The following is a 56,748-nucleotide window of genomic DNA, read 5'->3' as shown; positions in this document are numbered from 1 at the left end:
CTGCACCGCCAGGACACCTTGCCACGGCGCCTCATTCAATTGCCTGAGCAACTGCGCCGGATGTCCCAGCCCGGAGGGTTCGATGAACAGTCGATCCGATCGTGCCTTGCGCAGCAACCGCCCGAGGCCGATCTGAAACGGTGCACCATTGACGCAACACAAACAGCCCCCGGCCACTTCCCCCAGTGCGATACCATCGGCATCCTGGGTCAACAGCGCGGCATCCAGACCGATCTGGCCGAACTCGTTGATCAACACCGCCCAGCGCTCACCCACGGGCCGTTGCGCCAGCAGGTGCTTGATCAAGCTGGTCTTGCCAGCGCCTAGTGGGCCAGCAATGACGTGGGTGGGAATGTTCTGCAACATGGTCGAGGTTTTCTGAGGAGGTAAAGAATGCGGTTGATGGGATGGTCGTTGCTTCTGGCGCTCACGTCGGGCGAAGCACTGGCTCAGGCCTGCGTGGTGCACAGCACGGCTGAGCGGCTCGACGTGAAGGTCTGCCAGCAAAACCGCAACATCCCGGAAAAACTGTTCGCCGACGGATTCTGCCAGCCGAATCTGCCCGGGCAGAAAGTCGAGGTGCAGTACGTCGACCAATGCCCTACCGGCGCGTTCGGGGTGTGCAGCAACGCTCAAGTCGCCAATATGCCTTACCGGCAGGATATTCACTATTACGGCGTGGCCACCGATGCGGCGTATCTGAAGCCGTTTTGCGAAGCCCAGAGCCAGGGAACCTGGCTCAAACCTTGAGCGGCTAGCTCAGCCAGTCAAGGGTCAGGATCAAACGACGCTCGCCCGACACCGGCTGCGGCGAGCGGTGGATCAAACCGAAGCCTTCGTTGCCGTGCCACTTCTCCCCTTTAAGCAACGCCACTTCGCCAATGGAGATTTGCTGGATCAGCGACTCGTCCTGCGGTTCGGCCTCAGGTTTGCCTAATTGCCGGCGATCCATCGCCCCTTCTTTCAGCCATTGGCTGCCGATACCTGCGTAGGTGGTGATCAACCGCACCGGCACGTGATCGACGTGGAAACGCGGGCACATGGCTTTGTCCAGAACCCGCAGGCGCAGGCCGATACGCTGGGCGCCCAACAGGCAGGTGAAAGCGCTGACCAGCCAGGAAACATCGGCAATAAAGCCTTCGTAGCCTTCCAGATCGCTGAAGCCTGAGGCTAAACCGTGGAGATTGGGTTCGGCGTCCTCGCCGGGCATTTCCAGGGACAACGACTCGGCCAGCGGCTCATTCAGGGACAACAACAAGCGACCGAAATCGGTAATGTGCGCCGGGAGTTGGCGTTGCCAGAGGGCCAGGTTTACGCCGTCGTCCAGAATTCCGGTCAGCGCTTTTGGCGTATCACCTTGAACCTGACGAATGACCGGTCGCAGCTTAAGACTGGGCGCCAACATCAGGCGGCCGCCTCTTCGTGCCAAGGACCGAACGGATCGGGCAGTAACTGCCAACCCTCGACACCCAAGGCCATTTCATCGTCCGTCAGCAGGCAGTTATCGAGTTCGGCGGCAAGTTGCGCGAAGTCGATGTTCTGGCCGATGAACACCAGTTCCTGGCGGCAATCACCGGTGGCCGCCGTCCAGTTTTCCATGATCCCGGCGGTGCTTTCTTCGTCTTGCGGCCACTGGTTTTTCGGCACGAAACGCCACCAGCGCCCGGCAAAACCGTGCCGCATCAAGCCGCCGGCCTGGGACCAGCTGCCAGCATCCCTGTGTTTGCTGGCCAGCCAGAAAAAGCCTTTGGAACGCAGCAATTTGCCGTTCACCCATGGACGGTCGATGAAGCTGAAGAAGCGTTGCGGATGAAACGGTCGCCGCGCCCGATAGGCCGTGGAGGCGATACCGTACTCATCGGTTTCCGGCACGTGTTCACCGCGCAATTCCTGCAACCATCCCGGCGCCTGAGCAGCCTTTTCGAAGTCGAAGCGCCCGGTGTTGAGGATTTTCTTGAGCGGCACTTCGCCCATGACCATCGGAATGATTTCGGCCTGGGAATTGAGCCGCTCAAGGATCGCGATCAACTCTTGGCGCTCGTTGCTGCCGATCAAATCGATCTTGCTGATCAGGATCACGTCGGCGAATTCGATCTGCTCGATCAACAGGTCAGTGATCGAGCGTTCGTCCTCCTCGCCCAAGGTTTCGCCACGGGAAGCGAGGCTTTCGGCGGCCTGATAGTCGAGCAGGAAGTTCATGCCGTCGACCACGGTAACCATGGTGTCTAGTCGCGCTATGTCCGCCAGGCTCTGCCCTTCTTCATCGCGAAACGTAAAAGTTTCCGCTACGGGCAAAGGCTCGGAAATCCCCGTGGACTCGATCAGCAGGTAATCGAAACGACCCTCTCTGGCGAGTTTGCTGACTTCTTCGAGCAAATCTTCCCGCAAGGTGCAGCAAATGCAGCCATTACTCATTTCCACGAGTTTTTCTTCGGCACGGTTCAAGGTGACATCGCGCTGAACTTCGCTGCCATCAATGTTGATCTCACTCATGTCATTGACGATCACCGCGACACGCAAATTTTCGCGATTACGTAGTACGTAATTAAGAAGTGTACTTTTTCCGGCGCCGAGAAAGCCCGACAGGACGGTCACGGGGAGACGATTGGGCATCAGGTATTCCTCATCAGGATGTGGCCGGTCAAATCGCCCGTTGATGGCGTTCGCGCAGCTCTTCACGTTCTTTGGCTTCAATGCACAGAGTGGCGGTGGGCCGCAGCAGCAGGCGCTTGAGGCCGATCGGCTCACCGGTTTCGCGGCACCAGCCGTACTCGCCGCGAGCCACGTGTTCGAGGGCTTCGTCGATCTTGTCCAGGAGCTTCTTTTCCCGCTCCAGCAGGCGCAGTTGCCACTGGCGCTGTTCTTCGGCGCTGCCGATATCGGCGGGATCGCTGTGGGGTTCCTGCTGGCGCAACGCGTCGAACTCGCCGGCAATGCGCTCCTGCAGCTCGCTGCGCTGCGCCAGCAATAGCTCACGAAAGAAGCCTTGCTGGGCGTCGTTCATGTAATCGGCGGCGGGTTGAGCGAGGAGTTCTTGTTCAGTCATGGCGATGGATCATCAGAGCGGGCGTATTTTTATGTTATAGTATAACAACGCAAATAAGCCACTCCCCTCTTGTTACTCACGACAAAGGGCACAATGCTTTAAACCGTCCGCCCTTTTGAGAAATGCCATGGGAAACGCCCTGAAACTCTCGCTATTGAGCCTTTCGTTGCTGATCGCGGTCGATGCCAGGGGACAAGTCCCGAGCCTGGCCGACTGCACCCGCAGCGCCAATCTGCTGGCCTGCGTAGATGCCGACGGCAATGCCTACAGCGTTAACACCGTCGGTAGCACAATCTATCTGCGCGGCTTCGAAGTGGCCGGCAAACGCTATTGGGCGCAAACCAATAGCCGCTATGGGCAATTGACGTTCTTCACTGGCATCGCGTCCGATGGCGAAGCCTGGGTCGGCTACAACCGCCGGGTTGGCTGGACAACCATCAATCGGTTTTCCAGCTCCGGCGGCAGTAGCGGCAAGTTCACGTGTAGCCGGATGACCGGCTGCTAAGCCTCGAGACCGTCCAAGTGAGACGCGCCGCCGCGTCCGCATGAGCAAGTGACGTCTGTGCAGGGTGAAAGTCTGCTCACGAAAAAGGCATCGTCGATTTGATTGTTATAATATAACATGCCAAATCAAATCCCACGATGGACCTGCTCATGAATGCGCTGACTCTGCCGGATATCGCCGCGCAGGCCTCACGCCAAGCCCTGCCACTCGATTGGGTGGGCATGTGCGGCATTGCTCTTCCTGTTTTATTCGATGGCCAACGACTGAGCGCAAAGGCCGACGCTGGCGTTAGCCTCGACGATGGAGAGGCGCGCGGCATCCATATGTCGCGGCTGTATCTGGCGCTGGAAATGCTTGAGCAGGAAAATCTTTCACCGGCGTTGTTGCGGCGAGTCTTGCAGAGTTTTCTTCAGAGCCATGAAGGACTTTCCCACAACGCTTACCTAAAAATTCACACAGAACTATTGCTCAAAAGACCCGCACTCATCAGTCCGCTAGCCGGTTGGAAAACTTATCCGGTGAGCATTGAAGCGAGTTTGAAAAACGCGATGTTCCACGTGGAACTAAAAATCGATGTTCCTTATTCCTCAACCTGCCCGTGCTCAGCGGCACTTTCGCGGCAGTTGATTCAACAACAATTCGTGGATGACTTTGCCAACAAGTCGCTGCAACACGCCGACGTTCTGGCTTGGCTCGGTTCCACGAAAGGCATCGTCGCCACACCGCATAGCCAACGCAGCAATGCGCGATTGCAGTTGCGTCTGGACGATTATCTGGATGACCTGCCGCTGATCGCCGCGATCAACGATGCGGAAGCAGCCCTCGGCACCGCAGTGCAAACCGCCGTGAAACGCGCCGATGAACAAGCCTTCGCCCTCGCCAATGGACAGAACCTGATGTTCTGCGAAGACGCCGCTCGACGCTTGAACCTGGCCCTGAAACGCTCCCCGGGCATCAACGCCTTTCAGGTGCGAGTCGTTCATGCCGAAAGTCTTCATGCCCACGATGCTGTCGCTGAAAGTCGCTGGAATTGGGAGGCTGCATGATCCAATGCCAAGCCTTGCGCTGGGGCGCTCCCGGTCAACCGCTCACGCCATCGGTGGATTTCCAGTTACCCAAAGGAAGTCTGACCGCTGTCATCGGTGCCAACGGTTCGGGTAAAACCAGCCTGCTGAAAGTCATCGCCGGTCTGCAAAAGCCACTGGCTGGAAAAGTCATCATTGATGTTCCACGCAAAGGCGGCCTTTCGTTCCTGCCTCAGCAACAACATCTGGATCGGCAGTTCCCCATCAGCCTGAAAGAGTTGGTGGCCGCAGGTTTCTGGGGCAGCAAGCAAACTCCGGAAATTCGCAGCCAACGCCTCAAGTCTGCGCTGGAAGACTGGTGCCTGAGTGGCCTGGAACATCGCCCATTGATGGCCCTCTCCGGAGGCGAATTGCAGCGTGCCCTGCTCGCCCGGTTGAGTCTTGCAGAAGCCCCCTTGTTGTTGCTCGACGAACCCCACGCCGCGCTCGACGAACTCGGCCAGGCGCTGCTCTGGAAACACATCCATGCCTGGCATGCCGAAGGTCGAACGCTGGTGGTGGTGTGTCATGACCTGGCCGCCGTGCGCCAACACATCCCACAAGCCCTATTGATCAAAAGCAGCGGCTGCGTCCTCGGCCTCAGTACCGATCTGATTCACCAACAACCCCAGACACAGGTGGCTTGATGATCGCTGCCGCTCAGCTTTGGCAACCGTTCCACGAATTCGTATTCATGCGCCGGGCGTTGCTTGGTGGTCTCGTTCTGGCGTGCAGTACAGCACCGCTTGGGGTGTTTCTGATCCTGCGGCGCATGAGTCTGATCGGCGATGCAGTGGCTCACGGCATCTTGCCGGGCGCCGCATTGGGCTTCTGGTTTGCCGGGTTGAGCCTGCCCGCGTTGACCATCGGGGGCCTCGGCGCGGGCCTGAGCATGGCCGGACTGGCGGCCTGGATCACCCGCCGCACCGGCCTGCGGGAAGACGCGAGCCTGGCCGCGATCTACCCGATATCGCTGGCCAGCGGCGTGCTGATCCTCGGTATCGCCGGTAAGCGGCTGGACCTGTTGCACCTGTTGTTTGGCTCGGCGCTCGCGGTCGACGGGCCGACGTTGATCGGCATGATTTGGGTCTCGGGCTTTAGCCTGATCGCCATGGCCCTCATCTACAAACCCCTGTTGCTGGACACCCTCGACCCGCTCTTTCTGCAAACCGTCAGCCGCCTCGGGCCACTGGCTCACGGGGTATTTCTGACCCTGGTGGTGCTGAATCTGGTGATCGGCTTCCAGGCTATCGGTGCCTTGATGGTGGTCGGTTTGATGATGTTGCCGGCCGCGGCTTCTCGCTTCTGGAGTCGTCGCTTGCCGGTACTGATCGCCATCGCCGCGCTGCTCGGTTGCCTCTCGGTCTGGTTCGGCTTGTTGCTGTCGTTCTACTACTCGCTACCCAGCGGCCCGGCGATCGTGCTGGTGGCTGGCGGTTTGTATCTGCTGTCCGTGGTGTTCGGTCCGGTGCACGGCTTGCTGCGCCGCCCGCCTTTGCTCACATCCCAATGAGGTCTTGCCCGATGCGCGCTTTACTCGTGCTGTTCAGTCTGATGCTGTCGATGTCGCTGTCTGCCGCGGAAAAACTCCAGGTAGTCACCAGCTTCAGCATCCTCGCCGACATGACCCATCAGGTCGGCGGCGACCATATCCAGATCACCAACATGGTCGGACCGGACGCCGATGCCCATACCTACGAGCCGACCCCGGACGATGCCAAGGCATTGCTCAAGGCCAGACTGATCATCAAGAACGGGCTAGGTTTCGAGCCATGGCTGGACCGTCTGGTGACCAGCACCGAGACCAAAGCTGCGGTCATCAGTGCCAGCCGCGGTGTCATTCCACGCTCACTGGATGAAGACGGCGAAACCATTCCCGATCCACACGCCTGGCACAACCTGGCAAACAGCGAGCTGTACATCAGCAACATCACCAAAGCGCTGATCGCCGCCGACCCTGCCAACAGAACCGACTACGAACACAACAGCCAGGCCTACCTGAAAAAGATCTACGCCTTGCTCGCCGAGGCCAAAGCCAAGCTCGGTTCGCTACCGCCGGGTAATCGCAAAATCGTGACCTCCCATGACGCCTTCGGCTATCTCGGTCAGGCTTACGGCATCGACTTCATGGCGCCACAAGGTCTGTCCACCGAACGTGAACCGTCGGCGTCCGAAGTCGCTGCGCTGATCACCCAGATCCGTCAGGCCAAGGTCAAAGCGGTGTTCATGGAAAACATCAAGGACGCACGCCTGCTCAAGCAAATCGCCGATGAAAGCGGCGCGCATATCGGCGGCACGCTGTACTCCGATGCCCTCGCGACGACTGGCCCGGCGAGCACGTTCGCCGGGTTGTTCGAATACAACCTCAACACCTTGTATGAGGCGTTGAACAAGCCATGATCCGCAAAAATCCTTCCGGCGATCTGCCGCTGATTGCGGAGTCCGCGTACGTGGATAAAACCGCCATCATCTGCGGCAAAGTGGTGGTCGGCGAGAACGTGTTCGTCGGTCCCTACGCGGTGATTCGCGCCGATGAAGTGGATGATTCGGGCGAGATGGAGCCAATCACCATCGGCGCCAATTCGAACATCCAGGACGGCGTGGTGATCCACTCCAAGTCGGGGGCGGCGGTGACCATCGGCGAGTTCAGCTCCATTGCCCACCGTTCCATCGTGCATGGACCCTGCACCGTCGGTAATCGCGTGTTCATCGGGTTCAACAGCGTGCTGTTCAACTGCGCGGTGGGCGACGGTTGCGTGGTGCGGCACAACTCGGTGGTCGATGGTCGTGACTTGCCTGAAGACTTCTACGTGCCCTCCACCACGCGCATCGGCCCCAACACTGACCTGTCGCAGTTCCCACCGGTGAGCGTCAGTGCCTCGGAGTTTTCCGAGGACGTGGCGCGCACCAACGTCGATCTGGTGCGGGGCTACAAAGCCCTGCAAAACGAGTTCTGACCATGAGCAGCGTGTTGATTCGCAACGCCCGGCTGGTCAATGAAGGTCGTGAATTCGACGGTGATTTGCTGGTAAGCCACGGCCGCATCGTCAAGATCGCCAGCAGTATCGAAGGTGAAACGGCCGCCGTGGAAATCGACGCCAACGGCCAATGGCTGCTGCCGGGCATGATCGATGACCAGGTGCATTTCCGCGACCCCGGAGCGCCGGACAAGGGCAGCTTCCATACCGAGTCTCGGGCGGCGGTGGCCGGCGGCATCACCAGTTTCATGGACATGCCCAACACCTCCCCGGCCACCTTGACCCTCGCTGCGCTGGCCGACAAAAAGCGTCGGGCGGCGACCAGCTCAGTGGCCAATTACGGCTTTCATTTCGGCGTGAGCAACGACAATCTCGATACCGTCGCCGCGCTCAGTCCTTGTGAGGTGGCCGGAGTCAAAGTGTTCATGGGCGCCTCCACCGGCAACATGCTGGTGGACGATCCACGGATTCTCGAGCGGCTCTTCGCCGAGGTGCCGACCATTTTGTTGGCTCACTGCGAACACACACCCAGCATCGAAACCAATGCCGCGAACCTGCGAGAGCTGTTCGGCGAGCACCTTCCGCCCGCCGCTCACCCGCTGATCCGCAACGCCGAAGCGTGCTTTCGCTCCTCCTCAATGGCCGTTGATCTGGCCAGGCGACACAACACCCGACTTCACGTTTTACACTTGAGCACTGCCCGTGAGCTGGCGCTGTTCGAAGACCAGCCGCAGGCACAGAAGCGCATCACCGCCGAAGTCTGTCTGCATCACTTGCTGTTCGATGATCGCGACTACCCGAGCCTTGGCAACCTGATCAAGTGCAACCCTGCGATCAAGACTCAGGCCGACCGCGATGCCTTGCGCAAAGCATTGTTGAGCAATCGACTGGATGTGATCGGCAGTGATCACGCGCCTCATACCTGGGCCGAAAAACAGCGGCCCTACAGTCAGGCGCCGTCCGGTTTGCCGTTGGTGCAACACGCCCTGCCCGCGTTGCTGGAGCTGGTGTCCGATGAGATATTGCCGATCACCACCCTCGTGACCAAGACCAGTCACCGGGTCGCCGATTTGTTTGCCATCCCCGACCGCGGCTACCTGCGCGAAGGCTACTGGGCCGACCTGGTATTGATCAAACCCGAGCCCGATGGCCTTGCCGTTTCCCGGCAACCGATCCTCTCTCAATGCGGCTGGACGCCCTTCACCCACCATTGTTTTCGCCACAGCGTCACCACTACGGTCGTGTCGGGGCAAATTGCCTGGCACGACCAACGTCTTAATGACAGCTGCCAGGGTTTAGCCCTACGGTTTATGCGCTAGCGCGCGTTATCGAAAACATTCGAGAACACGATCATGATCCACATCACCCTGCCCGATGGTTCATTGCGTGAGTACGATCAGCCGCTGACTGTGTATGAAGTCGCTGCGAGTATCAGTCTCGGGTTGGCCAACGCGGCGGTGGCCGGTCGGGTCGACGGCGTGTTGGTGGATTGTGGATTCCTGATAAAGGGCGATGCCCGGGTGAGTATCGTCACGCCCCAGGAACCCGATGGCCTGGAGATCCTTCGCCGTTCCTGCGCGCTGATGCTGGCCATGGCCGTCAAACAGCTCCATCCACACGCGCAATTGCGGGCCGGATCGTCGCTGGGTGACGGTTTCTTTTATGAGTTTGCTTTCCGGCGCTCTTTAACCTTGGCCGAGCTGCCCCTGATTGAAGCGCGCATGCATGCATTGGCGGCAACCAACCATTCGATCCGACGGGAAATAGCTACCCGGGCGACACCAACCGAACGGTTATCGCTGTATCGCTTGGGAGATTTTGAAAGTTTTGCTGCAGGTCCGCATGTTCCCACCACCAAAGTGTTGCAGGCCTTTGCTCTGGATCATATTGGCGGCACCTCTGAGCAACGGATCTACGGTACATGCTGGTCCAGCCAACAGGAACTGGACACCTGGCGAGCGCCGTCGCAGGTGATGGTCGTGAACATCGATGAACGTCAGAGCGCTTATGCACACTCGGTGACCGAGACACTGCGCCGCCGCGGATTGCGCGCCAACTCGGACCTGCGTAACGAGAAAATCAGCCACAAGATTCGCCAGCACAGCCAGAAAGTGCCGTATCTGCTGGTAGTGGGAGAGAAGGAAAAGGAAGGCGGGTTTGTCAGCATGCGCAGCGGCAGTGGAGAGGATTTCGGGGAGAAAGGGATTGAGGCGGTGTGTGAATTGTTGAATCCGCTCAGGACGGGAGGTGCCTGAGCGGACGCCTTCGCGGGCAAGCCTCGCTCCTACAGCATCTGTATCGTTCGCACGATCGACATTGATACCCCGTAGGAACGAGGCTTGCCCGCGAAGCTTTTAGGCCCGCGGTTTAACGGTCCCGCAATCCTGGCCCAACCACACAGCGCGAGTATCGAGGCTACCCTTCTGCTGAATGCCGGTGGCGTTGAAGGTGCCGTTGACCTTGGTGGTGAACTCACGATCGCTGAGGAATGTGGCGACACCCGCACCTTGCGCTTTCGGGCAGCTGAAACGGAATTTCCATTGGTTGCCGGTACGTTCGGTGATTTGCTGCTTGCAGCCCGATTGTGGGTCCGTCAGTGGAATGTTGTCGGTCTTCACCTGCTCGGGCGTCAGGCACGCCCGAATCCCTTTGCCGCCCATGGTGATGCCCTGCTTCTCCAGCTGCGCACGCTGTTCAGGGGTCATCTGACTCTGTATCTGGCCAAGGATCAGTTGCAGATCGGGCAGGTTCTGGTCATCGACCTTCATGTTGCTTGAAGTCATTTCCCACAAGCCCGGCTGCAACATCTGCGCCTGAGCAGCCACAGGCAGTGTCAAACCAAACGCAATGGCCAAACCCAGCAGACGAACGTTCATCGAGTAACTCCTGATCATTAGTGGCCGTTAGACGTCAGCCACGGGCTTCGGTTCATGGGCCAATTAAATAGCGACATTCTGCCCGGAACATGGTCTGTTAAGCATTGAATCTTCAGGAGCAAGGCTGCCCCATGGATTACTTTGGACCGCATGTTTTCGGTTATCTGATCGCTCTGCTGCACGCGCTGGGCTCGATTGCCGCCATCCATGCCGTATTGACCGTTCGGACCGCTCAGGGCTCGATCGCCTGGGCTCTGTCACTGCTGTTCATTCCCTACCTCACGCTTATCCCTTATCTGGTCTTCGGCCGCAGCACCTTCGATGGCTATATCAAGGCCCGGCGGCAAGCCAACGAGGAAATGCGCAAGGCAATCTCCGAGCTGAACTGGCGCCCCTGGGTAGAAGAGGCGCTGGCTGCTCGTGCCTCCAGCGCCTACGCGTCGTTGAGGGCCATGCCGAAACTGGGGCGCATGCCGTGCCTGGCGAACAACGAAGTACACCTATTGATTGATGGCCAAGCCACCTTCGATGCGATTTTCGACGCCATCAGTAACGCCCGGCAAGCGGTGTTGATCCAGTTCTTCATCATCCACGACGATCGCCTCGGCCAACGCCTGCACACCTTGCTGACCAGGAAAGCTGCCGAAGGCGTGGCGATTTACTTGCTCTACGACCGCATCGGCAGCCACTCCCTGCCCCATGGTTATGTACAACCGTTGCGCGATGCCGGTATCGAGGTCAAAGCCTTCGCCACCCGCAGCGGCTGGCTCAACCGCTTTCAGGTCAATTTCCGCAACCACCGCAAGATCGTCGTGGTCGACGGAATTGTCGGTTTTGTCGGCGGGCTCAACGTCGGCGACGAGTACATGGGCGAGAAACCACCCCTGGCACCATGGCGCGACACCCACGTGCAAGTGCGCGGGCCGGTGGTGGCCTGCATGCAGGAGTCCTTTGCCGAAGACTGGTTCTGGGCAGCCCGTTCGCTTCCACCATTGATCCTGCCGGAGGTTTATCCGGATGACGGCGTGCTCTGCCAATTGCTGGCCACCGGCCCGGCGGATTCCTACGAAACCTGTTCACTATTCTTCGTCGAAGCCATCCATGCGGCGATGGAACGGGTGTGGATCACCACCCCTTACTTCATCCCCGACGAAGCGGTGTTCGCCGCGTTACGACTGGCAGTATTGCGTGGTGTGGATGTACGGATTTTGTTGCCGTCGCGGGCGGATCACCGGATCGTCTACGCCGCGTCCAGCCTTTACGCCTTCGAAGCAGTACGTGCTGGCGTACGCCTGTTCCGTTACCAGCCGGGGTTCATGCATCAGAAAGTGGTGCTGATCGACAGCGAAATCAGCGCCATTGGCAGCGCCAACATGGACAACCGTTCGTTCCGGCTGAATTTCGAAGTGATGTTGCTGACGGTCGACAGTGCGTTTGCTGCCGAAGTGGAACAGATGCTCAACGATGACTTCGCCCAGGCTCACGAAATCGCCAAAGAAGAAAGCCGGGAGACCCACCGTCTGCAACAGATCGGCATGCGGATCGCCCGGCTTATTTCACCGATTCTTTAAGGGTTGTAAATGTCGTCGCGGGTCCAGGGCAGTTCATGGCTGCCATCGGGATGGGTTTTCACCGCGAGAATTTGATGCAGGTTGATCCAGCCTCTGGCAAAGGCATAGGCGCATCCCGCCAGGTACAACCGCCAGATCCGTAAAGCCTGCTCCGGCACCAGTTTGCCGGCGGCTTCCAGATTATCTTCCAGGCGTTCGCTCCAGTGGTCCAGGGTTCGCGCGTAATGCAGGCGCAGGCTCTCGACATCGACAATCTCCAGCCCCGCTTCGCTGATCTCGGCCGAGATCATCGACAGATGCGGCAGCTCGCCGTTGGGGAACACGTACTTCTCAATGAATTCACCAGCGCCGCGCCCAACCGGACGACCATCGGTGTGCTTGGCGGTGATCCCGTGGTTCATCACCAGGCCACCCTCTTTCACCGCGCCGAACAAGGTTTTGCAGTACTCGGCAAGATTCGCATGGCCAACGTGTTCGAACATGCCGACGCTGACCACCTTGTCGAAGCGCCCGTCCTGAGGCAAATCGCGGTAGTCGAGCAGTTGCAATTCGATCTGATCCTCCAGGCCTTCGGCTTTCACCCGTTCACGGGCCAGCTCCAATTGCTCCTTACTCAGTGTAATCCCGAACACTTTCGCGCCGAACTCACGAGCCGCATACCGCGCCAACCCGCCCCAGCCGCAACCGACATCCAGCAAATACTCGCCTGGTTGCAACCGCAGCTTGCGGCACAGGTGGCGAAACTTGGCCTGTTGGGCTTGCTCCAGAGTTTCACTGCCGGTCTCGAAATAGGCGCAGGAATACGCCATGTCGCTGTCGAGCCACAGTTGGTAAAACGCGTTGGAGAGGTCGTAGTGGTAGGAGATGGCTTTGGCATCGGTCTCTTTGTCATGAACCGTGCGCACCGGTTGTGCATCTTCGTCTTCGTTGATCAGCGCCTGACTCCACTCATCGCAGACACGAATCACGTCGCTGATAGAGCCTTCCAGTTCCAGCTTGCCTTCGACGAACGCCGCCCCCAACGCGTCGAGGCTGGGATGGGTGAACTGGGTAACCATGTGGGGGTCCTTGACCACAATGGTGACGCTGGGCGTCGGCCCCAGATTGAACTCATGGCCGTCCCAGAGTCGCAAGCGAAGCGGTAATTGCAGGTTCTGTAAGGCCGGTGGAAGTTGCGCGAGCATGAAAAGTCCCCCTTGTTTCAGACGTCAAATCTGAGGGTAGACCATCCTTGAAAAATAGCAGGCTATCGAATTAATAGCCTTTTTCTATTCCCGGTGTTGCCTGCAACACTGAAACCATCCAACGGGCGATCGTTGAAAATGACCGCCTTACCCTAGATGACTACAAATCCGGTACACAGTTCTGAAAAGTTGTAGACGCTCACACCTCATCCTTAAGCTTGAGTAGGGGTTCCTGAAAGCGTAGCAAACGCCCGGCATTCCCGAGCACTAATAACGTGCTCAAGTTGTGTAACAGCGCGGCAATCATCGCCCCTGCCGCCCCAAGCCAGCCGAATGCGGCGAACGCGACGATGGCGAGGGTCCAGCCCAACCCGATAATCACATTGACCTGCAAGGTCTGGCGGCATTGGCGACTCAAGCGCACACAGGTCCCGAGCCGGCGCAGGTCGCTGCCGATCAGTACGATATCGGCCGAAGCCAGCGCGATGTCCGCACCGCCTGCGCCCATCGCCACGCCGACCACACCAGCCTTAAGCGCCAGGGAATCGTTGATGCCGTCTCCCACCACCATCGGCCGGAATCCGCTGCCGATTTCTTTCAGCACACGATTGAGTTTGTCCTCGGGCAAGGCCTGGGCTTCGACATCGCTGATGCCCACGTCCCGGGCCAGCGTGTGCGCAACGCTTTGCCGGTCCCCGGTGAGCAATAACTGACGACCCAGACCCAATTCACGCAACTCACTCAGGGCAAACCGTGCCTCGGGTTTAATACTGTCAGCGAGCAACAGCCAGGCGAGAAATTCACCGTTGAGTGCCAGCCCGGCAATCGGGCCGTCGTGTTCGGGCACAGCGGATGTGGCGATGCCCAATTGTGCGAACAGCTCCGGACGACCGAGGGCCGCTTCCCCCTGTTCGGTCATCGCCACGACACCCAACCCCTGACGCTCATGAATGTCAGAGAGCAGCAGAAAGTGTTCCTGAGTGACCAACCCGGCCAAGGCGCGGCTGACCGGGTGACTGCTGGCAGAACCGAGGCTAGCGGCGAGCTTCAGTACGTGACTGCGATCTTCCAGCGGACTGTCGATGGATTGCAGGCGCAAGGTGCCGAATGTCAGGGTTCCGGTCTTGTCGACCACCAAGGACGTCAGGTCAGCCAACTCTTCGAGGAACGCCGAGCTGCGAATCAGAATCCCGTGCCGAGCCGCCACCGCCACCCCGGCAATGGCCGTGGCCGGTGCCGACAACACCAGCGCGCAAGGGCAAGCCGCGACCAACACTGCGAGCATCGCTTGCGCATCGTTGGTAACAAACCAGGTCACAGCGGCCAGCAGCAACACCAGCACCATATAGCTGCCAGCGTAGCGTTCGAGCAAACGTGTGATCGGCGGCTTGGAACGTTCGGCACTTTGCATCAGCGCAATGACTTTACCCAGGGTCGATTCGTTACCGGTGCGGGTCACTTCAATGCGCAGCAGGCCATCAAGATTGATCGCCCCGCCGAATACCGACATGCCCACATCCGCCTCCATTGGCACCGACTCACCGGTAATCGATGCGGTATCGAGGCTTGCCTGGCCGGACAACACCCGGCCATCCGCTGGCACGCGATCACCGGCACGCACCTCCACGAGGTCACCGGCCTTGAGGGTGCCGTTGTCGACTTCAACGACGGAACCGTCAGCCTGAATCTTGCGCGCATGGCTGCGAGTCAGTTTGCCGAGGGCATGAATCGCTTCCTGGGAACCGATCACGCTGCGCTCTTCCAGCACGTGGCCGAAGATCATGATGATCGGCAGCAACGCCGCAGTGAGCAGATCGCCCGTGGCCCAGGCACCGAGCATGGCCAGGGCGATCAGTTGATCGGTGATCCCGTGCAGGCTCGGATAACGCAGGCTGTACCACGCCGAGCGCATGACCGGCACGGCTACCAGCAAGGAAGCAAAACCCAACAACAATTGACTGACACCGGTCTGCTCCGGCGACAACCAGCGCCAGATCAGGCCTAGCGCAAGCAAGCCCAGAGCAAGCATGGCCAAGGTCAACTGGCGCGCGGCGCTACGTTGTTCAGCCGAGGACAACATGCTCGGCGCGGCGGCGGTTTGGGCAGTCATTGCGCAGCTCCCTGAATGATCAGGCGGGAATCATCTTTCGGATCAACCGTGGTCACCGAGCCGGCCTGCCCGAGAATCTTCGGCATCCGCTCACGGTAAATACGCAGCAGCATTTGCGGGTCAGTGCCCTGCTGTTGCGCCTTGGCCAAACTCAGCACTGTGGCGGTGTCGGCAGAGGCTTTGGCCAGGCGTTCGCTGGCTTGGGCGTGAGCCACTTGCAGCGTGCGGTCGGCTTGTTCGTTGGCGCTCTGAGTCAGCTTCTCGGCTTCAGTGCGCGCGTTGGCCACGGCTTTGTCGGCCTGCTGGCTGGCGGTTAACACCGCGTTGAACGCGTTCACCGCCGGGCCGGGCAGACTCGATTGCACATCGACCCGCGCCACTTCAATGCCCATCCCCTGCCCGGTCGCCGTCAGTTCGGCCAAGCGTTGATTGATGCCCCGCACCAGATCGCCACGTAGACGTTCGCGGCGCTCAGCGGCCTGATTGTCGGCGCCGATCAGTTCCGGTCGAGCCACCAGAATGGTGTCCAGGTCTCGTGCGGCGGTGAGCGCCACAGCACTGCGCGTCACCAGCCGGTCCAGTGCCGGCAGCACATGTTCACCCTGAAGAACGAAGGCATAGGGTTCGGTTACTTTATAGAACACCCGCACATCCAGTTGCACCACGCCTGCGTCTCCGGTCAGCAGATAACCGGAACCGGCGAGCGCATCGCTGATGGGCGTGGCGAAACTCGCGACTCGATCCGCCTGCAATGCAGCATCCGAGCGCAGCAGACTTTCCACCCGACGTTCGATCACCCGATCCGCTGCCGGCAACAAGATTACCCGCTCGAACGGGCGCGGCCATGCCAACAGCAAACCGGCATTTTGAATGCGATCCAGTGCGCCAAAGTGCAGCACCACGGCACGATTTTGCGGGTCGATCTGCCGCACATTGGAAAATGCCCACGCCAACGCAGCCAGCACGGTCACGGCGTACAGCGCCAGAAAAGCCAAGCGCCCGGCCTGAATCCAGGGGCTGCTCAACTCATGTGTTCCACGTGGAACTAAATTCATGGCTGCGACCCGGACTTGTTATCGAGTGTTGGCGGCCCGTCAACCAACACCCGGAACGGCGCCGCATCGGTACGCAAAATCAGTTTGGTGCCTGGCGTGACGATAGTGCCCAAGGTATCGAGAGAGCGCAGCAAGTTGTAGAGCTGCGGTGAACCCGCATAGGCACGGCCGTATATCTGCGCCGCTTCGACGCGGGATTGGGCTTCGATGTCCGCAGCTTTCACCGTCGCATCAGCTTGCACGATTCGCGCATCACGCTCGGCCGCAGAGCGAATTTGCGCCGCTTCACGCTTGCCGATGGCCGTGCGTTCAGTGGCGATGGTTTCACGCTCGGCGCGCATGCGATCGACAGTCGCGGTGAGCGTCACCGACGGCAAGGTCAAACGCTCGATGCCGACTTGCAGCACTCGCACGCCATAAGTGGTGAGCAACTGTTGATCGATCTGCTGACGCAGCTGCGCTTCAAAATCGGCGATGCGCACTTGATTGGCATCGGTGTTCACCAAATTGGCCAGATCGAAACTGCTGGCGGTGGTTTCCAGCGCCGAGCCGACAAAGGTGCGGATCTGCCGCGCGGCTTCGTCCGGCTGGTTCTGTACGGCGCGCATAAAGCGTTGCACGTTGTCCGGATCACCCTGCACCTGCCAGGCCACGTAGGCTTGCACGATGATGCGCAGACCATCGCGCGTGCCCACATCCTGCAAACCGCTGGAGGTGGTACGCAGCCGCAGATCCACCGGGATCGCCGCCTCGAACGGTGCCGGCCAGCGCCAGCCAAGACCGGGTTCCAGCAACACCCGCGATGGATTGCCGAAGCGAGTGATGACCGTGGCCTCTCCCGAACGCACTTGCACCAGGCTCGCCGCCGCAATGGCAAACACCACCAGCAACGCCGCCCATCCCATTCGCCGCCACGGGAAAGGGCCTGCTTCGTGTGGATCACCGTGGTGATGATGGTGATGGCCGTGGTGATGTCCGCCATGGCCGTGATCGTGGCCAGCGTGGTCATCGTGATCGCGATTGTGTGTAGGCGTCGGCTGGCTCAATGGACGGCTCCTGGCTGAACGGTATTACGCGGCGGCGCAGGATCAGCCGGCAGCGTGAAGGTACGTAGGTCGATGGTCGGCGCATTGCTGCTGCCGCCCAAACGATGATCGAGAACCAGCAGCTTGGCGTTGGCCAAACCTTGGGTCAGTTGACTGAGGTATTGCTCCAGCACGAAGGCCTGGCCGGCGCTGGAAAAAGCCTTTCGCTCGGCGGCAAATTTCAGGTCGGCGGCCTGAGCGGTCGAGTTGATTTCATGAGCACTGGCCGTGGCTTGATCGTGAGCGATGCTGGCCTGCAATTGCGCCTGGCTGGTCGCCTCGGCCGCAGCCCCGCGCTCACGGGAAATCAATGCCTGAGCTGCAATCTGCGCCGCTTGCACGCCGTGATAAGCATTGGCCGCCCCCGCTGGCGGGTGGATGGCCTCGACCACCGTGGCGAGAATTTCCACGCCGCTGTCGAGTTTTTGCAAGTCAGCCTGCACGGCACGGCCGATCTCTTCGGCCAGCCCTACCCTGTCCTCGCCAAGCAAACCATCGAGGGTTCGCGAGGCGAAATCGTGCACCAGAATCCGGCTGGCGGTGCTGCGAATCAACGTTGGCACATCGGCGCTGTTGTACGTTGCTGCCAGCGCCGCCTGATCGCTCAGGCCGATGCGATAGACGAAGCGCACGTCCATGTTGACGATCTGGAAGCTCTGTTTTTCGGCGCGGCTACTGGCGATGACCTGGGATTTGTCATTCACATGGCTGGCGTCCCACAAGCGATTGGCAATCGCCGGTGCCGGGCCTTCGGCAGGTTCGGCCGCGACCGGTGCCGACGCTTCACCGACACTGGTGGCCAACTCGTGGACCACACCGTTCTCGACGCTCAGCACACGACCCAGCGGCCATGGCAAACCGGCGTGCAACCCAGGGCCGAACACCTCCACCGGTTTGCCGAAACGCTCGTAGATACCGCGCCCTTGCAGGGGAATTTCGTGAATACCGGTGAGCGACCAACCCACGATGACCACCACTGCCAGCACCGGCAAAAACGCCCGGCGCATGTAGGTAAAGGCCCATATTTGCCGCAGGTCGATACCGAAGCGGTTGTGCAATTCGTGCTGCAACGCAAGCAAAGGTTGCGGTGGCCAGCGCAGCATATCGGCGACGAAGCTTCGCGCCAGCAAGGTTGGTTCCAGCTGTTCACGACGGGGACTGAACAACGACAACACGGCCCGCAGCAGCAACTCGACGGCGACCAGCCCCGGCAGCAAGCCGATCAGCACCGCCAGACGCGCCGGCCAGACTGATGTTTCGCTGCCGAACAACAAACACAGTGCGCTGAGCACCAGGCAAATAATCGCGACCCGTGTCAGCTGCGCCAACGGCCCTGCTTCGGGCCAGTGGGCGACGTTTTCCTGTACCAGTTGCCGCTCCAGCACCAGCAAACCGAAAGCCAGCAGCAACGATAGCGTGGCGCCGACACTGGCCGACAATCCCAGCGCGGCGGGCGGCAAGGTCAGATTCCAGACTTGCTCGATGCTGTACAACGTCAATAACGCCCAGCCAGCCAACCATAGCGTCGGCGCACCGATCTGCCCCAGCAAGCGCAACCAACGTTGGCTGATCCGGTCCAGCAACCGCTCGTACCAGCCTTCAGCGGCAACGACTTCCTCAGCGACAACCACCGGCACCGACAATGCCGGATTCATCGCCCGTGCGCGCCACTGCGTTACCCACCAGGCCGATTGCAGGCCGGCGACCAGCACCAGCAAACCGGCGCTCTGATTGACCAACAACGCCGGCCAGAGCGACTGCGGTGCAAATAGCCCGACAAAAAACGCCAGCACCAGCCCGATCGCCGCCAATGCCCCCAAACCCATTGCGAATTGCCGCAATCGACGCCCTTGAACGACCGCCTGCTGAAAGCGCGGCAGCGCTGCTATTTGTGCCCCATCGCCATCGAGATCGACTTGCATACCACCCCAGCCATCGCTCACATCACAGTTCGTTACGATATAACGAAAGTGGTGAAATATTCGTCGTAAATCGCTCTATCTAAAAGCGCCGGACCTGTCGCCAAGCTGAAGCCTTGACCGAAATGGCTCGAAACGCACATATTACGTTCGTAATTTTTATCAAAGACTACTTTTATCGATCCTGCCCCTTTCACCAGGAGTACCACCATGAGCACCTATGACGTCGTGATTCTGGGCGCAGGCCCCGGCGGTTATAACGCAGCGATCCGCGCCGGCCAGTTGGGTCTGAAAGCAGCCTGCGTGGAAGGCCGCGCCACTCTGGGCGGGACCTGCCTGAATGTCGGTTGCATGCCGTCCAAAGCCCTGCTGCATGCCTCCGAACTCTACGACGCGGCCATGGGGGCGGAATTCGCCAACCTGGGGATTGAGGTCAAACCCGTCCTCAACCTGGCCCAGATGATGAAACAAAAGGATGAAAGCGTTACTGGGCTGACCAAAGGCATCGAGTTTCTGTTTCGCAAAAACAAAGTCGACTGGATCAAGGGCTGGGGCCACATCGACGGGCCGGGCAAAGTCACGGTGACCGACAGCCAGGGCACCAAGACCGAACTGAGCGCCAAGGACATCATTATCGCCACCGGTTCCGAACCCACTCCCCTGCCCGGCGTGGACATCGATAACAAACGCATCCTCGACTCCACGGGCGCGCTGTCACTGGGCGAAGTGCCGAAGCACTTGGTGGTGATCGGTGCCGGGGTGATCGGCCTGGAGCTGGGCTCGGTATGGCGGCGCCTGGGTGCTCAGGTGACGGTGGTCGAATTTCTCGATCGAATCTGCCCCGGTGTGGATGGCGAAGCGGGCAAGACCCTTCAGCGCTCATTGAGCAAGCAAGGCATCAGCTTCAAGTTGAGTTCGAAAGTCACCAGCGCCACGACATCAGCGAGCGGTGTTCAGCTCAGCGTCGAACCGGCCGCGGGTGGCACCGCCGAGTTGCTTGAAGCCGATTACGTGTTGGTGGCCATTGGTCGGCGCCCTTATACCCAAGGCCTGGGGCTGGAAAACGTCGGTCTCGCCACGGACAAACGCGGCATGCTCGCCAATAAGGGCCACCGCACCGAAGCCGCTGGCGTCTGGGTTATCGGTGATGTCACGTCTGGGCCGATGCTCGCCCACAAGGCCGAAGACGAAGCCATGGCCTGCATCGAGCAAATCGTCGGTAAGGCCGGCGAGGTCAATTACGACCTGATCCCCAGCGTGATCTACACCAAACCGGAGCTGGCCAGCGTTGGCAAGACCGAAGAACAGCTGAAAGCCGAAGGTCGCGCCTATAAGGTCGGCAAATTTCCCTTCACCGCCAACAGCCGGGCGAAGATCAACCACGAGACTGAAGGCTTCGCCAAAGTATTGGCCGATGAGCGCACCGACGAAGTCCTCGGCGTGCACCTTGTGGGCCCCAGCGTCAGTGAAATGATTGGCGAGTATTGCGTGGCCATGGAGTTCAGCGCCTCGGCCGAAGACATCGCCCTGACCTGTCATCCACACCCGACCCGCTCCGAGGCATTGCGTCAGGCGGCAATGGATGTGGAGGGGATGGCGACGCAGATGTAGGGCCGATGATTTTGCGGTGACTGAACTGGCGCTTTCGCGAGCAAGCCCGCTCCCACACTGGTTCTGTGAACACCACAGATCAAATGTGGGAGCGGGCTTGCTCGCGAATGGGGCGACTCGGTCTAAAGCGGCAAATGCCCCAGCGGCAACGCCCCCGGGGTCTTCACCGTGTGAATCGCAAAGTTGCTGCGAATGTCGCTCACACCCGGCAGTTTCAGCAATCGCCCGGTGAGAAAACGGTCATAGGCGCGCAAATCCGGCACCACCACCTGCAGCAGAAAATCCGATTCCCCTGACACCAGGAACGCCGAAATCACCTCAGGCAATGCCGTCACGGCCAGGCGAAAGGCTTCGGCCTGTTCATCGTTGTGTCGTTCAACTTTGACCCCGACAAACACCGTCAGCCCAAGGCCCACTTCATCTCGATCCAGATTGGCCTGATAGCCGCGAATCACTCCCGCCTCTTCCAGCATCCGTACCCGACGCAAACAAGGCGAGGCAGACAGGCCAATCTCGTCGGCCAATTGCACGTTGCTCAGGCGACCGTCCCGTTGCAGCGCCGCGAGAATCTTGCGGTCGTAGGCGTCCAGTTTCATGGTTTGGCAGATCCCGATAGTTCGCTCATCAAAAAATAGCAGGTTATGCCAAATATCGAAGCTTTAGAAGCTGACTACGCAACCACCTGCCCTGCTCTTCAGCCATAGACTGACCTCACCAAATCGACAACGAATGGGGTGCAACATGGCAGGACTCTGGCTGTTTTTCATGGCATTGGCGGTGGTGTACCTGTTGCCCGGCCCGGACATGATTCTGCTGTTGCAGACCGGCGCGCGTCAGGGCAAAGGCGCGGCGCTGGCCACGGCGTTGGGGCTCGGTGTGGCACGTGGTTGTCATGTGGCCTTGGCTGCGTTGGGTTTGGCGGCGCTGTTCAAGACGGCACCCTGGACCTTCGACGTGGTGCGCCTGGTCGGGGCCGCGTACCTGCTGTGGATCGGCATTCAGTGCCTGCGCACCACGATGCTGCCGAGCTTGAACAGTGCAGGCTCCACTACTGAAAAATCGCATTGGCGCGAGGCGATCCAGCGCGGTTTGCTGACCAATCTGCTCAACCCCAAGGCGCTGCTGTTCTGTTCGGTGCTGTTGCCACAGTTCATCGAACCTCACGCCGGGCCAGTGCTCGCGCAATTTGCAACGCTGGGCGTGATGTTGGTCGGTGTCGGGTTGTTGTTCGACAGTGCCTATGCGTTGGTCGGCGCCGCACTGGGCCGCTGGCTGCAACGCAGTCCCTCGGCCCAGCGGGTGCAACAGTGGTTGTTTGGTAGCCTGCTGATCGGTTTTGCGGTGCGGCTGACTTTTGTGCAACAAGCGTGATTACTGTCGCGCCTTGCGCTGGCGTCGATTGATCAGCACCAGCGCTACCGCTGTAAACACCACCACACCGCCCGTTTGCAGCCATTTTTTATAAGGTCGCAATGCCGAGCGGACCGGACTCAATGCCTGGCTTACGTAACGTTTGTCCGCATTCTGGAAGTCTGGATAAGGACAATGGTGACCGAAGTTCACCGCCCAATCCACGTACGGACCTTCTTTCACATACCGTTGGTAGAAGGCACTTTCTTCTTCAAGGCTGGTGTTCCACCCCGCCGCCGCACACAACACCGCCGCAAAAGCCTGGCTGGTATGAGGCAGATTATCGGCAGCACGACTGGCCAAAGCCGTTGCGACATAACGATAGTGATAGCGCTCATCGGGTTGAGCGGCGCTGGCTTGCTGACGCACGACCTCATCTTCAGCCACTAACGGGCCGACCTTTAGCTCACGGCTCTCAAGGCTGTAATTACCACCGAACGTGGCGTAATCCGGCGCCATTTCGTAGCCGAGAAGCTCCATGCCCCATTGGCGTGTCGTCCACGCGGCATTGAACAACGCCGCGGCACGTTTGGTCGGCCACCAGGCAGCGTCCGCCTCCTGACGCAATTGCCCATACGCCTTGGCCTTGTTCTGCAGATCGACGTTGTCGAAGTAAGCCGGCGCTTCGTCATAACGCCCTTCACGCAACAAGCGCCGCCCGAGCAAATTGCGCAGGTTCGCGGCTACCGGCAACGGCACATAATTGTCGCGATCCTGCTGGCTGAGCGGTGGCGGTGCGGGCACTTGAGTGTCGACGTACTGCTTGAGTTCATCGAGGGTCAGCACCCGCTCGGCAACGGTGGCCGCGTCGTACCAGTAAATGCTTTGGCTGCGATAGAGCTGGTCAAAGGCTTGCAGATAATCGCCGCGTTGCAGGGCCAGGATTGCGCTTTCGCCGTCGACCCGGCACTTGGGCTGCACCGTTTCGTAATCCCAGTCCGGGGTCCGTCGTTCACCCCAGGACTCGTTCTGCGGGAAGGCCTGGGCGGCCTTGGCGTAGGCCGCAGCGGCAGCGCCTTTGTCGCCATCACGCAACGCCAGTTTCGCCCGCAGCCACCACGCGAGGCCGCCGTCACCGGCCTGTTCGAGGAAGCCTTTGGCACTGGCGTAATCGCCCTGCTGATAGTTCATCGCCGCCAGGCGATCCGCGTTATCCAGGCTGCCGCGGGTGCTGTTTTGCAGCAGCTTGATCAGTTTCTGTTCGCTTGGCGGCTGATCACCGAATGACCAGCCCAGTCGACTGATCAACGACGCCGTCACCAGTTGCTGCACCGCTTTGCCCTTGAGCAACACGGCCAGTTGATCGTCGGGCATTACCATCAGATCGGCCATCAACAACTTCAACGAGCTGTAGCCCACCGCCGAACCGTGGAGGTTCTGCGTGGCGTAGAGCTCGATGGCGCTGTCCCAATCGCCAGCGGTGCGGGCCACTCGCGCTTCTTCACCGAGGCTGGCAACACCCAGTTCCAGCGGGTCGCTGAAGCCGTCGATACTCAGCCGACGAGTTTGCTCGAAAGCCTTTCGGGATTGAGCCAACAGGTCGGGACCTGCGCCCGCCTCTGAACCCATGGCAAACAGTGTCCGCCCCAACGAGTAAGCCGCCCAGGTACTGCGCAATGCGCGTTGATCCGCCGGCAGCGCCAGCACTTTCTGAAAATATTCAGCGGCCAAACCATGGTCACCGGCGTTGAACGCCACCGCGCCCGCCAGATAGAACATGTGTTCGGCCGGCAGGCTGGCGCCTTGCTCTTCAACCTGACGGGCATCGGTCAGGCTGCGCAGCTGTTGCACCAGCGCTTGCTGCTTAGGCGTCAGACCGGCCTGTTCGGCGGTATTCCGCTGACCCGCGTAATCCGGCGCATCGCCGTAACCGTCCCCCGGAATGTTGGTGGCTGCAGTGACATTTTTCAGTCCCGCGATGGCATGCCCGAGGCGACTGATCTCAAAATTGAAGTTGCCTTCCGGCAGTTCCGCCAGCGACTGGCCACGGTTGTCCAGCAGGCGCATGGGGAAGTCCGGCCCGCAGGCCAACGCCGAACCCAACGGCAGGCTGAGGCTCAGGCAAAGCAGATGGCGGGGCCAGTTACGGGTGAACATTCGAACCTCCTTGATCAATAGTTGCGCAGCGGGCCCAACCGATGGCGCGCTGCCCGCCGGCGGGGATTCGACCCTCGCGCAGGCGGGTGAAGGTAAGCAGATCCGGGCGCTGTTGCAATGCATAACCGGCCAATGCATCGGCGCCATCGCAACCCTGCACCGCCAGTGTCAGGCGTTCGGGCCAGGTGCTGTCGAGGTTGCCTTGGTTGCTGACGCTGATGTCGTAGAGGCCGTCCTGCGCCGAGAGCTTCAGCCCCACGCGGTTGTCGAGCGTATCGCCGCGCGCCACGGCGATGAGCGTCGTCAGGCTCCAGGCCCTGCGATCATTGGCCAGCGGCAGGCGAAACCAGATCAGCCCGGCCAGATGAGCCGGTGGATCGGCGCGCAACTCGGCGCCGAGTTTGCTCAGTTGCAGCGGATCCGCCAGTAACTCCCTGCGTTTGCCGCCCCGCTCGATGGGCACCTCGCTTTCCACAACCGGCGCACCACCATCCCCCGGCAACAGCGCCACGCCATAAGCCGGTAGCGCCAGATAAAACGGTTTCGAGGTGATACGGCTCCAGGCTTTGGCCCACTGCCGTGCCTGATCCGGGTCGAACAGCCCACGCAGTGGATCGCTCACCGCGTGCACCTGCAAGACGCTGCTGTCGACGGTCGCCAGCAGCGCCGGCAATTCAGGGCTGTCGAGCCAGGCCGGCAATGCCGTGATGCTCAGTGGCAAGGAAGCGGGCAGAACGGCGCGCAAATGCGTGAGGAATTCGCGGTAGGCCGGTAGCCGGGCGTTGCCCGCATCGTGGTCGATTTCCACGCCGGAGAGGATCACCCCCTGCCCTTGCCAATCGCTGAGCATCTGCTGGATGTGCGCCGTGACCTCGTCCTGATCCAGACCCTTGAGCTGGCCGTCCAGACGAATAACCGCTATCAGCGGTCGACCGTCACGCTTGAGCAGCACCGGATCGATTCGCGCCCGGCTCCAGCCGGCCTGCGCAAACGCCTGCAAGGCCAGCACACGCAAGGTCGAGAAATCGGCACGGCTGTCGCGCAGCGCGGCGTCATGGGCCGGCGTCCATTGGCGTTGCCAGACGTAGAGTTGCTGATCGAGCGGCGGCGCGTCCTGTTGCTCGCAACCATTGAGCAACAGCAATGCGGCAAGCAAGGCCGACAGACGAATGAAAAACACAATGAGCCCTCATCCTCTGTGGCGAGGGAGCTTGCTCCCGCTCGGCTGCGCAGCAGTCGCAAATGCAGCCCATAGGGTGTGTCTGATGAAATGAAGGGGCTGCTTCGCAGCCCAACGGGAGCAAGCTCCCTCGCCACAATTGATCGAATACGAATTCCCGGCAGCCTACTCAGCCATTGGCTTGCGGGCAATGATCACCTGACTTTTCGCCACCACCGCATCCAGCGCCTGTTTAATCTGCGCACCCCGTGGCGAGGACAGCACGGCTTGCCAGGTGTCGGCCCAATGGTTGAGCAACGGATGGTCGGCGTTGCTGAAATCGACCTTGGCCTCCCAGAACAACAGCATCCACATCGACCAATAAAACCCGTACTGGCTGTGGCTGATGACTTCCAGGCCGGCGTCGCTGACCATCGCCTTGAACTGCTCTTCGCTGATGATGCGAATGTGGTTGGGCTTCTGGAAATACTCCGGCGCGGCGATGTCTTTTTGCAGGTCTTCGGAACTGGGGTGCGGAACACTGAGCAAATACAGCGCCCCGGGCTTGCCGACCCGCACCAGTTCGGCGAGGAACTGCGCCGGATCGTCGACGTGCTCGATAACTTCGGTGGACACCACCCGGGTCGCGGTCGCGTCGGCAATCGGCAGCGGATTACAGTCCGTGACGTGGCACTCGATGCCCCGAGCCGGCGTGTCGCTCAAGCGCTGACGAGTCGCTTCGACCTTGGCGGCGTCGATGTCGGCAATGATGATCTTCGCCCCGCGCATGCCGCAGAAATGCACGTTGCCCCCGTCACCGCAGCCCACATCCAGCAACGTGTCCTCGGGGCTGACCGGGAAACCGGTGAATAGCTCACCGGTTTGCTGGTTGAACCAGCCGCTGAGCATCGCGTCGTGCAGGCCGAGCATGTACGGGTCGACTTTCTCGGACACCGAGGTTGCTGGCATCAGCGGCTGCGCGGCAGCGGACGTGCCCGCCGTGAGTTTCTTCAAAAGGCTCAGCATGAGGTGGCTCCAGAGGATGGAAGGACTGATGGGGACATACGCAAGCGTTGCACCAGATGGGCACCCCGGTTGCGCAAGGGCAGCTCGATGAATCGGTAGTTGAGTTCACTCAGCAGCACGATCAGGGTCATGGCGCAAAACAGCGCCAGTGCCGGCTGCATCGCCACGTCCTGCCAACCGACGGGCGCGAAACGAAACCAGCCTTCGCGCACGGCAAAGAACGCCGGAATGTGAATCAGGTAAATGCCATAGGAACGGGCGCCCAACCAGACCAGTATTTGCTTGAGCTTGCCCTTGGGCAGCAGGTAATCGCGATTGTAGGAAGCGATCCAGACCAGCAGCGCGCACAACAAGGCAATCGCGGCGACCCGATAGCTCGCCAGATTGAAAGGTGTGCTCGCCAGCACGCTCAGTGCAGCCCCCAGCCCGATCAAAATCAACAGGCCTGACCAACGACGGCGCAACAATCGTGGCTCCCAGGTCAGATAGCTCGGCCTCGAGCTCCACATTGCCAGCAACACGCCCAATGCCAGGGCATCGGTCCTGATACTCATCAACAGCGCTGAACGCCAAGTGAACAGTTGCACGGCAACCAAAGCCAGCAACACCCACACCAACCGCTTGCGGCAGACGAGGATCAGTAAGGGCAGCAACAGGTAGAACTGCTCTTCAAGGGACAGGCTCCAGTAAACGAAACTGGCACCGTATTCGAAGCGCATGAAGCTTTCGGCAAAGCGCAAATTGGCCAATTGCAGAAAGCCCGCCAGCGTCGCCTGCAGATTGGCCTGCACCGTGCCAAAGGCGCCCGAATGATTGAAAAACAGTGCGCCCGCTAACATCAGCAACAGCCACAACCAGGCGGATGGCAACAGACGAAAGGCCCGGCGAATCCAGAAATCGCGGGTTTCCAGCCAGAAGGCCTGCGGTGTCTGGCAACCACGCAGCAGCGGAATCAAGCCTCGGGCGATGACAAACCCGGAGATGACAAAAAACAGGTCCACACCCCACCAGAATTGCCCGTGGGCCGTGCCCGACTCGAAACCCGGCAGCCCACCCGGAAATGGCATGGTTTGCAGGTGATGCACCAGCACGCCAAGCACAGCGATCCCGCGCAACAACTCGATGTCGAGAATCCGTCGACTGCTCATCGCGCAGTCCCGGCCTTTGAATCGGTCGCCATCGGTTTACGTGCAATGATCACCTGACTCTTGGGCATGAACTGATCGAGCATCTGCTTGATCGCCAGTCCATTGGGTTGCGCCAGCAGGTCTTGCCAGGTTTTCGCCCAGCTCTCCATCAGTGGCGGATACGGCGCCTGAATCCGGTCACGTACCGCGCCGCCCAGGTCGCGACCGGCTGCGCGCTCGCTGGCCCAGAAGAAAATCATGCCCATCACCCAGAAAAATCCGGTCGCCTGACGATGCTCGATCACCAGGCCGGCGTCCTCCACCAGCGCGGCGAAGCGTTCCGGGGTAAAAATCTGTACGTGATTGGGCGACTGGAAATAGCTGGCCGGGGCGATGCCCTGTTGCAAATGCTCGCCCACCGGTGCCGGCACGCTCAGCAGATACTGCGCACCCGGACGGCCCATGCGCACCAACTCGGCCATGAACGGCTCGGGCTGATCGATGTGTTCGATCACTTCCATGCACACGACCTTGCTTGCGCAGCCATCGGCCAGCGGCAAGGGCAGGCTATTGCTGACCAGCCCCAGGCTTGGCTTGTCCGTCTGCGCGTCCACTTGCCGGGCCAGGTCTCGGACCTTGTCATGTTCACTGTCAGTAAAAATCACCGACGCGCCCTGACGTACCGCAAACAGCGTCGCAACGCCCTCACCGCAACCGACATCCAGCAGAGTGTCGTCCGCCGTGATCGCAAAGCCCTTGAGCAATTCGCCGCTGTCGTTCAAAAACCAGCCATCGAGGATGGCGTCGTGCAAGCCGACATCGCGCGGCGATACGCTGTCTTGCGCAACCGGTGCAGGCACAGCTTTGGGTTGCGCCACCGGGCGCAGCCGCCTCATCAATGCGCGGATCATGCCTCGGGGGTTTCCACGGCAGCCGCAGCGCGGGTTTCGAATAGCCGGGCAAGGAATTCTTTCAGACGCTGTTCAGTGGTTGCCTGGCCGCAGAAGTTTTGCAGGCTGGTGACCGCGTGGGCGGACATCCTTGCATAGCGTTGCGGGTCGTCTTTGGCCACGTCATAGCTGGCCCGATAGGCCGTGCATAACGAGGCCCAGTTGGTGATGTAGCGCAGGGTGCGAAACGCCTTTCGCGGGTCGTGGGGCCAGGCCGTCAGCTCATCCGTGGAGTCGATGAGGAAAGCATTGTCGGCGTCCAGATAATCGATCATCGCCGTGGTGCGCGGCGCCACTGCCGGCTTGCCGCATGACATGAACTCCATCAGCGGCAGGCACTGGCCTTCGCCGTAGGACGTATTCACCACGTAACTCGTGGCCTGCACCAGACGCTCGTAGTCCGCATCCGCAAGGTAGCCGTAAATCAACACGATACGGCAGCGGTAGGACTGGTTTTTGTACAGGTGATGAAGGATATCGGTCAGCGCTTCTTCGGCATCGTGGTGCGTCAGTTTGAGCACCAGCGTGGCGTCTTCTACCTCGCGGAAGGTCACGCAAAAGGCACTCAGCATGTCTTCCCAATTCTTGCGCCCGTCGCCGGGATTGAACACCGAGGTGTAGATCACACCATCGAGCACCAGCTCCTGTTCACGAGCGGGCGCCTGAAAGTCGATGCCCTTGCCGGCACGCAAATGCGCAGGACCAAAGGCCCGCAGATCAAGTTGGCGACTGTCCGCCAGCAAGCCTTTGATCTTCAATCGCACCTGGCAGGCCTTTGGCTGACGCTGCAATTGCGCACCGCGTGCAGCAAAGCGATCCCACACCGGTGCCGGTACCGCGACGATCGGATAGTCGGCGCCCATGGCTTCGCGCACGGCATTGACGGTGTAGCTGGAATGGGTGATTGCCGCACCGCTCGCGCGCAATACCGTGCGCCAGTCATTACGCGGTTCACCGGCGAACGGCTCATTGGGAATGGTGCTGAATTCCCACGCAAACACTGCCAGGGTCGGACAGGCAAAATGAACCGGCGTACGATGCGGCGGCGAGAACGACAGGAACACACAGTCTTCGCCACGGGACAGACAGTCGAGGTACAAAGCGTCGACTTCAGTCTGCGGGTCGCTGACTTCCACTACCCGCCCCAGTCGCTCCAGCACCGGTCGATACTCTTTGAGCACGAAGTAGTAGCTGTACTCCGAACGGCCCAGGTTCTGGGCAATGGTCCGCTGGTTGGTTTCTGAATAAATGATGATCAGCATGAGGCGTTATCCGTGACGGTCGCTGCCGACACACCGTGTGGCGCCAGCCCGAAAAAGTCCGCCAAGCGTTGTTGCACTGGAGCGAAGGCGCAGTAATCGTGCATGCGCTCGACCGCGGCGTGAGACATGCGCTGATACTCCAGCGGCTGTTCCTTGGCGATCCGGTAGCTGTTTTCGTAGGCCGTTTTCAACGACCCCCAGTCCGGTCGATAACGCAGGGTCCGATAGATGATGCGGGTGTCCTGAGGCCAGATGGTCAGCTCTTCGCTGGACTTGACCACAAACGCCACGCGCTCATCGATGTAATCCTCCATGGCTGTGTGATCCGGCGCGATCACCGGTTTGCCGCTGGCCATGAACTCCATCAGCGGCAGACACAAGCCTTCGCAGCGGGAGGCGTTGACGTAATAACTCGCCGCCTCATAGAGCCGGGCATATTGCGGATCGTCCAGGTAACCGTGCATCACCACCACCCGGCAGGCGAACGGGGACAGTTGCGCCAGCAAGGTCATCAACTCGGTGTAATAGGACGACAGATCGTTCTGGGTAATCTTCAGCACCAGTGTGGCATCCGCGGTGTCACGGAACGCCCAGCAGAATGCGCTGATCAGTTGATGCCAATTCTTGCGCCCGTCCTTGGGATTGAACACGGTGACGTAGACCACGCCGTCGACATGGGTCTGAACCTGTTCCGTAGTGTCCGGAAGGTCCACGGGTGCTGGTATATGGACCGGCACCGACTGTGGACCGGCAATGCTCGGGAAGTATTTTGCGAGCCTGGAGTGAGCCGGGTCAGACAACAGATCGCGAATCCCCTCCCAGTACCACTGGCTCAGAAAATGAGTGCGATGGACCGGCACCGGTTGCGCCTTGCCCAGGTCCAGCGCCCACAGACGCAAGTAGTGCCTGGCGATGACGAAGCGGCGCTTCAGGGTTAGCGGCGGCGGGCGCAAGGCCTCGAGTTCCGCCTGTTGCTCAGGGGTCAGCGGCGGTGGAATCAGCGAGTCGGCGGACAGCCCCAGCTTACGGGTATCAAGGATGCAGCCCTTGATGTCGAGGGTCGAACCGGCATTGACCGGCACACTGGTATGGCGGCTACGGATGGCCGCGAAGTTTTCCCACAACGGGGTCGGCAAGACCAACACCGGAAAGTCTTCGCCCATGGCCCGACGGATCGCCCGGGCCGTATGACTGGAGAGCGTAATCACCCGGCCCTGGCGCGCCAGCATGCGGGTCCAGTCCTGCCGTGGATCGTTGTCCCACTGCTCATCGGGAATCGAATCGAACTCCCAGGCCACCACGCACATTGTCGGGCACTCAAGGTCGTTCGGGGTTTTCTGCGGCGGGGTGAAAGACAGGAACAGGCTGTCTTCGCCGGCGGCACGCAGTTGCCTGTAGAGAGGATCGACCTCGGCGGTGGAGGACACCACATGCACCCGCCCAAGGCTTTCGAGCACCGGGCGATAAGCCTTGAGCACGAAGTAGTAACTGTATTCGGGACGACCGAGGCTCTGGCTGATGGAACTGTCGTTGACGTCCGAGTAAAGAATAAAATTCATGGCATCCCACGATGAAGCCGCCATCCCGGCAACCTCACTCTATGACGGCAAAGCCACGGATCGAGTCGGTGTGTCGTCCTCGTCTATAGTCTTCGTGTCCGTCTACGTTCTTGTTTTAGTGGTCAGTTTCGCGGAGTTTCAAAATAACCCTGCCGAACCCTGGGCGATCGTGACGAGGGGCATTCTAAACACATCCGTTAAGGGTTCGTGAACCGCTCGGCGAGAATAAATAGACCTGCGAAAACGAGAACTGACCGGTCACGGTGGGACTTATTGAAATTGCTGCGCAATTGGCACAGATTGGCTACCAAACAACTACAACAACGACTTCTCCAGTTTTCCTACGAAGATTTTTCTTCGGTCTGACAGACTTTCCCTAAAGCCTGCGGGAAATGGCAGAAGTTCAGAATTGAGGGGACCGCGGCTTGAAAAAGCGTCTGTTCGTAACGGGTCTGAGTGGATTCGTAGGACAACACATCCAATCTCGTCTGAAGGCTGATGCCTCGGAATGGGAACTGCTGCCTGCCCCTTCCCGTTACGATCTCGTACAGCCAGAAAGCCTTGAAGGCCTGTGGCCGGAGATGCCCGACGCGGTCATTCATCTGGCCGGCCAGACCTTCGTTCCCGAAGCCTTTCGTGATCCGGCACGTACGCTGAATATCAATCTGCTGGGCACCCTTAACCTGCTTCAAGCCCTCAAAGCCCGTGGCTTCGCCGGTACGTTCCTGTACGTCAGCTCCGGTGACGTCTATGGCCAGGTCCACGAAGCCGATCTGCCCATCACCGAACGCCAGCCACCCTGCCCGCGCAATCCTTATGCCGTTAGCAAACTGTCGGCGGAGTTCCTGAGCCTGCAATGGGGCCTGAGCGAAGGCTGGCCGGTGCTGGTCGCTCGCCCGTTCAACCACATCGGCACCGGGCAGAAGGACAGCTTCGTCATCGCCAGCGCGGCGCGGCAGATCAGTCGAATCAAGCAAGGCCTGCAAACGCCGCAACTGGAAGTCGGTGACATCGACGTCACTCGCGATTTCCTCGATGTGGGCGATGTGGTGTCGGCCTACTTCGCCTTGCTGGAAAAAGGCACGTCGGGACAGGTCTACAACATTTGCTCGGGGCGCGAGCAGAGCATTCGCAGTTTGATCGAACAGCTGGGGGATCTCGCCCAGGTCGATATGCAACTGATTCAGGATCCGGCGCGTCTTCGCCGCGCGGATCAGCGTCGCGTTTGTGGCAGCCATGCCAAGCTTGCCCAGACCACAGGATGGACGCCTGAAATCACAACACAACAATCCTTGCGGGCGATCCTGTCCGACTGGGAGAAGCGAGTACGACAAGAATGACAAAAAGTGCTTTGATCACAGGGATCACCGGTCAGGACGGCGCCTATCTGGCCAAGTTGCTGCTCGACAAAGGTTATAAAGTCCATGGCCTGGTGGCGCGGCGCAGCAGCGATTCACGTTGGCGACTGCGCGAGACGGGGATCGAGGGCGATATCGTCTATCTGGATGGCGACATGGCCGATGCCTGCTCGGTGCAGCGTGCGGTGATCAAGTCAGCGCCGGACGAGGTCTATAACCTGGCCGCGCAAAGCTTTGTCGCCGCCTCCTGGGATCAACCAGTGACCACCGGCATCGTCGATGGCCTGGGTGTGACTCACCTGCTCGAAGCGATCCGTCAGTTCAGTCCGCACACCCGTTTCTATCAAGCGTCCACCAGCGAAATGTTCGGCTTGATTCAGGCCGAGCAGCAGGACGAAAACACACCGTTTTATCCGCGCAGCCCTTACGGCGTGGCCAAACTCTATGGCCACTGGATCACGGTGAACTATCGCGAAAGCTTCAACCTGCACGCCAGCAGCGGGATCCTGTTCAACCACGAATCACCGCTACGCGGCATCGAGTTCGTGACCCGTAAAGTCACCGACGCCGCCGCCCGCATCAAACAGGGCAAACAGCAGGAACTGCGCCTGGGCAACATCGATGCAAAACGCGATTGGGGATTTGCCGGCGACTACGTCGAAGCCATGTGGCTGATGCTGCAACAGGACAAGCCTGACGATTATGTGGTCGCCACCGGGGTGACCACCACCGTGCGCGAAATGTGCCGCATCGCCTTTGATCACATTGGCCTCAACTACCGCGACTACGTGAAGATCGACCCGGCATTTTTCCGCCCGGCCGAGGTAGAAGTGCTGCTTGGCAACCCGGCCAAGGCCCAGCGCGTACTGGGCTGGAAGCCAAAAACCGATCTGGACACCTTGATCCGCATGATGATGGATGCGGACATGAAACGCGTTGCCAAGGAGTAGGCCATGCTGATTCCCGTGATTCTCTCCGGCGGTGCCGGCACCCGGTTGTGGCCGGTGTCCCGCGAAGGCCATCCCAAGCCGTTCATGACCCTGCCCGACGGTCAGTCGCTGCTGAGCAAGACCTATCGGCGTGCGGCCGGTTTGCTCGATGGCTGGGGCGATATCGTCACGGTGACCAACCGCGACTATTACTTCCAGAGCAAGGATCACTATCAGGAGGCGCGCCTGGAGCGCCATCGCGGGCATTTTCTGCTCGAGCCGACGGGCCGCAACACAGCCCCGGCCATCGCGGCGGCCGCCCTTTCGCTACAAGCCCTGCACGGCGACGAAGCGATCATGGTGGTGATGCCCGCCGACCATCTGATTCTCAACGAAGACGCCTTGAAAAGCGCGGTCGAGCACGCTGTGGCGCTGGCCAAGGCTGGTCATCTGGTGACGTTCGGCGTCGTGCCGACAGCCCCGGAAACCGGCTTCGGCTACATCGAAACCGGTGCCCCGCTGGACGACAAAGGCGCCGCCAAGGTGCAACGCTTCGTCGAGAAACCCGACCTGCAAACCGCCACGCATTATCTGGAGAGCGGTAACTTCCTGTGGAATTCGGGGATGTTCTGCTTCTCGATCGCCACGCTGCTGGCCGAGCTGCACCTTCACGCCCCCGCACTACTTGAACAAGCTCGGGCCTGCATGGCAGCCAGTGCGCCGGTGGAAACCGGCGGTTGCCTGCAACAGGAACTGTCGCCAACGCACTTCGCCGACATCACCGACATCTCCATCGACTACGCCTTGATGGAGCGCTCCGACAAAGTGGTCGTGGTGCCAGCCTCTTTCGATTGGAGCGACATCGGTTCCTGGGGCGCCGTGGCGGCATTGGTGCCAGCCGATGCGCAGAATAATCGCGCCAGTGGCGATGCGATCTTCATCGACAGCCACAACAACTTCATCCAGAGCGAAGACCGGTTGGTCGCCGCCGTGGGTGTGGATAACCTGATCATCATCGACACCGCCGATGCAGTGCTGGTGGCCCACGCCGACCGCGCCCAGGATGTGCGCCGGGTAGCCCGGCAGCTCAAGGACAAAAAACACGAAGCCTATCGCCTGCACCGCACAGTCAGCCGACCGTGGGGCACCTACACCGTGCTCGAAGAAGGTCCGCGCTTCAAGATCAAACGTATCGTGGTCAAACCCGGCGCCAAGTTGTCGTTGCAGATGCACCACCACCGCAACGAACACTGGGTGGTGGTCGAAGGCATGGCCAAGGTCACCAACAACGGTTCCGGTTCGCACCTGGTGGCCAAGAACGAATCGACATTCATTGCCGCCGGGCACAGGCACCGTCTGGAAAACCCCGGCGTGATCGACCTGGTCATCATCGAAGTGCAAAGCGGTGAATACCTGGGGGAGGACGATATCGTTCGCTTCGAAGACCAATACGGCAGGACGGTTTGAATGCTGCTTTCCCTGTATCGCTCGCTGTGGAGCTATCGAGGTTTCATCCTCGGTAGCGTCAAGCGAGAGTTTCAAGCGCGTTATCGCAATTCGCTGTTCGGTGCCCTGTGGACCGTGCTCAACCCGCTGTCGATGATCGTCGTCTACACGGTAATTTTTTCCCACGTCATGCGCGCACGCTTGCCGGGTGTGGATGACGGCATGGCCTACAGCATCTACCTCTGCGCCGGGTTGCTGACCTGGGGTCTGTTCTCGGAAATCACCCTGCGCAGCCAGAACATGTTTCTGGAAAACGCCAACCTGCTGAAGAAAATCAGCTTCCCGAGAATCTGTCTGCCGGTGATCGTGCTGTTCAATGCCGGCATCAACTTCGCGATCATCATCGGGCTGTTCCTGGGCTTTCTGCTGATCACCGGGCGCTTGCCGGGCATGGCCCTGCTGGCGTTGCTGCCGCTGATCGCGCTGCAAGTCATGTTCTGCGCCGGGCTGGGGATGATCCTCGGTGTGCTGAACGTGTTCTTTCGCGACGTCGGGCAATTCTTCGGCATCTGCCTGCAATTCTGGTTCTGGCTGACCCCGATCGTGTACCCGCTGAGCATCCTGCCCGAGTGGGTCCAGCGGCTGTTGCAACTCAACCCCATGACCAACCTGATCGGCAGCTACCAGAACCTGTTCCTCTACGGCCAATGGCCGGTCTGGAGTTCGCTGCTGCCAATTTTCGTGATCGGTATGTTGTTCTGCGTGATCGGGCTGCGACTGTTTCGTCAGCGGGTCGGCGAAATGGTGGATGAACTCTGATGGGACATATACGCGTGACGGGCCTGGGCAAGGCCTACAAGCAATACCCCACGCGCTGGAGCCGACTGGCTGAGTGGCTGATCCCGTTTTCGCCGATCCGCCATCGCCAGCACTGGGTGCTGCAAGACGTGGCATTCGAAATCGCTCCCGGTGAAGCGGTGGGCATCGTCGGGGTCAACGGTGCCGGCAAAAGTACCTTGCTGAAGATGATCACCGGCACCACCCAACCCACCTGTGGGCAGATCCAGCTCGAAGGCCGCGTCGCCGCCCTGCTGGAACTGGGCATGGGGTTTCACCCGGAGTTCACTGGTCGACAGAACGCGATCATGGCCGGGCAACTGCTGGGCATGCAGGTCGAAGAAATCGAAGCCCTGATGCCACAGATCGAACATTTCGCGGAGATCGGCGAAGCCATCGACCACCCGGTGCGCACCTATTCCAGCGGCATGCAGATGCGCCTGGCGTTCAGCGTGGCCACCGCGCGGCGCCCGGATATCCTGATTGTCGACGAAGCGTTGTCGGTGGGCGACGCCTACTTCCAGCACAAAAGCTTCGAACGCATCCGCAGCTTTCGCAGGGCCGGCACCACATTACTGATCGTGTCCCACGACCGCTCGGCGATTCAATCGATCTGCGACTCGGCGATTCTCCTGGAGAACGGCCGCATGGCCATGCATGGCAAGCCCGAAGCCGTCATGGACTACTACAACGCCCTGCTCGCCGAGCGCGAAGGCCAGACGGTGCGTCAGGAAATGCTCGCGGACGGCCAGGTGCAAACCGTTTCCGGCACCGGTGAAGCCGGGATCCTCAGCGTGCGCATGCTCGATGAGCGCGAACGTGCCATCGATGCCGCCGAAGTCGGCCAGCCGGTAGTGCTTGAGGTGCAAGTCGAAGTGCGCCAGGACATCGAACGCCTGGTGCTGGGTTTCATGATCAAGGATCGCCTGGGCCAGGCCATGTACGGCATCAATACCCATCGTCAGGACCTCGCCCTCACCGATCTGCAGGCCGGCGAGCGGCTGACCTACCGCTTTGCCTTCGTCATGGGCCTGGGCAAGGGCAACTATTCCGTGGCCCTGAGCCTGTCGCGACTGGACTCGCACCTGGACCGCAATTTCGAGTGGCGCGACTACGGCCTGGTGTTCCATGTGATCAACAACCGACACGAAGACTTCGTCGGCTGTTCGTGGCTGGGGGCGAAAACCACCATCACTCGCGCGGCCGAATCGATTGTTTCGGAGCGCACGCCATGACCCGTCTACTGGTGGAGTGCACGTACGTGTTCCAGCACCCCAAGATCAATTCGGGCATTCAGCGGGTGGTGCGCAACGTCATCAATCAGTTGCCTGAACGCGTCGATGGCGTTGAATGCATCCCGGTGGTGATGCTCAAGGGCAAGCTCTACCGGGTGTTGAGTCTGGCCCCTTTGGACACACCGCTTTTCAATGGGCTGATGGAGTTCGGTGGGCGCCTGGAGCGATTGGCCCATCGTTTCTGGCAACTGCACCAGCGCCTCGACAAACGCTGCACCTCGCGATGGACCCGGCGCGCGCTGTACGCGGCTTACCGCCTCACGGCGCTGGCGGGTTTCAGCGTACCGCTGCGCCTGATTGATCAGATCAATCAATATCAACTGCCCAAACGTTGCTCGCCGCTGCAGCATCAACCGGGTGATCAACTCGTGTTGCTGGATTCGTCCTGGCACGCCGATTTCTTCCCGTTGGCCGAACAACTCAAACGCGAAGGCGTGGGCATTGTCTCGGTGATCTACGACCTGATTCCCCTGACCCACCCGCAGTTCTACGACATGCGACTGGTGCGGATTTTCAACGAGTGGTTCGACTGGATCGCCAAAACCGCCGACGGCTACGTGGCGATTTCCGCCACGGTGCGCGATCAGGTGCGCGATGAATTGCATCGTCGTGTCGGTCCTGCCAAAGCCGATACCTTGTGGTTCGACTACTTTCACCTGGGCTCGGAGCTGGACCTGCGCGAAGAAACCGCCGCTGTCGAAACACGCCTGACCCGGCTGTTCGATACCCCCGAACCGGTGTTCCTGATGGTCAGCACCATCGAGCCGCGCAAGAACCACGACTACTTGCTGGACGCCTTCGAACTCGCCTGGGCCGCAGGCTCCACTGCCCGTCTGTGCATCGCCGGGCGCATTGGCTGGAAATGCGATGCCCTGCTCGCCCGGGTGCGCAATCACCCGCAGTTGAACACACGACTGTTCATGTTTAACGACCTGAGCGACACCAGCCTCGAACATGCCTATTCCCACGCCAGTGCGCTGGTGTTTCCGTCCTACGTCGAAGGCTTCGGCCTGCCATTGGTGGAAGCCATGCAGCGCGGTTTGCCGGCCATGGGCAGTGACATCCCGGTCTTCCGCGAAATAGGCGGCGAGTTCATGGCGTACTTCGATCTGGCCGAACCACAAAACCTGGCCGATCTGGTTGCCCGATTCGAGAGCAGCAAACAATTCCCGACCGCCCGCGATGTAGCGGACTGGCGCTGGATTGGCTGGCGTGAAGCCAGTGCGCAACTGGCCGAACGAACCCTGCGCAACCTTGTGGAAACACCCGTCGTGCAAGAGAGGCAACATGCGAATTGCCCTTAACGCCCGAATCCTCCAGGCCCCGCGCACCGGCATAGGACATTACGTCGCCGAACTGGTGAATGCCCTGGCCGGTGAGCCCGATGTCGAGTTGTCGCTGTTCCATGGCTGGGGCTGGAGTTCTTCGCTACCCGATGCTGCCATGCCGGGCTACTCGCGACTGACGCCGTTGCTGCGGCAGATACCGGGGGCGTATCAGGCTCGACGCTGGCTGGCGCAGAAACGCTTTGATCAAGGCCGCGCGCAGGCGATCGACCTTTATCACGAACCCAGTCTGTGGCCGTTGTCGTTCGACGGCCCGACGGTCATCACCCTGCATGACCTGACACACCTGCACTATCCCGAGACGCAACCACCGGCGCGCCTGCGAGAAATCGAGCGGCGACTGGCCGATGGCGTGCAACGGGCGCAGCTGATTCTCACCGACTCGCAGTACATTGCCGACGAGGCTCAAGCCTGGTTCGCATTGCCGGCCGAGCGTTTTGTAGTTGCCCCGCTGGGCGTGGCTGCACGTTTCCACCCACGCGAGCCCGAGGCCATCGATGCGATGCTCAAGGCCCACGGGGTCGAGATGCGGGATTATTTTCTCTGCGTCGGCACGCTGGAACCACGCAAAAACCTGACCCTCGCCCTGCGCGCCCACGCCCAACTTCCGGAAGCATTGCGTCAGCGCTTTCCGTTGTTGATCGTGGGCATGGCCGGCTGGCAGCGCGAACAATTCAGCGATGAGCTGCGCCGGGCATTGGCCACTGGTCATGTATGTTTGCTCGGTTATCTGCCCGACGAGCAGGTCGCGCAGCTGTTGGCAGGCGCCCGGGCGCTGATTTTCCCGTCACGCTATGAAGGCTTCGGCCTACCGGTGCTGGAGGCCATGGCCAGCGGCACGCCGGTCATCCTGACCCGACGTTCGGCCATGCCCGAAGTCGCAGGCGTCGCGGGCAACTATATTGAACCTGACGATCCAGACGGCTTGCGCGATGCCATGCGCCGTCTGATCGACGATCAAACACATTGGCAGGCATGCTCGAACGCCGGATTGCAGCAGGCAAGGCTATTTTCCTGGGAGCGCTGCGCGAAGATCACCGCCCGCGCCTACCGCCAGGCTATGGGAGGTTGAATGCGAGTTCTTCATTTTTTCAAGACGTACCTGCCTGACTCGGTCGGCGGGATCGAACAAGTCATCTTCCAGTTATGTGAAAGCGGCGCCCAGCATGGCATTGAAAGCCAGGTGTTGACCCTCAGTGCCGATCCGACACCACCGGTGGTGCAACTCGGGCAGCACGAAGTCCATCGGGCCAAACTCGACATTCAGTTCGCTTCCACAGGCTTTTCTTACAGCGTCTTCAAACAATTTCGCGAAATGGCCGCTGAGGCGGACGTGGTCAATTACCACTTCCCGTGGCCGTTCATGGACCTGGTGCATTTCTTCAGCGCCATGAACAAACCCAGCGTAGTGACCTACCACTCGGACATCATTCGCCAGAAACACCTGCTCAAACTTTACCGGCCACTGATGAACCGCTTCCTCGCCAGCGCTGACCGGATCGTCGCCGCCTCCCCCAACTATCTGCACACCAGTGAAGTGTTGCAGCAGTTTCAGGACAAGACCCGCGTCATCCCCTATGGCTTGAACAAGGCCGGTTATCCACAGGCCGATAACGAACGCATGGACCATTGGCGGCAAAAGCTTGGGGATAAGTTTTTCCTGTTTGTGGGCGTGATGCGCTATTACAAAGGCCTGCACATTCTGCTCGACGCCTTGAAAGACGTGGATTACCCGGTGGTGATTGTTGGCGCCGGGCCGCTGGAAGCCAAACTGCACGCCCAGGCCACAGCGTTGGGTTTGCGCAATATTCACTTTCTGGGGCGTCTTGGCGACGAAGACAAAGTCGCGCTGCTGCAACTGAGTTACGCCATCGTATTTCCGTCGCACCTGCGCTCCGAAGCGTTCGGCATCTCGCTGCTCGAAGGCGCGATGTACGGCAAACCGATGATCTCCAGCGAAATCGGCACCGGCACCAGCTACATCAACATCCACAACGAAACCGGGCTGGTGGTGCCGCCGAGTCATCCACAAGCGTTCCGTGAAGCCATGCGCACACTCTGGGAAAACCCGACGCTTGCAGCCGAAATGGGCGTGAAGGCAGAGGCGCGTTATCGGCAGTTGTTCACGGCGGAAGAAATGGGTCGCAAGTGGACGACGTTGTACGAAGAACTGCTGGAAGAAAAATCCCTGTCCTACGCATAACTCATGTGGGAGCGGGCTTGCTCGCGAAAGCGGTGTGTCAGGCAACATCAATGGTGAATGTCACAACGCCTTCGCGGGCAAGCCTCGCTCCTACAGGGGTCAGCTGTGTGATGCGGGTTTTGGCACGTTGAGGTTATCCAGCATCCGGTTCACCGCCAGCTCGGCCAGCATGACGATTTGCTGAATCGCCATGGCCGTGTTCCGATGCGGCCCTTCCAGATACCCTGCAAAATCACCCGCCATCACACTGGCCTGGGCCAACGATTCACAGGTGTGGGCCAACAGGTCTTCGTCTTTGATATCCGGCGCAACGATAAACATCGTGCTCGGCTTGCGGGCCGCGGGGGATTTGAGGGCTGAGGGGTTGAGGTAGTGATCGAGCGCGCGGTAAGCGGCGTCGTGGAGTCTTTTTGAATCAGCAGATTCGTAGGGAGAAACGTCGTCGGTTTCAGGGGGATTCGGTGTTGCTTTGAACATGGTGAAACTCCATTCGAGGACTGGAGTTCGCCAACACTGCGACCAAGCAGAAGGGTGGCGAACCGTACGCGGGTTGGTCGACCAGGGAATGGAACCCGGCAGGGCCTAAGCCCTCCCACGCACAGCTCGCCATGAAGCAAGCATAAAAGTGCGCCATTCTAAACCTGGGCGACCAAACCCGATCACTGAATTTGCAGCGACCCCCAAAGCCTATCCACCCCATTTCCGACCGACAACCGTCAAAACTTGTCGGAAACATCCCCCCAAAATCATCGATTGTAGGACTGCCTGCGATCTGTGGATAACTCACCGACCGGGTCCCGGGCTTTTGTGGCGAGCGAGCTTGCTCGCGCTGGGCTGCGTAGCGGCCCCAAAATTTCTGATATACCAAAGATCTTGTGAGTGCTGCGCACTCAAGCGGGAGCAAGCTCCCTCGCCACAGTTCGCTTCTACAGGGGATCAGCTGTGTGGCGCAGGTTTTGGTACGGCAACGTTATCCAGCATCCGGTTCACCGCCAGTTCTGCCAGCATGACGATCTGTTGAATCGCCATCGCCGTATGCCGGTGCGGCCCTTCCAGATACCCCGCAAAATCACTCGCCATCACACTGGCCTGGGCCAACGATTCACAGGTGTGGGCCAACAGGTCTTCGTCTTTGATATCAGGCGCGACCATGTACATCGTGCTCGGCTTGCGGGCCATGGGGGATTTGAGGGCTGAGGGGTTGAGGTAGTGATCGAGCGCGCGGTTAGCGGCTTCGTGGAGTTTTTTTGAATCGAGGGATTCGTAGGGGGAAACGTCGTCGGTTTCAGGGGGATTCGGTGTTGCTTTGAACATGGTGACACTCCGAATGAAAGGTTCTACCGCCACCGATCGCTGCGACGCGATTTGAAGGAGGCAGCTGTACGCGGGGTCGCAGACCGAGCCATTCGGAAACTCGGCATACCCGAAGGTATCCCGCGCACAGCCGCCATTAAGCAAACGACTAGCACCGAAGCGCTGTGGTTTGGGCCGGCGATTATGCACCAAATGAACTGAACGGACTGCGACGCCCGATCGCTGATGTGCAGCGACCCCCAAAGCCTATCCCCCCGACTTCTGACACGACAACCGCTAGAACTTGTCGGAATCGTCCTTCAGAACAGCCAAATCTGTAGGATATTCGCAATTGTTTTCAGGCCAGCCGAGATCAAATGTGGGAGCGGGCTTGCTCGCGAAGGCTGTTTAACATTCAACATGGAAGTTGTCTGACGCACTGCTTTCGCGAGCAAGCCCGCTCCCACAGGGGATTTTCTCCGTTGTCTGGTTCAGTTACAGATCCAACACCAACGCCGCAAACCCTGAGCCGGAATCGCGCAAAAAATCAGCACCTGTCCGTTATCCGGTCCTGCCGTCGGCGGCGGCTGTGGATAACTCACTGACCGCTGATCAACCAGGTTTTGCGGATGCATTCGCCTGCGCCCAAGTCCCGGTCAGCAAACTGGTGGGTGACACGCCGTCAAAGCGCCAGCGCAAGGCCAGCGCTGCGGGCCGTCGCACCACGCGCTCCACCTCGAATGTCCACAACCGCTCGGCCCCTTGAAAGGCTTCGACTTGCGGGCCTTCGAGGATGATTTGCGTGCGACCGCTGAGGTGCAGCAAGTCACCCGAATCGAAATCGATAAACAGCAAACCGGCTCGAGGATTGATTAGCAGATTGCCCAACGTATTGAAGAAAAGGTTGCCGGCGAAGTCCGGGATGGTCAGGCGATTGCCTTCTACCTGGACGAAACCGGCCTGGCCACCCCGGTGAGAAACGTCCACCGAGCGTTGGCCATCGACGTCCACATAACTGGCGACAAAGAAGGTATCGGCGCCGGCAATCATGGCTTTGGCCCCGTCATCCAGCCCGTTGAGGTGCTGCGCGACACGGGTCGCCGGATCCGCCAAGGGCACCGAGCGAAATTGGCGCAATTGAATGTATTTCGGGCAATTGCCGAAAGATTGCTGCACCGTCACCTCGAAGCCGCTCGCTGTCACAGCGCCAACTCGGCCATTGAGACGGTTGCGACGTCGCGTGTGCAGCTCAATACCGAGCAGACCGATCGCCGCTCCCTCTTGCAATTGCGCGGGGTCGTCGTGGCCAGGCAGGCTGGCGAACTGCAACAGCGCAGGCTCTGGAGAATGGGCAAAACCCGGCGCCCCTTCCAGAATGCTGGCCCAAGGGTTGCCATCAGCATCCACCGCGCCGTACAGCATGAACGGCAATTGCTGATAGAAGGTGCGGTGCTGATCCGGCATCTCGCTGCGAATCACCCTACGACCTAATTCGTCCATTCGCTCGGCGACACCTACACGAGCCTGCAACTGTTTCTCGCCTGCGTGCCAAGGTGAACGTTCCATAACGGCTTCTCCCCTGCGCTCATCGCGCATCAAGAACAGCCCGACTGAATCGGGCCGTGAGCATCAAGCGGTTGTTTGCAAACCGGCGACGGTGCGTGGCATGCCGACAAACCCTGGCAAGGCTTCAACCCGTGTCAGCCAGGCCCGAATGTTGGGGTAGTCATCCAGCGACACATTGCCTTCCGGGGCATGGGCGATGTAGCTGTACGCGGCGATGTCGGCGATGGTCGGCTCGCCACCGGCCAGATAGGGCGTTGCGCCCAGTTCCTGATCGATCACTTTGAGCCAGCTGTGGGCGTAAGCGATCACCTCTTGCGCGTTGTAAGGCGCACCAAATACGGTGATCAGCCTTGCCCTGCCCGGGCCGAAGGCAATCGGCCCGGCGGCGACCGACAACCAGCGCTGAACCTTGGCCGCACCGACCGGGTCGGTTGGCAGCCAGCGACCGTTGCCGTATTTCAGCGCAAGGTAGACCAGGATCGCGTTGGAATCGGCCAGCACCACGCCTTGATCATCAATCACCGGCACCTGCCCAAACGGGTTGAGCGCCAGAAAATCCGCTTGCTTGTGGGCGCCCTTGGCCAAATCGACGAAGATCAGCTCGGTCGGCAGTTGCAACAAAGACAGCATCAGCTCCACACGGTGAGCGTGGCCAGAGCGGGGGAAGTTGTAGAGTTTGATCGCTTGCATGGTCGACTCCGCTGGGTGGTGGCGCCGTCCAGGAAGATCAGCGCCGATAGGGGCCATCTTCCATCCGCAACCAAAACAACAGAATAACCAGCAAACGCAATCCATTATTTCAGCCAGTGCAATAACTAACCAAGCAGGGCCGGGTGTTCGCGCAGTACGTTCACCACGAAGTCCACAAAACTACGGACCCGCACCGGGGCTTTGCGCCCACCCTGGTAGACCACATGAATGGGCAATGGCGGCAGTTCGAAGTCAGCCAGAACGATTTCCAGCTCACCGGCCGCGACTTTGCTCGCCACTTGATACGACAGCACTCGAGTCAGTCCCAGCCCCATCGCAGCGGCCGTGATAGCCGCCTGATTAGCGGTGACCACAAGACGCGGCTCCAGACGAATGCTGATCGGCTCTCCCGCATCAAGGAACGGCCAGCTTCTGTGCTGACCGATGGACGACGTAGCGATGATCGGGCCTGCGCTTAAATCTGCAGGATGCCGGGGCCGACCATGGTCAGTCAGGAATCCAGGGGACGCGCAGATCACCCGCCGCACTTCGCCCACGCGAATTGCATGTTGATTGCTGTCAGGCAACTCACCGATGCGCACAGCCACATCGATGCCCTCCTCGACCATGCTCACCACCCGGTCGACCAGTAGAGCGTTGATGCTGACTTCAGGAAATTGAGACAAGTAACCGACCATGACCGGCGTAACGAACAAATCACCGAACAACACCGGCGCCGTGATCGTCAGTTGCCCACGGGGTTGGGCGTGGCTCCCGGCCGCCGAATCCTCCGCTTCCTGCACCTCGGTGAGAATTCTCCGACAATCCTCCAGATAACGCTGACCCGCCTCGCTCAAATGCACGCTGCGGGTGGTACGTGTCAGCAATTGGGTGCCAATGCGTTTTTCCAGCGCCGCCACGGCGCGGGTGACACTGGCCGCCGACATCCCCAAACGCCGCGCCGCCGCCGAGAAGCCTTGTTCCTGGGCGACGGTGGCGAAGACTTGCATTTCCTGGAAGCGGTCCATCGGGCATGTCCTTTATTCAGATAAAAAAATCGCAACCGTAGGCTGCGATTTTTATTGTGGATTTAGAGAATTAAAACTGTCGCAAAAGACGCCCAGTTTCCGTGGCCTTCAGCCCGATTCGGAGGAAATGCAAAACTGTCGCGAGCCCCAAAAACCGTGACTCGGACAAATACGCTAGAGAATAAAAACTGTCTAGCCCAGGAACGGCGGGCCTTACAGCCACTTCTGAGATTCCAAGAGTGGATGTCCTGCCCGCTATTCGGGATGAACCCAGCAGCCCGGGCTCTCACTGTCGAAGAAATCGACCTCTACTGGACCTCATATCTCTGATGGTTGCATCGAGTCTTCGGGGGCCGCCAACGTGTCTTCGCAACACGCTAGCGCAGATTCAAGCCCTGATAACGAAACGCTCAGCGGCCACTCAATGGACCACTCAAAAAGGGCCTGATGTCCCGAGGCCGAACAGAGACTGAGCCTGCTCCCGAAGCCTTCCCTAATTCCATGGACTCCCCGCTCAGTAACTCTCCGAGTTGAGTTGCCTCGCCTCATGGGGCGACCTTCCACTCCACTCCTTGAAGGCGCGAGTGAAGGCGCTGTGCTCCGAATAGCCCAGCAGCATGGCGATATCCACGATTTGCAGGCGTGGATCGCGCAGGTACGACAACGCTAGTTCGTGGCGGACCAAGTTCAGCTCATAGCGAAAGCTGGTGCCGGCCTCTTGTAGACGGCGCTGTAGCGTGCGTGACGAGGTGCCCAGTTGGGGGCTTATCCGCTCTATGCTCGGCTCACCTTCGCGCAAGGCATGGGTGATGGTCTTGCGCAGCTGTTCCACGAATTCATCCTGCTGTGGCAACTGGGCCAGCAGGCGATCCGCATGTTGTTCCAACAGGGAGACCAGCGCCGGGTCGGGGCTCTTAAAGGGCAGTTCGAGCAGTTGCGCGGAGAAACGCAGGACCGCCTCGGCCTGACCGAAGCGTACCGGGCAGCCGAAGAAGGCTTCGTACGGGCTGGTGTCGAGGGGGCTGGGATGATTGAAATCGATTCGCAACGGGTTGGCCGTGCCGCGCACTAGGGCACGGCAGAACTGCACTATGGCAACCATACCGGTTTCATTCACCAAGGGTCCGGGCTGGTACTGGCTGACATCCCAGACCAGTTCGAACCAGCCGTCGCCGTCGCGGCGAGTCATGGGAATGACGTCGTACACCAGGCGAATGTAGCGCTCCAGGCGTTGCAGAGCCGTACCGAGATTACCGCAGGCCAGCAGCACCGAGCCGAGCACACCGATATGCCGGGCGCTGATGGTTTGACCGACGTGTAGGCCCAGCAGCGGGTCGTCCAGTGCCTGCGCCGCCGTCACCAGCAGGCGATCCCAGCATCCCACGTCAACGCCGCCGACACCCTCCTGGGCAGGTGTGGGCCAGGGCTGGCCAAGCACCGACTCGGGCTCATGACCGAGCGCCTCCAGGTATTCATAGAGCAGTTGCACGTAGGTCTCGGGCACCACGCGCCTATACAAAGGCTGGCTCATCGGGCCTCTTTGGGTGGGTTGGCCTTTTGTTGTTTGACGCAAAGTGTCAAGCAAGTCGTCGGATACCGTCAAGCCTTCCTAACGGCAGCGGCCGAGAATGACGGCACTCCAGCCATTCCAGCAGATGCCGTTCATGAACACGATCACCGATCTTCTGGCACCAGCGACAATCCAGTTCTTCTCCAACGGCTCGCGTTGCGTTGCCGACTTTTACCGCCCACTGGGTGCAGGACCTTTCCCGGTGGTGGTGATGGCGCATGGGCTTGGCGGGACGCGCAAGATGCGCTTGCCGGCCTTTGCCGCCCGCTTCGCCGCCGCCGGCTACGCTTGCCTGGTATTCGACTATCGCCACTTCGGCGACAGCGAGGGCGAGCCTCGCCAACTGCTGGATATCAACCGCCAGCTCGAAGACTGGAAAGCCGCGATAGATCACGCCCGCCGCCTCGCGGATGTGGACCCGCAGCGTGTCGTTATCTGGGGCACCTCGTTCGGTGGCGGGCATGTGCTGGCCACCGCCGCCGACGATGCCAGGGTGGCCGCTGTCATTTCCCAATGTCCCTTCACCGACGGCCTGAGCTCCAGTCTTGCCACCGAACTCCTGGTGTCACTTCGCCTCACCTTGCTGGCCCTGGCCGACCGTATCGGCTCGTGGTTCGGCGCCAAACCCATTCTGGTTCCGCTCGCCGGTCAACCTGGCGATACGGCATTCATGACTTCGCCGGATGCCTGGAGTGGCTATAACGGGCTGATCCCGTCAGGTGCGCGTATCCGCAAAGAGGCCGCCGCGCGCTTTGCCCTGGACATCATTCGCTACTACCCCGGGCGCAGTACACCTCGTATCCAGGCCCCCGTGCTGTTTTGCGTGTGCGATCCCGACAGCGTGGCACCGGCGAAGCAGACGCTGCGTCACGCCCGGCGCGCGCCACGTCATGAGATCCATCGCTATGCCCATGGGCATTTCGATATTTATGTGGGCGAAGCCTTCGAGCAGGTGGTGGGTGATCAACTCGACTTCCTCAAGCGCAACGTGCCAAGCACGCCAACGAAGAGATAAGAATATGTACGACCTTCAAGGCAAAGTGGTTCTGATCACCGGCGCGGCTGGCGGCATCGGCGCCGCCAGTGCACGCGAACTGTATGTGCAGGGCGCCAGCCTAGTGCTGACCGATACCTCGCAGGAGGCGGTGGACAAGCTGGCCCAGGAGTTCAACAGCCAACGTGTGTTGCCGCTGGCGTTCGACGTCACCGACGCCGAGGCGGCAAAGGCAGTGATACGCCAAGCAGTCGAGCGTTTCGGCCGTCTCGATGTGGCCTTCGCCAATGCCGGCATCTCCTGGCGAGGCGTACCGGCGACCCTACGCACCTGCGACGAAGCGGAGTTCCGTCGCATCATTGAGGTGGATCTGTTCGGGGTGTGGCACGCGATGCGCGCCGCACTGCCGGAGGTCGTGCGCAATCGGGGCCAAGTGCTGGTCACGTCGTCGACCTATGCCTACTTGAACGGCATGGCCAACGCGCCCTATGCCGCGAGCAAGGCGGCGGTGGAGTCGCTGGCCCGCTCGCTGCGCGCCGAGTTAAGTGCAACCGGGGCCAGCGCCAGCGTGCTCTATCCCGGCTGGACGGCGACCGCCATCGCCAAGGTCGCCTTCGGTGGCAACGCCATCGCCACCCAGATGAACGAGACCCTATTGCCGGCCTTCCTGCATCGGGCGATTGCACCGGAACAGGTGGCACGTGGCGTGGTGCGCGGTCTACAAAAGCGCCAGCCGCGCATCGTTGTACCGGCTCGCTGGGCGCCCATCTCACTGTTGCGCGGCCTGTTCAACGTTTTCACGGACTGGCATCTGACACGCGATGCCCGCCTGCAACGGTTGCTCCACCAATTGGAAGAAGAAACCGTTCGCACCCAGAGCCCTAGTTGATGCCCCACTACTTGCTTAAGGTTCACCCATGAAAAGCTACTCGTTGAACGACCGCGTCATCGCCATCACTGGTGCCACGGGTGGTCTCGGCAGGGCCGCCGCGCAGGCCCTGCGCGACAAAGGCGCGAAGCTGGTCTTGCTGGATCTCGATCTGGATAGCCTGAATGCCATGGCTGTCACCCTGGGCGGGCCTAATGTCGCTGTCGGTTGGGTGGCCAACGTGCGCTCAATTGAGAGTCTGGAAACGGCGCTGAAAGAGGCCGCGCAGCATTTCGGCGGAATTGATGTGGTGGTCGCCGGCGCTGGCGTCAGCTCGGTGGTAGCCCTGGAGTATATCGATCCCGCCACGTTTGACCGGGTCATCGATATCAACCTCAACGGTGTGGCGCGCACCTTCCGCGCTTCACTGCCCCATGTGAAGGCACGCCAGGGCTATCTACTGGCCATCTCGTCTATGGCGGCTTTCGTTCATTCGCCGTTGAACACGGCCTACACCGCCAGCAAGGCCGGAGTCTGGGCCCTGTGTGACAGCTTGCGCCTGGAGCTTCGTCAGCACGGCGTGAGTGTCGGCTCGTTCCACCCGACCTTCTTCCAAACGCCGATGATGGAGGCGATCGTTGATGGGCCGTCCTCCACCCTGGTCTGGAATAACCATCAGGGGGTCTGGCAGTTCGTCGCGTTGGAGCAGGTGGTGGCCGCCCTGGTGGACTGCATCGAGCAGCGGCATGACTTGGTGACGGTGCCACGCAGCCAGGTGCTGGTGGCGAAAGCGCCAGGCTTGCTGCGCCGGCTTATCGAGTGGATCGGTTTCGACGCTGGAAAAGTCGCCGAAGCGGTAAGGCTCAGCGATGAAGACAAGGCTTCATTAGGTCAGGGTCGCAGCCTGAACGAATGACCGCTTCTGGCCGTGGGCATGTCGCCCGCATCCGGGCCGGAACTAACCAGGAAATCCTGGCGCCGCTCTTGGGGCGCTATAGCTTCCAAGTCGAATGGCTTAATTGAGTCCCTGACTCGCATTTGTAAGTCCAGCAGTCGTGCCCTGGCGGTGTTCCGTCAGGGTCTTTTACACAACTTCGATCAACTCCAACCGGCACTCAAAAGTGCACAGGAAGGCGAAGCCTTGCCTGCGTGCAATCAACAAAAACAATAAACGAGAGGTGGAAAATGAAACTCAATAGCCGTGCGATCCCGTGTCTCTCCGCTCAGCGAAAGTGTGCTGCGTGGATTAAGTACACCAGTGTCATGGCACTGCTCAGTGCCTCTACAATTGCAGGCGCCAATGGCATTGCTCTTAACGAACAAAGTGCCAGCAGTGCGGGAACTGCTTATGCGGGAAGGTCGTCTTCCGCACTGGACGCCAGCACCATCTACGGAAATCCTGCTGGCTTGACCAAGTTGAAACGTACCGAGATTTCCGGCGGGGCCGCGATCATCTCGGGGAGCGACGACATTAGTGATGCGCAGAGCAGTGTCGCAGGAACGAATAAGGGGGACTCGGTACCTTTGGCGGTCGTGCCCTTCGCCTATATGTCGACGCCGCTTGATGATCGTTTTTCGATTGGTCTGGGTCTCTATGCTCCGAGTGGTCTGATCAATGAATACGAGAGCAGTTTTCAGGGCCGCTACCAGGGTTCCTATAGCTCGACCAAGGAGGTAACCCTGCAGCCCACCATTGCCTATCGGATTAATGATTACGTGTCCATTGGTGGCGGACCGACCATAAACCATTTCGATGCAAAACTTCAGAATTACCTGGCCACCGGCGCCCTGAACAACGGCCAGGACACACGGGTCACCATCAAAGGCGATGACACGGCAATTGGCTACAACGTCGGCCTCTTGGTTGACTTGAGTGATGCAACGAGTTGGGGGATTAACTATCACTCGAAGGTGAGCTATCACCTCAAAGGGCATACCGAGGTTTCCGGCTCCCCGAGCGTTATCCCGCTGGACGGAAAGTATGACAACAAGATAGACATCACGATGCCCGAATCCGTGGACATCTCTATCACCCATCATTTCAATAGTCGCTGGACGGGATACCTGGGGACCACCTGGAAACGTTGGAGTCGACTGAAAAAGATCGAGGCAATCAACAGCGATGTTTCCGCCCTTGGCCAGAGTGCGGGTCTGGAGCGTGTGGGCGAACCATTGAACTGGCACGACACGTGGTCCACCGCCGTTGGCGCATCCTTTCAATTGAACCAACAATGGCTGCTGCGTGCAGGCTACGCCTACGATCCGTCGCCAATCAGCAATGCCGATCGTAGCGTGCGCGTTCCGGTTGGTAACCGCCAAGTCGTGACCCTGGGTGGCGCTTATTTGCCGAGTCCCGATCTGACGATAGACTTTGCTTATGGTTATCTCTGGGAATCCAAAGCCTCGGTAAACCAACCGAACAACTCCGGCCTTCAACCTGAATACAGTGCTAATTACGAAAACAGTGCGAATATATTTTCAGTGCAGGCAACCTATCGGTACTAATCCTCACCCTCATAAGCCCGATGAAGGTCAGTTAAGCAATTTCAGCCGCGACGCACTCTTTGCTGTAGCAGCCTCGTGAACTGGGCAGTTGCGGCTTAACTAATTGGCGTTGCTGAATCAGCCGATTGAAGCCGTTGCATCCTTGCCAACCCATCGCCGCTGAGAGTCTTTTCAACTCGATATTCTTCAACACGTGACGTGTCGCGAGCTGATCAAAGATTGGTGCGACATCTACGTTCCAGTTGAGGAATAGGTTCCGCCGCACATAAGAGGCGAGTGATTCGTCGAGCTGAATTTTCAAAGGCATGGGCGAGGGTCAAAGCGGGGTTACAGCCATCGCAACAGAAGGAAGGGAGCCTGTGTCGATGAAGGGAGCTGGGACGGCTCCCTCCCTCTGCGACAGTTTTTATTGTCTAGCGACAGTTTTTATTCTCAAAAATCAATTGTTTCGATCACCTGTGGATAACTTATTCCACCGTCACCGACTTCGCCAGGTTACGCGGCTGGTCAACGTCAGTACCTTTCAATACGGCCACATAGTACGAAAGCAGCTGCAGCGGAATGGTGTAGAGAATCGGCGACAGAATGTCATGGATGTGCGGCATATGGACGACATGGGTACCTTCGCCATTGGTCATGCCAGCCTGCTCGTCGGCGAAGACGATCAGTTCACCGCCACGGGCGCGGACTTCCTGGAGGTTGGATTTCAACTTCTCCAGCAATTCGTTGTTCGGCGCCACAGTGACGACGGGCATGTCGTTATCCACAAGCGCCAACGGGCCATGTTTCAGTTCGCCCGCCGGATAGGCTTCCGCGTGAATGTAGGAGATTTCCTTGAGCTTGAGGGCTCCTTCCATCGCCACCGGGAATTGCGCGCCGCGACCGAGGAACAGTGTGTGGTTCTTCTCGGCGAACAGCTCGGCGATTTTTTCCACGGTACTGTCCATGGCCAAGGCTTCGCCCAAACGGGTCGGCAGGCGACGCAGTTCTTCGACCAGTGTGGCTTCGACACCTTCGGCCAACGTACCGCGCACCTGACCCAGAGACAGGGTCAGCAACAGCAGGCCAACCAGTTGAGTGGTGAAGGCTTTGGTCGAGGCTACGCCGATTTCGCGACCGGCCTGGGTCAGCAGCGTCAGGTCCGATTCACGTACCAGAGAGCTGATGCCCACGTTGCAGATTGCCAGGCTGGCGAGGAAACCGAGCTCCTTGGCATTGCGCAGCGCAGCCAAGGTGTCGGCGGTTTCACCTGACTGGGAGATGCTCACGAACAGGGTGTCGGGCTGCACCACTACTTTGCGGTAGCGGAATTCGCTGGCGACTTCGACCTGACACGGGATACCCGCCAGTTCTTCGAGCCAGTAACGGGCAACCATGCCGGCGTGATAGCTGGTGCCGCAGGCGACGATCTGTACATTGCGTACCTTGGCAAACAGCTCGGCAGCTTGGGGACCGAACGCCTCGACCAGCACTTGGTTTTGGCTCAGGCGACCTTCGAGGGTGCGCTGTACTACGACCGGTTGCTCGTGAATTTCCTTGAGCATGTAATGGCGGAATTCGCCCTTGTCAGCCGCTTCGGCCCCGTCACGGTACTGAACGCTTTCACGCTGGACGAGCGCGCCATCGATATCCCAGATCTGCACGCTGTCGCGGCGAATTTCGGCGATATCGCCTTCTTCCAGGTACATGAAACGGTCAGTGACCTGACGTAGCGCCAATTGGTCGGAAGCCAGGAAATTCTCCCCCATACCCAGACCGATCACCAATGGGCTGCCACTGCGGGCCGCCACCAGGCGATCCGGTTGAAGAGCGCTGATCACCGCCAGACCGTAAGCACCGTGCAATTCTTTGACGGTCGCTTTCAGGGCTACTGTCAGGTCGGGTTGCAGCTTGAGTTTTTCGTGCAGCAGATGCGCGATGACTTCAGTGTCAGTTTCCGACGTGAACACGTGGCCCAAAGCCTTGAGTTGCTCGCGCAGGGCTTCATGGTTCTCGATGATGCCGTTGTGCACCACCGCCAGATCGCCTGAGAAATGCGGGTGAGCATTGCGTTCACACGGCGCGCCGTGGGTCGCCCAGCGGGTATGGGCAATGCCCAGACGGCCGACCAGTGGCTCTTCGATCAGCGCCTGTTCCAGCTCGCTGACCTTGCCCGGACGACGCGTGCGCAAGAGCTTTTCATCATTGGTGTACACAGCCACACCGGCGCTGTCATACCCGCGGTATTCCAGACGTTTGAGGCCTTCGAGCAGGATGGCGGTAACGTTACGTTCTGCGACTGCACCGACAATTCCACACATGCTAGTTCTCCTGACTGACGGCGGCGCAAATCAAATTAATGCCGCGGGCCTGAATCTGATCGCGTGCCGCAAGTGGCAGACGATCATCGGTAATGAGGGTATGGACGCTGCTCCATGGCAGCTCCAGATTGGGAATTTTGCGGCCGATCTTGTCGGCCTCGACCATCACGATCACTTCGCGGGCAACCTCGGCCATGACACGGCTCAAGCCCAGCAATTCATTGAAGGTGGTGGTCCCGCGCACCAGATCGATGCCATCGGCACCGATAAATAGCTGATCAAAGTCATATGAGCGTAGTACTTGCTCGGCCACCTGACCCTGGAAGGACTCGGAATGCGGGTCCCAGGTCCCGCCGGTCATCAACAGCACCGGCTCATGCTCGAGTTCGCTCAAAGCGTTGGCGACATACAGGGAGTTGGTCATCACCACCAGACCCGGTTGCTGACCGAGTTCCGGGATCATTGCCGCGGTGGTGCTGCCGCTGTCGATGATGATTCGCGCATGCTCGCGGATTCGCGTGACGGCGGCACGGGCAATGGCCTGTTTGTATTTGGAAACCGGTTGGCCGAGATCGGCGACCAGTTCCTGAGGCATGGTGACCGCCCCGCCATAACGACGCAGCAACAGACCGTTGCTTTCAAGCGCGGCCAAGTCCTTGCGAATCGTAACTTCCGAAGTTTCGAAGCGCTTGGCCAACTCATCCACACTGACTTCCCCCTGCTCATTGAGCAAGGCGAGGATGTTATGGCGGCGTTGGGGCGTGTTGCGCTTTGACATGACTTGGTAAGTTTCGATTCGAAAGATAACGTAAGCAATCAAAACCTATTAGCGAAACTTCGTCAAGCGCGACACGATACAAATGATCTGTGGATAAAAAGCTTCGCGGGCAAGCCTCGCTCCTACGGATGGTGATATTCCGTAGGAGCGAGGCTTGCCCGCGAAAGCAATCTCATGGCCAGCACATCATGAACTGTGGATAACTCAGCTCTTCTTGATCTTCTCCGGCCGTTTCCAGCCATCGATGTTCTTCTGCCGAGCCCGCCCCACGGCCAACTGAGCCTTATCCACATTCTGGGTAATGGTCGAACCCGCCGCCGTGGTCGCACCCGCTGAGATATCCACAGGCGCTACCAACGAGTTGTTGGAGCCGATGAATACATCTTCGCCCAACACGGTTTTCCACTTGTTGGCGCCGTCATAGTTACAGGTGATGGTGCCTGCGCCAATGTTGGTGCGCGCACCGATCTCGGCATCGCCCAAATACGTCAAGTGACCGGCCTTGGCGCCCTCGCCCATATGGGCGTTCTTCAGTTCAACGAAGTTACCCACATGCGCGCGAGCTTCCAATACAGTCCCGGGACGCAAACGAGCGAACGGGCCGGCATCGCTGCCTTCACCGAGCATCGCGCCTTCGATATGGCTGTTGGCCTTGATCACCACGCCTTTGCGCAAGGTGCTGTCCTTGATCACGCAGTTCGGGCCAATCACCACGTCGTCCTCGATGACTACTTTGCCTTCGAGGATGACGTTGATGTCGATCAGTACATCCCGGCCGATGGAGACCTCACCACGCACATCGAAACGTGCCGGGTCGCGCAGGGTCACGCCCTGAGCCATCAAACGACGAGCGGCGCGCAGCTGATAGTGACGCTCAAGCTCGGCCAGTTGCTTGCGATCGTTGGCGCCCTGCACTTCCATAGCGTCATGGGGGTGTTCGGTAGCCACCACCAGACCATCACTGACCGCCATGGCGATCACGTCGGTCAGGTAGTACTCGCCTTGGGCATTATTGTTGGACAGCCGGCTCATCCAGTCGCCCAAGCGCTCAAAAGGAACTGCCAGGATGCCTGTATTACCTTCAGTAATGGCGCGTTCGGCATCGTTGGCGTCTTTTTGCTCGACGATGGCGGTAACCTTGCCGGCGGCATCGCGGACGATGCGGCCATAACCCGTAGGGTCATCCAGCTCGACAGTCAACAGGCCCAATTGCTGCGGTGCAGCCAGCTTGAGCAACCGTTGCAGGGTTTCGACTTCGATCAAGGGTACGTCGCCGTAAAGAATCAGCACGGTATCGGACTCGATGAACGGCACAGCCTGGGCCACCGCATGTCCGGTACCCAGCTGTTGATCCTGCAGGACGAAATTCAGGTCATCGGCCGCCAGACGCTCGCGCACCGCTTCGGCACCATGTCCGATCACCACATGGATGCGTTGTGGATCTAGTTGCCGGGCCGTGTGGATAACATGGCCAAGCATTGAGTTACCGGCAACAGGATGCAGGACTTTAGGCAAGGCCGAACGCATGCGCGTGCCTTGGCCGGCAGCGAGGATAACAATTTCAAGAGACATGACAGGCTACTAATCCTGGGGGTCAGCGGCTGCGACCGGGTGATGAAAGTCGGAAAAGAAAAAAGGGTAGCCGAGGCTACCCTTTTTAATCAATCGCGCAATAAGTCGATGGCCTATTAGTGGCCGAACTTCTTGCGGATCTGCTGGACGGTGCGCAGCTGAGCTGCAGCCTCGGCCAGACGTGCGGCAGCAGAACCGTAATCGAATTCCGCGCCTCGCTCATGCAAGGCCTTCTCGGCAGCCTTAACGGCTTCCTGAGCGGAGGCTTCGTCCAGGTCGGCAGCACGTTGCACGGTGTCGGCAAGAACCTTGACCATGTTCGGCTGAACCTCGAGGAAACCGCCGGAGATGTAATACACCTCCTCTTCCCCGCCCTGCTTGATCAAGCGGATAGGACCCGGCTTGAGATTAGTGATCAGCGGCGCGTGACCCAGGGCGATACCAAGATCACCCAGTGCACCGTGCGCAACCACCATCTCGACCAGGCCGGAAAAGATTTCCCCTTCCGCGCTGACGATATCGCAATGGACTGTCATAGCCATCTGATTGCCTCAACCTAATTTAGCGCCCGTTTTG

The 56,748-nt window shown here is 59.8% G+C and carries 52 protein-coding genes and 2 pseudogenes (1 of these 54 only partly in view); 25 read left to right on the top strand and 29 right to left on the bottom strand.

Translation table 11 applies throughout. The features are described 5' to 3' along the window. On the bottom strand, nt 1–366 hold the 5' portion of the coding sequence (locus ACIPLA_RS08425; RefSeq protein ID WP_401172914.1) for a CobW family GTP-binding protein. Its footprint begins 606 nt before the window's first position; the window shows 366 of its 972 coding nt (coding positions 1–366); it begins with the start codon at nt 364–366; its stop codon lies off the left edge, out of view. Between the two features lie 27 nt (nt 367–393). Between ACIPLA_RS08425 and ACIPLA_RS08420 the strand changes: the two genes are divergently transcribed. Further along, a complete protein-coding gene (locus ACIPLA_RS08420) occupies nt 394–750 on the top strand; it encodes a hypothetical protein (protein WP_008073576.1) in 357 nt (118 codons plus the stop codon). Between the two features lie 4 nt (nt 751–754). Here ACIPLA_RS08420 and ACIPLA_RS08415 read toward each other — a convergent pair whose 3' ends face one another. The 3 genes from ACIPLA_RS08415 to dksA are packed head-to-tail and all read right to left on the bottom strand — an operon-like array spanning nt 755 to nt 3,046. Beyond that, the gene (locus ACIPLA_RS08415; RefSeq protein WP_401172913.1) at nt 755–1,405 is read right to left on the bottom strand and encodes a DUF1826 domain-containing protein; all 651 of its coding nucleotides are present in this window, start codon (nt 1,403–1,405) and stop codon (nt 755–757) included. Further along, on the bottom strand, nt 1,405–2,613 hold the full coding sequence (zigA, locus tag ACIPLA_RS08410; RefSeq protein WP_401172912.1) for a zinc metallochaperone GTPase ZigA: 1,209 nt from the start codon (nt 2,611–2,613) through the stop codon (nt 1,405–1,407). The genes ACIPLA_RS08415 and zigA overlap by 1 nt, the downstream gene beginning before the upstream one ends. Nucleotides 2,614–2,641: 28 nt before the next feature. Beyond that, the gene (dksA, locus tag ACIPLA_RS08405; protein WP_218395641.1) at nt 2,642–3,046 is read right to left on the bottom strand and encodes an RNA polymerase-binding protein DksA; all 405 of its coding nucleotides are present in this window, start codon (nt 3,044–3,046) and stop codon (nt 2,642–2,644) included. 127 nt (nt 3,047–3,173) lie between these two features. On the opposite strand from dksA, the gene ACIPLA_RS08400 reads away from it, so the two are divergent. The 8 genes from ACIPLA_RS08400 to ACIPLA_RS08365 all read left to right on the top strand — a co-directional run bounded on the left by ACIPLA_RS08400 (nt 3,174) and on the right by ACIPLA_RS08365 (nt 9,848). Then, nucleotides 3,174–3,551, top strand: coding sequence for a glutamine synthetase (locus tag ACIPLA_RS08400; protein ID WP_401172911.1), 378 nt, complete (start codon nt 3,174–3,176; stop codon nt 3,549–3,551). Between the two features lie 149 nt (nt 3,552–3,700). Then, nucleotides 3,701–4,597, top strand: a complete 897-nt coding sequence (folE2, locus tag ACIPLA_RS08395) for a GTP cyclohydrolase FolE2 (protein ID WP_401172910.1) — start codon at nt 3,701–3,703, stop codon at nt 4,595–4,597. Further along, a complete protein-coding gene (locus ACIPLA_RS08390) occupies nt 4,594–5,262 on the top strand; it encodes a metal ABC transporter ATP-binding protein (protein WP_401172909.1) in 669 nt (222 codons plus the stop codon). The genes folE2 and ACIPLA_RS08390 overlap by 4 nt, the downstream gene beginning before the upstream one ends. After that, nucleotides 5,262–6,128 carry a metal ABC transporter permease gene (locus ACIPLA_RS08385; RefSeq protein ID WP_401172908.1) on the top strand — a complete coding sequence of 289 codons (867 nt, stop codon included), beginning with the start codon at nt 5,262–5,264 and terminating at the stop codon, nt 6,126–6,128. Before ACIPLA_RS08390 ends, ACIPLA_RS08385 begins: the two co-directional genes overlap by 1 nt. An 11-nt stretch (nt 6,129–6,139) precedes the next feature. Further along, on the top strand, nt 6,140–7,015 hold the full coding sequence (locus ACIPLA_RS08380) for a metal ABC transporter substrate-binding protein (protein WP_401172907.1): 876 nt from the start codon (nt 6,140–6,142) through the stop codon (nt 7,013–7,015). Then, the gene (locus ACIPLA_RS08375) at nt 7,012–7,572 is read left to right on the top strand and encodes a carbonate dehydratase (RefSeq protein WP_401172906.1); all 561 of its coding nucleotides are present in this window, start codon (nt 7,012–7,014) and stop codon (nt 7,570–7,572) included. Before ACIPLA_RS08380 ends, ACIPLA_RS08375 begins: the two co-directional genes overlap by 4 nt. Before the next feature lie 2 nt (nt 7,573–7,574). Beyond that, complete coding sequence (locus ACIPLA_RS08370) at nt 7,575–8,912, top strand: dihydroorotase (protein ID WP_401172905.1); 1,338 nt, start codon at nt 7,575–7,577, stop codon at nt 8,910–8,912. A gap of 33 nt (nt 8,913–8,945) precedes the next feature. Beyond that, nucleotides 8,946–9,848 carry a His/Gly/Thr/Pro-type tRNA ligase C-terminal domain-containing protein gene (locus tag ACIPLA_RS08365; RefSeq protein WP_401172904.1) on the top strand — a complete coding sequence of 301 codons (903 nt, stop codon included), beginning with the start codon at nt 8,946–8,948 and terminating at the stop codon, nt 9,846–9,848. 99 nt (nt 9,849–9,947) lie between these two features. On the opposite strand, the gene ACIPLA_RS08360 is transcribed toward ACIPLA_RS08365, so the two are convergent. After that, complete coding sequence (locus ACIPLA_RS08360) at nt 9,948–10,469, bottom strand: DUF3617 domain-containing protein (RefSeq protein ID WP_008007839.1); 522 nt, start codon at nt 10,467–10,469, stop codon at nt 9,948–9,950. A 27-nt stretch (nt 10,470–10,496) separates the two neighbouring features. On the opposite strand from ACIPLA_RS08360, the pseudogene ACIPLA_RS08355 reads away from it, so the two are divergent. Continuing rightward, nucleotides 10,497–10,577: pseudogene (locus ACIPLA_RS08355) on the top strand (CRISPR-associated DxTHG motif protein); the annotation flags it as partial. Nucleotides 10,578–10,600: 23 nt separating this feature from the next. Then, complete coding sequence (gene cls, locus ACIPLA_RS08350; RefSeq protein ID WP_401172903.1) at nt 10,601–12,040, top strand: cardiolipin synthase; 1,440 nt, start codon at nt 10,601–10,603, stop codon at nt 12,038–12,040. Here the strand turns inward: cls and cfaB are convergent. From cfaB to hflK (ACIPLA_RS08325), 5 genes are all read right to left on the bottom strand, one after another. Beyond that, a complete protein-coding gene (gene cfaB / locus ACIPLA_RS08345; RefSeq protein WP_401172902.1) occupies nt 12,037–13,224 on the bottom strand; it encodes a C17 cyclopropane fatty acid synthase CfaB in 1,188 nt (395 codons plus the stop codon). The genes cls and cfaB overlap by 4 nt on opposite strands. Before the next feature lie 199 nt (nt 13,225–13,423). After that, nucleotides 13,424–15,334, bottom strand: coding sequence for a cation-translocating P-type ATPase (locus tag ACIPLA_RS08340; protein ID WP_218395665.1), 1,911 nt, complete (start codon nt 15,332–15,334; stop codon nt 13,424–13,426). Then, complete coding sequence (gene hflK / locus ACIPLA_RS08335) at nt 15,331–16,389, bottom strand: protease modulator HflK (protein ID WP_218395667.1); 1,059 nt, start codon at nt 16,387–16,389, stop codon at nt 15,331–15,333. Before hflK (ACIPLA_RS08335) ends, ACIPLA_RS08340 begins: the two co-directional genes overlap by 4 nt. Then, nucleotides 16,386–17,435, bottom strand: coding sequence for a protease modulator HflC (gene hflC / locus ACIPLA_RS08330; RefSeq protein WP_218395669.1), 1,050 nt, complete (start codon nt 17,433–17,435; stop codon nt 16,386–16,388). Before hflC ends, hflK (ACIPLA_RS08335) begins: the two co-directional genes overlap by 4 nt. Beyond that, entirely contained in the window at nt 17,432–19,396 is a 1,965-nt protein-coding gene (hflK, locus tag ACIPLA_RS08325; protein ID WP_401172956.1) for a protease modulator HflK, read from the bottom strand. Before hflK (ACIPLA_RS08325) ends, hflC begins: the two co-directional genes overlap by 4 nt. A 207-nt stretch (nt 19,397–19,603) precedes the next feature. Here hflK (ACIPLA_RS08325) and lpdA point away from each other — a divergent pair, with 207 nt between their 5' ends. After that, entirely contained in the window at nt 19,604–21,004 is a 1,401-nt protein-coding gene (lpdA, locus tag ACIPLA_RS08320; RefSeq protein WP_401172901.1) for a dihydrolipoyl dehydrogenase, read from the top strand. Nucleotides 21,005–21,126: 122 nt separating this feature from the next. On the opposite strand, the gene ACIPLA_RS08315 is transcribed toward lpdA, so the two are convergent. Beyond that, nucleotides 21,127–21,600: an Lrp/AsnC family transcriptional regulator gene (locus tag ACIPLA_RS08315; RefSeq protein WP_007896573.1), complete on the bottom strand. Its 474-nt coding sequence runs from the start codon at nt 21,598–21,600 to the stop codon at nt 21,127–21,129. A gap of 145 nt (nt 21,601–21,745) precedes the next feature. On the opposite strand from ACIPLA_RS08315, the gene ACIPLA_RS08310 reads away from it, so the two are divergent. Continuing rightward, complete coding sequence (locus tag ACIPLA_RS08310; protein WP_192345162.1) at nt 21,746–22,375, top strand: LysE family translocator; 630 nt, start codon at nt 21,746–21,748, stop codon at nt 22,373–22,375. Here ACIPLA_RS08310 and ACIPLA_RS08305 read toward each other — a convergent pair whose 3' ends face one another. The 7 genes from ACIPLA_RS08305 to ACIPLA_RS08275 form a co-directional block, all read right to left on the bottom strand. Beyond that, the gene (locus ACIPLA_RS08305; RefSeq protein WP_401172900.1) at nt 22,376–24,511 is read right to left on the bottom strand and encodes a hypothetical protein; all 2,136 of its coding nucleotides are present in this window, start codon (nt 24,509–24,511) and stop codon (nt 22,376–22,378) included. It abuts the gene before it with no gap. Continuing rightward, nucleotides 24,498–25,694, bottom strand: coding sequence for a DUF3142 domain-containing protein (locus tag ACIPLA_RS08300; protein WP_401172955.1), 1,197 nt, complete (start codon nt 25,692–25,694; stop codon nt 24,498–24,500). The genes ACIPLA_RS08305 and ACIPLA_RS08300 overlap by 14 nt, the downstream gene beginning before the upstream one ends. Before the next feature lie 162 nt (nt 25,695–25,856). Beyond that, nucleotides 25,857–26,696 carry a class I SAM-dependent methyltransferase gene (locus tag ACIPLA_RS08295; RefSeq protein ID WP_401172899.1) on the bottom strand — a complete coding sequence of 280 codons (840 nt, stop codon included), beginning with the start codon at nt 26,694–26,696 and terminating at the stop codon, nt 25,857–25,859. Further along, the gene (locus ACIPLA_RS08290) at nt 26,690–27,844 is read right to left on the bottom strand and encodes an acyltransferase (protein ID WP_218395679.1); all 1,155 of its coding nucleotides are present in this window, start codon (nt 27,842–27,844) and stop codon (nt 26,690–26,692) included. Before ACIPLA_RS08290 ends, ACIPLA_RS08295 begins: the two co-directional genes overlap by 7 nt. Beyond that, nucleotides 27,841–28,734, bottom strand: a complete 894-nt coding sequence (locus ACIPLA_RS08285; protein ID WP_218395681.1) for a bifunctional 2-polyprenyl-6-hydroxyphenol methylase/3-demethylubiquinol 3-O-methyltransferase UbiG — start codon at nt 28,732–28,734, stop codon at nt 27,841–27,843. The genes ACIPLA_RS08290 and ACIPLA_RS08285 overlap by 4 nt, the downstream gene beginning before the upstream one ends. Then, nucleotides 28,731–30,035, bottom strand: coding sequence for a glycosyltransferase (locus ACIPLA_RS08280; protein WP_401172898.1), 1,305 nt, complete (start codon nt 30,033–30,035; stop codon nt 28,731–28,733). Before ACIPLA_RS08280 ends, ACIPLA_RS08285 begins: the two co-directional genes overlap by 4 nt. Beyond that, nucleotides 30,029–31,594, bottom strand: a complete 1,566-nt coding sequence (locus ACIPLA_RS08275; protein ID WP_401172897.1) for a glycosyltransferase — start codon at nt 31,592–31,594, stop codon at nt 30,029–30,031. Before ACIPLA_RS08275 ends, ACIPLA_RS08280 begins: the two co-directional genes overlap by 7 nt. A gap of 425 nt (nt 31,595–32,019) precedes the next feature. Here ACIPLA_RS08275 and ACIPLA_RS08270 point away from each other — a divergent pair, with 425 nt between their 5' ends. The 8 genes from ACIPLA_RS08270 to ACIPLA_RS08235 are packed head-to-tail and all read left to right on the top strand — an operon-like array spanning nt 32,020 to nt 41,008. Next, complete coding sequence (locus tag ACIPLA_RS08270) at nt 32,020–32,934, top strand: GDP-mannose 4,6-dehydratase (RefSeq protein ID WP_401172896.1); 915 nt, start codon at nt 32,020–32,022, stop codon at nt 32,932–32,934. Continuing rightward, entirely contained in the window at nt 32,931–33,902 is a 972-nt protein-coding gene (gene gmd, locus ACIPLA_RS08265; RefSeq protein ID WP_030132531.1) for a GDP-mannose 4,6-dehydratase, read from the top strand. Before ACIPLA_RS08270 ends, gmd begins: the two co-directional genes overlap by 4 nt. A gap of 3 nt (nt 33,903–33,905) precedes the next feature. After that, on the top strand, nt 33,906–35,348 hold the full coding sequence (locus tag ACIPLA_RS08260) for a mannose-1-phosphate guanylyltransferase/mannose-6-phosphate isomerase (RefSeq protein WP_401172895.1): 1,443 nt from the start codon (nt 33,906–33,908) through the stop codon (nt 35,346–35,348). Continuing rightward, nucleotides 35,349–36,146 (top strand): ABC transporter permease, encoded by a 798-nt coding sequence (locus ACIPLA_RS08255; protein ID WP_218395690.1) that lies wholly within the window; start codon nt 35,349–35,351, stop codon nt 36,144–36,146. Beyond that, a complete protein-coding gene (locus ACIPLA_RS08250) occupies nt 36,146–37,399 on the top strand; it encodes an ABC transporter ATP-binding protein (RefSeq protein WP_401172894.1) in 1,254 nt (417 codons plus the stop codon). The genes ACIPLA_RS08255 and ACIPLA_RS08250 overlap by 1 nt, the downstream gene beginning before the upstream one ends. Continuing rightward, entirely contained in the window at nt 37,396–38,763 is a 1,368-nt protein-coding gene (locus ACIPLA_RS08245; RefSeq protein WP_401172893.1) for a glycosyltransferase family 4 protein, read from the top strand. Before ACIPLA_RS08250 ends, ACIPLA_RS08245 begins: the two co-directional genes overlap by 4 nt. Further along, the gene (locus ACIPLA_RS08240) at nt 38,747–39,877 is read left to right on the top strand and encodes a glycosyltransferase family 4 protein (protein ID WP_401172892.1); all 1,131 of its coding nucleotides are present in this window, start codon (nt 38,747–38,749) and stop codon (nt 39,875–39,877) included. The genes ACIPLA_RS08245 and ACIPLA_RS08240 overlap by 17 nt, the downstream gene beginning before the upstream one ends. Next, nucleotides 39,878–41,008, top strand: a complete 1,131-nt coding sequence (locus tag ACIPLA_RS08235) for a glycosyltransferase family 4 protein (protein WP_401172891.1) — start codon at nt 39,878–39,880, stop codon at nt 41,006–41,008. 99 nt (nt 41,009–41,107) lie between these two features. Here ACIPLA_RS08235 and ACIPLA_RS08230 read toward each other — a convergent pair whose 3' ends face one another. The 6 genes and pseudogenes from ACIPLA_RS08230 to ACIPLA_RS08205 form a co-directional block, all read right to left on the bottom strand. Beyond that, nucleotides 41,108–41,485, bottom strand: coding sequence for a DUF6124 family protein (locus ACIPLA_RS08230; RefSeq protein ID WP_401172890.1), 378 nt, complete (start codon nt 41,483–41,485; stop codon nt 41,108–41,110). Between the two features lie 459 nt (nt 41,486–41,944). Continuing rightward, nucleotides 41,945–42,322, bottom strand: a complete 378-nt coding sequence (locus ACIPLA_RS08225; protein ID WP_401172889.1) for a DUF6124 family protein — start codon at nt 42,320–42,322, stop codon at nt 41,945–41,947. A gap of 609 nt (nt 42,323–42,931) precedes the next feature. Further along, nucleotides 42,932–43,867, bottom strand: a pseudogene (locus ACIPLA_RS08220) (pyridoxamine 5'-phosphate oxidase family protein); the annotation flags it as partial. Between the two features lie 63 nt (nt 43,868–43,930). Beyond that, entirely contained in the window at nt 43,931–44,557 is a 627-nt protein-coding gene (locus tag ACIPLA_RS08215) for a glutathione S-transferase family protein (RefSeq protein WP_192345178.1), read from the bottom strand. Between the two features lie 125 nt (nt 44,558–44,682). Next, on the bottom strand, nt 44,683–45,585 hold the full coding sequence (locus ACIPLA_RS08210) for a LysR family transcriptional regulator (protein ID WP_401172888.1): 903 nt from the start codon (nt 45,583–45,585) through the stop codon (nt 44,683–44,685). 514 nt (nt 45,586–46,099) lie between these two features. Then, entirely contained in the window at nt 46,100–47,116 is a 1,017-nt protein-coding gene (locus tag ACIPLA_RS08205) for an AraC family transcriptional regulator (protein ID WP_401172887.1), read from the bottom strand. Between the two features lie 97 nt (nt 47,117–47,213). On the opposite strand from ACIPLA_RS08205, the gene ACIPLA_RS08200 reads away from it, so the two are divergent. The 4 genes from ACIPLA_RS08200 (at nt 47,214) to ACIPLA_RS08185 (ending at nt 51,522) form a co-directional block, all read left to right on the top strand. Next, nucleotides 47,214–48,170: an alpha/beta hydrolase gene (locus ACIPLA_RS08200; protein WP_401172886.1), complete on the top strand. Its 957-nt coding sequence runs from the start codon at nt 47,214–47,216 to the stop codon at nt 48,168–48,170. Between the two features lie 4 nt (nt 48,171–48,174). Then, nucleotides 48,175–49,038: an SDR family NAD(P)-dependent oxidoreductase gene (locus ACIPLA_RS08195; RefSeq protein ID WP_057396520.1), complete on the top strand. Its 864-nt coding sequence runs from the start codon at nt 48,175–48,177 to the stop codon at nt 49,036–49,038. A 28-nt stretch (nt 49,039–49,066) separates the two neighbouring features. Further along, complete coding sequence (locus ACIPLA_RS08190; protein ID WP_401172885.1) at nt 49,067–49,933, top strand: SDR family NAD(P)-dependent oxidoreductase; 867 nt, start codon at nt 49,067–49,069, stop codon at nt 49,931–49,933. 269 nt (nt 49,934–50,202) lie between these two features. Further along, a complete protein-coding gene (locus ACIPLA_RS08185; protein ID WP_401172884.1) occupies nt 50,203–51,522 on the top strand; it encodes an outer membrane protein transport protein in 1,320 nt (439 codons plus the stop codon). A 31-nt stretch (nt 51,523–51,553) separates the two neighbouring features. Here ACIPLA_RS08185 and ACIPLA_RS08180 read toward each other — a convergent pair whose 3' ends face one another. From ACIPLA_RS08180 to ACIPLA_RS08160, 5 genes are all read right to left on the bottom strand, one after another. Next, complete coding sequence (locus tag ACIPLA_RS08180) at nt 51,554–51,829, bottom strand: hypothetical protein (RefSeq protein WP_123495604.1); 276 nt, start codon at nt 51,827–51,829, stop codon at nt 51,554–51,556. A gap of 160 nt (nt 51,830–51,989) precedes the next feature. Then, nucleotides 51,990–53,822: a glutamine--fructose-6-phosphate transaminase (isomerizing) gene (glmS, locus tag ACIPLA_RS08175; RefSeq protein ID WP_123495602.1), complete on the bottom strand. Its 1,833-nt coding sequence runs from the start codon at nt 53,820–53,822 to the stop codon at nt 51,990–51,992. A 1-nt stretch (nt 53,823) separates the two neighbouring features. Beyond that, nucleotides 53,824–54,600 carry a DeoR/GlpR family DNA-binding transcription regulator gene (locus ACIPLA_RS08170; protein ID WP_007903040.1) on the bottom strand — a complete coding sequence of 259 codons (777 nt, stop codon included), beginning with the start codon at nt 54,598–54,600 and terminating at the stop codon, nt 53,824–53,826. A gap of 204 nt (nt 54,601–54,804) precedes the next feature. Then, the gene (glmU, locus tag ACIPLA_RS08165) at nt 54,805–56,172 is read right to left on the bottom strand and encodes a bifunctional UDP-N-acetylglucosamine diphosphorylase/glucosamine-1-phosphate N-acetyltransferase GlmU (protein ID WP_401172883.1); all 1,368 of its coding nucleotides are present in this window, start codon (nt 56,170–56,172) and stop codon (nt 54,805–54,807) included. 116 nt (nt 56,173–56,288) lie between these two features. Further along, nucleotides 56,289–56,714, bottom strand: a complete 426-nt coding sequence (locus tag ACIPLA_RS08160; protein ID WP_010465460.1) for a F0F1 ATP synthase subunit epsilon — start codon at nt 56,712–56,714, stop codon at nt 56,289–56,291. Nucleotides 56,715–56,748: the final 34 nt, after the last annotated feature.

It is taken from the genome of Pseudomonas sp. NPDC086112, from assembly GCF_044746425.1.
In the GTDB taxonomy this organism is placed as follows: Bacteria; Pseudomonadota; Gammaproteobacteria; order Pseudomonadales; family Pseudomonadaceae; genus Aquipseudomonas.
This window is presented reverse-complemented; position numbering and strand designations above follow the sequence as displayed.

Coding starts and splice junctions, on each gene's coding strand:
- ACIPLA_RS08280 (WP_401172898.1), bottom strand. CDS start 30,035: ATGCTGATCATCATTTATTCAGAAACCAACCAGCGGACCATTGCCCAG.
- ACIPLA_RS08315 (WP_007896573.1), bottom strand. CDS start 21,600: ATGAAACTGGACGCCTACGACCGCAAGATTCTCGCGGCGCTGCAACGG.
- ACIPLA_RS08245 (WP_401172893.1), top strand. CDS start 37,396: ATGACCCGTCTACTGGTGGAGTGCACGTACGTGTTCCAGCACCCCAAG.
- ACIPLA_RS08415 (WP_401172913.1), bottom strand. CDS start 1,405: ATGTTGGCGCCCAGTCTTAAGCTGCGACCGGTCATTCGTCAGGTTCAA.
- ACIPLA_RS08195 (WP_057396520.1), top strand. CDS start 48,175: ATGTACGACCTTCAAGGCAAAGTGGTTCTGATCACCGGCGCGGCTGGC.
- ACIPLA_RS08285 (WP_218395681.1), bottom strand. CDS start 28,734: ATGATCCGCGCATTGATGAGGCGGCTGCGCCCGGTGGCGCAACCCAAA.
- ACIPLA_RS08305 (WP_401172900.1), bottom strand. CDS start 24,511: ATGTTCACCCGTAACTGGCCCCGCCATCTGCTTTGCCTGAGCCTCAGC.
- hflK (WP_218395667.1), bottom strand. CDS start 16,389: ATGAATTTAGTTCCACGTGGAACACATGAGTTGAGCAGCCCCTGGATT.
- ACIPLA_RS08160 (WP_010465460.1), bottom strand. CDS start 56,714: ATGGCTATGACAGTCCATTGCGATATCGTCAGCGCGGAAGGGGAAATC.
- ACIPLA_RS08200 (WP_401172886.1), top strand. CDS start 47,214: ATGACGGCACTCCAGCCATTCCAGCAGATGCCGTTCATGAACACGATC.
- cls (WP_401172903.1), top strand. CDS start 10,601: ATGGATTACTTTGGACCGCATGTTTTCGGTTATCTGATCGCTCTGCTG.
- ACIPLA_RS08215 (WP_192345178.1), bottom strand. CDS start 44,557: ATGCAAGCGATCAAACTCTACAACTTCCCCCGCTCTGGCCACGCTCAC.
- ACIPLA_RS08390 (WP_401172909.1), top strand. CDS start 4,594: ATGATCCAATGCCAAGCCTTGCGCTGGGGCGCTCCCGGTCAACCGCTC.
- ACIPLA_RS08375 (WP_401172906.1), top strand. CDS start 7,012: ATGATCCGCAAAAATCCTTCCGGCGATCTGCCGCTGATTGCGGAGTCC.
- ACIPLA_RS08400 (WP_401172911.1), top strand. CDS start 3,174: ATGGGAAACGCCCTGAAACTCTCGCTATTGAGCCTTTCGTTGCTGATC.
- ACIPLA_RS08225 (WP_401172889.1), bottom strand. CDS start 42,322: ATGTTCAAAGCAACACCGAATCCCCCTGAAACCGACGACGTTTCCCCC.
- ACIPLA_RS08235 (WP_401172891.1), top strand. CDS start 39,878: ATGCGAGTTCTTCATTTTTTCAAGACGTACCTGCCTGACTCGGTCGGC.
- ACIPLA_RS08295 (WP_401172899.1), bottom strand. CDS start 26,696: ATGCTGAGCCTTTTGAAGAAACTCACGGCGGGCACGTCCGCTGCCGCG.
- cfaB (WP_401172902.1), bottom strand. CDS start 13,224: ATGCTCGCGCAACTTCCACCGGCCTTACAGAACCTGCAATTACCGCTT.
- ACIPLA_RS08365 (WP_401172904.1), top strand. CDS start 8,946: ATGATCCACATCACCCTGCCCGATGGTTCATTGCGTGAGTACGATCAG.
- folE2 (WP_401172910.1), top strand. CDS start 3,701: ATGAATGCGCTGACTCTGCCGGATATCGCCGCGCAGGCCTCACGCCAA.
- zigA (WP_401172912.1), bottom strand. CDS start 2,613: ATGCCCAATCGTCTCCCCGTGACCGTCCTGTCGGGCTTTCTCGGCGCC.
- hflK (WP_401172956.1), bottom strand. CDS start 19,396: ATGCAAGTCGATCTCGATGGCGATGGGGCACAAATAGCAGCGCTGCCG.
- ACIPLA_RS08240 (WP_401172892.1), top strand. CDS start 38,747: ATGCGAATTGCCCTTAACGCCCGAATCCTCCAGGCCCCGCGCACCGGC.
- lpdA (WP_401172901.1), top strand. CDS start 19,604: ATGAGCACCTATGACGTCGTGATTCTGGGCGCAGGCCCCGGCGGTTAT.
- ACIPLA_RS08420 (WP_008073576.1), top strand. CDS start 394: ATGCGGTTGATGGGATGGTCGTTGCTTCTGGCGCTCACGTCGGGCGAA.
- ACIPLA_RS08260 (WP_401172895.1), top strand. CDS start 33,906: ATGCTGATTCCCGTGATTCTCTCCGGCGGTGCCGGCACCCGGTTGTGG.
- ACIPLA_RS08275 (WP_401172897.1), bottom strand. CDS start 31,594: ATGAATTTTATTCTTTACTCGGACGTCAACGACAGTTCCATCAGCCAG.
- ACIPLA_RS08290 (WP_218395679.1), bottom strand. CDS start 27,844: ATGAGCAGTCGACGGATTCTCGACATCGAGTTGTTGCGCGGGATCGCT.
- ACIPLA_RS08255 (WP_218395690.1), top strand. CDS start 35,349: ATGCTGCTTTCCCTGTATCGCTCGCTGTGGAGCTATCGAGGTTTCATC.
- ACIPLA_RS08185 (WP_401172884.1), top strand. CDS start 50,203: ATGAAACTCAATAGCCGTGCGATCCCGTGTCTCTCCGCTCAGCGAAAG.
- ACIPLA_RS08180 (WP_123495604.1), bottom strand. CDS start 51,829: ATGCCTTTGAAAATTCAGCTCGACGAATCACTCGCCTCTTATGTGCGG.
- ACIPLA_RS08230 (WP_401172890.1), bottom strand. CDS start 41,485: ATGTTCAAAGCAACACCGAATCCCCCTGAAACCGACGACGTTTCTCCC.
- ACIPLA_RS08380 (WP_401172907.1), top strand. CDS start 6,140: ATGCGCGCTTTACTCGTGCTGTTCAGTCTGATGCTGTCGATGTCGCTG.
- ACIPLA_RS08170 (WP_007903040.1), bottom strand. CDS start 54,600: ATGTCAAAGCGCAACACGCCCCAACGCCGCCATAACATCCTCGCCTTG.
- ACIPLA_RS08205 (WP_401172887.1), bottom strand. CDS start 47,116: ATGAGCCAGCCTTTGTATAGGCGCGTGGTGCCCGAGACCTACGTGCAA.
- glmS (WP_123495602.1), bottom strand. CDS start 53,822: ATGTGTGGAATTGTCGGTGCAGTCGCAGAACGTAACGTTACCGCCATC.
- ACIPLA_RS08250 (WP_401172894.1), top strand. CDS start 36,146: ATGGGACATATACGCGTGACGGGCCTGGGCAAGGCCTACAAGCAATAC.
- glmU (WP_401172883.1), bottom strand. CDS start 56,172: ATGTCTCTTGAAATTGTTATCCTCGCTGCCGGCCAAGGCACGCGCATG.
- ACIPLA_RS08310 (WP_192345162.1), top strand. CDS start 21,746: ATGGCAGGACTCTGGCTGTTTTTCATGGCATTGGCGGTGGTGTACCTG.
- ACIPLA_RS08370 (WP_401172905.1), top strand. CDS start 7,575: ATGAGCAGCGTGTTGATTCGCAACGCCCGGCTGGTCAATGAAGGTCGT.
- dksA (WP_218395641.1), bottom strand. CDS start 3,046: ATGACTGAACAAGAACTCCTCGCTCAACCCGCCGCCGATTACATGAAC.
- ACIPLA_RS08210 (WP_401172888.1), bottom strand. CDS start 45,585: ATGGACCGCTTCCAGGAAATGCAAGTCTTCGCCACCGTCGCCCAGGAA.
- ACIPLA_RS08190 (WP_401172885.1), top strand. CDS start 49,067: ATGAAAAGCTACTCGTTGAACGACCGCGTCATCGCCATCACTGGTGCC.
- ACIPLA_RS08360 (WP_008007839.1), bottom strand. CDS start 10,469: ATGAACGTTCGTCTGCTGGGTTTGGCCATTGCGTTTGGTTTGACACTG.
- gmd (WP_030132531.1), top strand. CDS start 32,931: ATGACAAAAAGTGCTTTGATCACAGGGATCACCGGTCAGGACGGCGCC.
- ACIPLA_RS08385 (WP_401172908.1), top strand. CDS start 5,262: ATGATCGCTGCCGCTCAGCTTTGGCAACCGTTCCACGAATTCGTATTC.
- ACIPLA_RS08340 (WP_218395665.1), bottom strand. CDS start 15,334: ATGACTGCCCAAACCGCCGCCGCGCCGAGCATGTTGTCCTCGGCTGAA.